Below are 57,671 nucleotides of genomic sequence, written 5' to 3'. Positions count from 1 at the left end.
AGGCATCGATAACCTCAAGGTTATGGGGCTGAGCAAAAAAGTGCGCCACATGCTGGGCCACCACAGTGCCAACATCTTCCACTTCGGTTAACTGCTCCACAGTGGCCACCCGCAGCGCATCTAAACTGGCAAAGTGCGCCGCAAGGTTTGCCGCTGTCGCCTCACCCACTTCGCGAATACCCAAGGCATATAAAAAACGCGCAAGTGTTGTAGTTTTGGCAGCTTCAATCGCCGCCGCTAAATTGGTTGCCGACTTCATCCCCATGCGGTCGAGCATAGTCATCATAGAGGCGGTGAGCTTAAACAGATCTGCAGGACTTTGGACGAGTTCTTTATCAATCAATTGCTCGACAACTTTGTCGCCCATGCCATCGATATCCAAAGCCTTGCGAGAAGCAAAATGCTTAATCGCTTCTTTACGCTGCGCTTCACAGAATAAACCACCGCTACAACGCGCCACTGCCTCACCTTCGAGACGCTCGACTAAACTGCCGCACACAGGACAATTGTGTGGGAATACAATATCAGTCGCTGTTTCAGGGCGTCTTTCGGGCACTATGGCAACAATTTGTGGGATAACATCACCAGCGCGGCGGATGATCACAGTGTCACCGACTTTAATGCCTAAACGGGCAATTTCATCGGCATTGTGCAGCGTCGCATTCGATACCGTCACGCCGCCAACAAATACTGGCTTTAAGCGCGCCACTGGCGTCACCGCACCTGTGCGGCCCACTTGGAAATCGACGCCTTCAAGTAGAGTCATTTCTTCCTGTGCGGGGAATTTATAGGCAATCGCCCAGCGGGGAGATTTAGCCACAAAACCTAAACGTTGCTGCTGGGCAATATCGTTAACTTTCATCACGACGCCATCGATTTCAAAGGCTAAATCACCGCGACGAGTGAGAATGTCTTTATAGTAGTCATAGACTTGGCTTAATTCAGCGCAGACTTTGATTTCGCTACTAACGGGTAAACCCCACGACTTAAGCTGCTGTAACTGCTCGAAATGGGTTTTAGCTAACGGATGAGAATCCGGCTCAACAACCCCTAACGCATAGGCATAAAAAGCCAATGAACGGGCAGCGGTAATTTTACTGTCGAGTTGTCGTAAGCTGCCAGCGGCGGCGTTACGGGGATTAACAAAGAGTTTTTCATCCTTGGCGCGCGCCCTGTCATTCAAAGCCTCAAAGGCCGCTTTTGGCATAAAGGCTTCACCGCGCACTTCAACGAGTTCAGGGAAATCATTGCCGCGCAGTTTAAGCGGGATCGATTTAATGGTTTTAACGTTTTCAGTGATGTCTTCACCGACAGAACCATCGCCGCGGGTCGCGGCGCGCTCAAGTACGCCATTTCTATACAAGATACTCACGGCAAGGCCATCGAGTTTAGGCTCGCAGCAAAAACTCACCTCACCCACTTTATCGGTGACACGTTTGTGGAAAGCACTGAAATCCGCTTCATCGAAGGCGTTATCTAAGCTCAACATAGGTTTAAGGTGAGTGATTTGATCAAATTTGGCGAGCGCCAATCCGCCCACCCTTTGAGTCGGTGAATCAGCCACAATCAAATGGGGATATAACGCCTCAAGCTTGAGTAAACACTGCATCAACCTGTCGTACTCAGAATCAGTAATGCTCGGCGCATCATCCACATAGTAACGAATGTTGTGCTCGTTCAGTGATTGGCTGAGCACCTGCATCACCTGCGATGCGTTTTCAGGGTTAACGTCTTCTGACAGAAGTGTATCGAGTTGAATGTCTTGCATATTCTTTATCCAGAATGCTTTAGATAACAAAAGTAGATCATAAAAAATGAGGCCGCAATCGCGGCCTCATCAATGTATTAACCGCCAAATTGCGGCGTCGGCTAAGCGTTAGCGCGAATACGGTGTAAATAATCTTGCTTAGTAAACTCGCCCCAAGGCAAACGTTGACCATCGAGTACCACGGCATCGATCTCCTCAGCGAGTTGGCGCGCAGAATTAAGCATAATCGAGAAGTTCATTAAAGCATCGCCGTAGCAAGGTAACGTCATGAAAAATACCACACCTTGAGTACTGAACTGCTCCATGTTGTCCGGATCAAACACGCCAGGTTTTAGCATGTTAGCAATAGAGAACAAGACTTTACCATTGCCCGCATTATCCACATGGCGATGGAAAATATTCATGTCGCCATATTTAAAGTTCAAAGTTAAGAAACAAGGCAGTAGTTCAGCGCCGTTCAGCTGTTGGCCATCTTTTGCGACCACATGTAAAACCAGCACGTCGCGTGGCTCACCTAATTCATCTTCAGCGGCTTGTTCAACATGCGCTACTTGTTGATGATCTGTTTCATATTCATTTTCTTCAAACAAAGCAGTTTGCTGCGGCGCGGCACGTAGCGCCTGTTCTTGCTCAGCGGCTTTTTGCGCCACAATAGCAGCATGGGATTGACCCATTTGCGGCACTTGCGTGCCCAAGACGGGCTCTTGGCGCGAGACTTTAGGACCGCGGTGTTGCTCTTTTGCAACTGGTGGCTGCAAGCTAAAATCAGGCTGAGCTGGAATAGGTTCGTGTTTCGTTTCTACCTTAAACCCTGATTTAAGTTCTGCTTTAAATTCTGGCGATGTCAATTCTTGCGGCTTAGTCTCTAGCTTCACTTCCTGTTTCAAATAAGGATTGGCCGCGGGAGTCTCATTATTAGGCGTCATTTCGCCAGCTTTACGCACTCGCACAGCACCAATACCGTCGGCATCAAATCCTTCGGCATCAATTCGCTTAGGGCTCGGCTCACCTTTCTCGGCCTGTTTTTTATAAAAATTGCCCATTGGACTATCTTTCAATGACTTAGGTTGTTGTCTTCTGATAGACCAAAATCCATGCACCAGCACAGCAACTATGGCTATGGCGCCTAAAACAAACAATACTAGTTGCAAATCTTCCATTGGTTACCCTGTCTTTGTTCTAGTTATCCAGCGTCAGCCATCGCCACCGCTTGCTCTATGTCTACCGCGACTATACGAGACACACCGGGCTCGTGCATAGTCACGCCTATAAGTTGATCAGCCATTTCCATGGTTATTTTGTTATGGCTGATATAAATAAACTGTACGCTCTGTGACATTTCTTTCAGTAATCGACAGAAACGTTCTACGTTGGCATCGTCTAATGGCGCATCCACTTCATCTAACATACAGAAGGGAGCAGGATTCAGCCTAAAAATTGCGAATACCAATGATAAAGCGGTTAAGGCTTTTTCACCACCCGAAAGAAGATGGATTGTGCTGTTCTTCTTACCTGGCGGCTGCGCCATGATAGTGACGCCAGTTTCCAGTAAATCATCATCCGTTAACGCTAAGTAAGCTCGACCACCACCAAACACCTTAGGAAATAAGCGTCCGAGATCTTCATTGACTGAATCAAATGTCGTCTTAAAGCGGCTTCGGGTTTCTTTGTCTATCTTACGGATCGCTTCCTCTAAGGTCGCCAGTCCCTTATTTAAATCGTCATCTTGATGATCAAGATAGGATTTTCGCTCACTTTGCTGTTCAAATTCTTCGATGGCTGCAAGGTTAATGGCGCCTAAGCGAACAATTTTCTGCCGTATTTGATCTAAATCACTTTGCCACTTGTCAGGCATGCCCTCTGCGGGCAAGTTGCCGAGGATTTCAGACAGAACAATTTGCTGTTCCTGTAAGGCTTCCAGCTGACTATTGGCTTGGCCTTTTATTCCTTCACGACGTAACTTTAACGTGCTCAGGCTTTGAGTCAAGCCCTCAAGCTTACCAAGCTCTTGTTTTTGCTTTATTCCTATACTGTTTAATGTCTCAGTGAGCCCACTTTGCTGCTGACGGACATTTTTTAAGCCCTGTTGTTGCTCATGTTGTTGCTGTAATAGCTGCGTTAACTGTTCAGTCAGCTGCACACTATTTTTTACGCCACTTAATTGGGCGACTTTGGCAAGTTCGGCTAACACAGACTCACGGGTGTGGATAAGTTCATTGACACGTACTTGCTGTAATTCAATTTGTTCAGTACTGACAGCCATACGCATAGTTACAGCTTGTAAGGCCGAAGTCGTGGTCGATAACTGACGTTCAACGTCTGTAATTCGCGCTTTCAAAGCTTGATGGCGCACGCTATCGGCCTGCGTGTCTTGGGTGAGTTGCCGCTGAATATCAATACTCGCCTGCAACGCATCATCAAGTTCTGTTTCTTGCTCTGCCAATACTTCGCATTGCTCGCTCAAGCGTTCAAGGTCAATCAAGCTCGCGCTTAATGCCGCTTCAAGTTTGTTCTGCTGCTCAGCGCGCGCCTTCACTTGCTCAGTTAAGCCACTGAGCTGCATCGACTTTGTTGTTTTATCCAACTCTAATTGATGCGATTTTTGCGCGCCAGCAGTCAATTGTTGCCTTTGCTGCTGCAAGATAGCCGCAAGTTCCGCCATTTTATCTTGCTGAACGTGCAGAGATTGCTGTAAATCGAGGATGTTTTGCGCTAGCTGAGCTTGCTCTTTGCTGAGCTGCACCAGTGACTGAGCGCCCTCTGTCTTAGTGATTAAAAAACCTTGACCGAGGAGATATCCGTCGGCGGTGACAATCCGCTCATCGGTCTTTAACTGTGGCAGTAGTTGTTTTGCCGCGTGAATATCTTTTGCCCACTTAAGCCCCGCTAACCAAGGGGCAAGATTCACCTCAGCCTGTAAATACTCACTCTGGGTAGATTGCGACGCTAACGCTTGAAACCCCATTTCGGTTTCAGTGACGCCAACGGGCAAGGTCAACAAACCATTTAGGGCGAGTTCAGCCGCAGTTTCCCAACCATTTTCAACGGTTAAACTCTGCCATAACTGCGGTTTATCACTTTGCTGTTCCTGCTTAGTCAACCACTGTTCGACCAGCTCATGGCGCGCTTTAGTCGCGGTTAATTGCTGCTGAATCTGCTCGGCGCTATGGCGGGCGTCATCTAAAGCTTGCGTGCTTTCACTAACAAGTTGTTCTTGCTGATGATTAATCTCAGCTTGTTGTCTGGTTGCATATTCAAGAGACGCAATTTCTTGTTGCAGTGGCGTGATGTTTGAGGCGAGATCGCTGTCCACTAAAGCGATGAGCTGCGCTTGCTGCTCACTGCTTTGCTGCTGTTTATGCTGCAATAATTGCTGTTGATGCGCCAACTGACTGCGGCGCAGCTCAAGCTGTAACTTGTGCTGCGAAACATCCACGGCCTGTTGGCGCGCCACTTCGGCCTGCTGCTGACTGCGCTCTATGCTCATTTCCCATTGGGATTGCAGCTCATCCATGATTTCTTGCTGTTCATCATGCTGCGGCCCAAGCTTGGCAAGCTCAAGCTCTAACGCGCTAAGACTCGCTTTATAGCCGTTGAGCTTGTCGGTATTTTGTTGGATCTGCTCTTTCACTTGTGCCAACTGGGTTTCAAGCTGGGCATCACGCTGCTTTTGATTCTGTAACTGTTGTTCTAACTTAGCGATGTCGGTGCCCGTCAGATAATAGGCCTCAACTGCGCGTTGTTCTTGCTCCGCTAATTGGGCGAGTTGCACTTGCAATTCAGTCGTTTGCAATTCATCGGTTTGCGCGAGCGACTGCGCCGCCGCTTGTTGCACTTCTATGGCGCGGATTTGCTCAGACAGACTCGCCATCTGATCTTGCAACTCTTGATAGCGCATCACGAGGAGTTCAGCATGGGTCTTGCGCTCGGCCTGTTTTAGCTCACGATATTGCTTCGCGGCCTTGGCCTGCTGCGCCAGTTTATTTAACTGTTTGCCGAGTTCACTGCGAATATCGCCTAAACGCTCGAGGTTTTCGCGGGTATGGCGGATACGATTTTCGGTTTCGCGGCGGCGTTCTTTATAGCGAGAAATCCCTGCGGCTTCTTCAATAAAAGTGCGCAAGTCTTGAGGTTTAGATTCGATAAGGCGAGAAATCGTGCCCTGCTCAATAATGGCGTAGCTGCGCGGACCAAGGCCTGTACCCATAAACAAGTCGGTAATGTCTTTACGGCGACACTTCTGACCATTAAGAAAATACCAAGACTCACCGTCTCGGCTCACCTGACGCTTAACAGCAATTTCTTCGTAACTGGCGTATTGACCCGCGAGTCGACCATCTTTATTTTCAAAAATAAGTTCAACACCCGCCACCGACACAGGTTTTCGCGCGCTTGAGCCGTTAAAGATCACGTCGGCCATCGAATCACCGCGCAGGTGTTTCGCCGAACTTTCACCTAATACCCAACGCACGGCATCGATCACATTCGATTTACCGCAGCCATTTGGGCCAATAATGGCGGTTAATGCCTGTAAAAAAGGAATTTTAGTGGGATCGACAAACGACTTAAAGCCGGCAAGTTTTATCTGTTTTAATCTCATGGTGCCAGTTAGCGCGTCTCTGAAGTCTGGCCCGAAAATGAGCCCAGTGGTGCAAATGCATTCTGCTGGCAACTTTAACAAAGCAGGCAGCATTTTGTAACGCTTTTTATTGAATTCATGCGGCTTTTAGCTTGTCATCTGCCCATGAGTTGATCACAATCGCAGTTATCTTTATATCAGGCTGTCTCTCAAGCTGTAGCCCAACTTTTTGGAAAGACGATATGACACAGAAGAAAACCTTGCCCTTCCCAGCCAAAAGCGGCGTTAATTATTTTCTCGATGGCTTTGGTTTAATTACACGTAAAGGCCTGCGCACTTTCGTATTTATTCCCTTGATGATCAACCTGCTGCTGTTTGCAGGCGTCATTTATGTGGCCATAGGCCAGTTGGACGCCATGTTCACTTGGATGAACGCCCAGCTGCCTGACTACTTAAGCTGGTTAAACTTTTTACTTTGGCCGCTCGCAGTCACCACTATGCTGGTGATGCTCGCCTTTATATTTAGCTCGGTGATGAACTGGCTCGCCGCCCCCTTTAATGGTCTGTTGGCTGAAAAAGTCGAGCAACTATTAACTGGCAAGCCGCTGAATACCGGTACTGGCATCGATTTAATCAAAGACTTACCGCGTATCCTTGGGCGTGAGTGGATCAAGCTCAAGTACTATCTACCCCGCGCATTGGTGTTTTTATTGCTGTTTTTAGTGCCTATGGTGGGCCAAACGCTGGCGCCAATCTTATGGTTCCTGTTCAGCGCTTGGATGATGGCAATTCAGTACTGCGATTACCCCTTCGATAACCACAAGGTCAGTTTTAAGGATATGCGCTTTGCCTTGAATCAAACCCGTGGCACCAGTTTTAGCTTTGGCGCCACTGTGACGCTGTTTTCGATGATCCCTATCGTCAACTTTATCGTGATGCCTGTGGCGATTTGTGGCGCAACGGCGATGTGGGTCGACAAGTATCGTGAAGCCTACCGCAATCATGCAATAGCACCAGAATAATTAACGATACAAATACTTATCTAAAATGATGTGGGTTTGATATCAATTCCTGCAACATAAAAACAGCCTCAATTGAGGCTGTTTTTATTGATAGGCTTTTTATTAATAAATTTTCTATGGAGAGATTTTTGATTGATAAAGATTGCAGAACAATCTGCACTGCCAAGTTCAGCTTAGCACTTCTGCAAAATCACACTGCCGATGGAATATCCCGCGCCAAAAGAACTTAATAAGCCTAAATCACCTGCTTTAAAGTCGCTGGAATACTTATGAAATGCAATCACAGAGCCCGCGGATGCGGTATTGGCGTACTCGTCTAACACGACGGGCGCTTGTTCCGCTGACACATCATCCCCCAACAGCTTTCTCACCACGAACTGATTCATGTTGATGTTCGCTTGATGCAACCACAGACGCTTAAAAGACTGCGGCGTTAACGCTTGTTCGGCCAGATGTTCATCCAAATGTTGATAAATCATCGGTAACAGCTCTTTAAACACTTTGCGCCCTTGTTGGTGGAACAGTTTATCGGCCTGATGGGCAGCACTGGGATCGCAGCGATTCAAGAAACCAAAATTACTGCGAATATTATTCGAATAATCAGTAAAACAGCGGCTTGAGAGAATTTTAAACACATTGTCAGATTGAGCTAAGCTTTGCTCTTCCAGTACCAGTGCGGTCGCGACATCACCAAAGATAAAATGGCTGTCACGGTCGCGATAATTCACCTGCGCCGAACAAATCTCAGGGTTGATGACTAACACTCTTGAAGCTGAGCCCGTCGCAATCGCATTAGCAGCGGCAACAATTGCAAAGGTTGCCGATGAACAGGCCACTTGCATGTCGTAACCATAACCGCGCGTACCGAGTGCACGTTGAATTTCAATCGCCATCGCAGGATAGGCACGCTGAGTATAAGCACAGGCGACAATCACCAGATCAATCTGCTCAGCTTTGAGATTAGCATTGTTAAGTGCCATCAATGCGGCTTCAACCCCAATTTCAGCCTGCATAGATAACTCGTCGCTGCTGCGCTCAGGAATTAACGGCATCATGACTTCGGGATCGAGAATGCCCTCTTTCACCATCACATATCTGTGTTTAATGCCCGAGGCCTTTTCAATAAATTCGCTTGAGGAATAGGACAAAGCCGCAACATGGCCTTGCTCGATTAAGCCTGCATTTTCAAGATTGTAAATATCCACATAGGCATTGAAGCTCTCAACTAAGGCTTCATTAGAAATACTGTGGGGCGGCGTAAATAAGCCACTCCCCGAAATCACGACCTGTTTCATAGGTGCTCCGAACGGGTGCTTGTTGTAAGGTGAGCAGAGGCGGCATCATCACTCGTAAGCGCGGGCGCTAACTCACTTGGCCCCTGCTGCTCTAATCGTTGCTTTTTATGCATTTGTGCTAAGTCTATCACGACTGTTGAAGATATTTTATCTTGGATCCCCTGCCGATTGGCATCCCAAAATATTTGCATAAAGCCAAGTAAGCCTGTGGTGAAGCCTGCGGCGTAACCACCGTAACGGCCAAACGCGGCCCATAAACTGATTTTAGCGCCATCGAGCTGGATCACCCGAATGCCAAGCATCTTCTTCCCTAAAGTTTGACCATCAAACCGCGCGGTAAAGACGGTAAAGTAAAACGCCGCCCAACCAAAGCCCAATCCCATATCACTCATAAAGCCTTTAACCCAAGCGATAACACTGTGGGCGGTGGATTCATCGTCATCATCGACGCTTTTCACTCTTGTGCTTGGCGAAGGTACTGTTTTGGTTGTGTCTGTCGTTTCGGTTACTTTTGCTGCATTAGCCACAACACCTTGCGCGGGATCAGTTGGTTCAAGCGGCTCAGACTGAGTATCAGGCATTTGCAACTCAGCTTGGGGCGCGATAACTGGCCACAAGGTGCCATCAAGGACTTCCGTCTGGAGCTTTTCGCTGTCTGCAGCAGACAAACTACTGTTGGCTATGGCGTGAAGGACTATCTCCCGTCGCTCAATCTCTGTCATGCCCTTTGATGCTGAAGCGTTTTCTATCACCTCGCGCAGGGATTGAACTTGAGTTTTACCACAAGCGTAATTATCACAAAGGCTCAACGAAATGATGGCCGGAAGCGAGGTAAGAATTTGTTTACCCAAGGCAGACTCCTTAACTGCCTGCTCATTATCGGTATTGCTTGAGCCATTAACATTAAGCAGATTATCGGCGGTCGTGAGCAACATAAAAGCTAACATTGCGGCATAAAGTCCCCATTTGAGTAAACGACCTAATTTATGACTGCGTTTCTCAATATAAATGATACCGACCACCAGCAATACAAACATCCAATCCATCTGCTCCGCTAACACTGTGATCAGCAAACCATCAATCAACATGGCTAAAGCGCGTTTTAGCGGCGCCGCCAATGGCGTATAAAGCACAGTGTCTGCAATGGTAAAAGCATGGGGAGTCACCATAGTTTTTGGGTCTTTGCCCAAATCCGTTTGCTGTTGTTTCATGTTTGCGTCTTGTCCGATACGAGTGATAGGCTTGTTTTACGATTGACACATCAAGAAGTTATCCTTGCGAATGCAACAATCTTTTTTATGTTAGCAAGAGGTTAACACAGTTAAACGGGCTGCCAATCAGGGTTTGCGAATAACAGCACATCCTTTAATAACCAAATCGAATAAAGAAGAACAAACAATCACTTCTAAAAGCGCCACAGCAGATTATGATTCAGTAGTGCCAACATAGGAGCAAGCAATCCATGAGCAAAATTTTCGAAGACAATTCATATACTATTGGTAATACCCCGCTAGTACGTTTAAACCGTGTTAGCCAAGGTAAAGTGCTGGCCAAAGTCGAAGCGCGTAACCCAAGTTTCAGTGTTAAATGCCGTATCGGTGCCAATATGATTTGGGATGCCGAGAAAAAGGGTCTACTGACTAAAGACCACGAGCTGATTGAGCCGACGTCTGGCAACACAGGTATTGCGCTGGCGTATGTAGCCGCGGCCCGTGGTTATAAGCTTACCCTAACGATGCCAAATACCATGAGTTTAGAGCGTCGTAAACTGCTCAAAGCCCTTGGCGCAAATCTCGTGTTGACAGAAGGCGCGAAAGGCATGAAAGGTGCGATTGATAAAGCGGAAGAAATCCGTCAATCGGCTCCTGAAAAATACATTTTATTACAGCAGTTTAATAACCCTGCTAACCCAGAAATCCATGAAAAAACCACAGGTCCAGAAATCTGGAATGATACCGATGGCGAAGTGGATGTGTTTGTTGCCGGTGTAGGTACGGGCGGTACGATTACAGGTGTAAGCCGTTACTTGAAAAAAGTAGCAGGCAAAACCATTACCTCAGTGGCGGTTGAGCCAGCAGATTCTCCAGTGATTGCGCAAACCTTAGCGGGTTTACCGGTACAACCTGGACCACATAAAATCCAAGGTATTGGCGCAGGCTTTATCCCTGGTAACTTAGATTTAGAGTTGATTGACCGCGTAGAAGCTGTCACCAACGATGAGGCCATCGACATGGCCCGCCGCTTAATGCAAGAAGAAGGCATTTTAGTGGGTATTTCATCGGGTGCTGCCGTTGTCGCCGCAAACCGTATCGCTGAATTGCCAGAATTTGCGGGTAAAACCATTGTGGTAATTTTGCCATCGGCTGCCGAACGTTACTTATCTTCAGTCTTGTTCCAAGGCCAATTCGGCGACGAAGAAAACATTCAATAGTCGACGTTGGATTCCCCTTTAAAATACCCAGCCCTTTAAATACCCAGCCTCTGCTGGGTATTTTTATTTGTGACATTGCATTAATTAGATCCCGACTGCAGAGCGCAAACAAGTTCCGGCTCAAGTTTGGATGCAGCTCATAGTTCTCAGTATCACCAGTAGCATTAGCGGCTCAGTGAGTTATAAAAAACGGATATTCTCGCCAATCCATTCCTTTTTATGCCTTTTCCCCCTCAACCTATACCAACGCCATTAACACCAATATTGATAAGAAAAAATTACTTTATGAATAAAATTAATCAAATTTATTTATTCTTAATACCAGCAGTACACTGAGGACATCAAAACAGCGCCCCAAAAAAGCGATGTTAAGCATTGTCAGTATTGAGAGGTATTCAACATGACTTCAAAACGCAAACGCTGGACATCCCACGCAGCTAAACTTCCCAGCCCTATGGCAGGACTGGCACTTGCCATTGCCAGCTTAGGTTGGACTTGGGAGAACATGACACCGTCACTTAATGGCGCAGGACAACTCACAGGTGCCATCATCGCCTCTGTGTTGCTGTTACTGCTCATGGGTAAGTTTATGCTGCATCCGACAATTCTAAAGGACGAACTCAGCCACCCAGTGATTGGTAGCGTGATCCCTACCTTCGCCATGGGGCTGATGGTCGTGTCTAAAACACTCGGCGATTATTTCCCCCAAGCTGGCTTAACCCTGTGGCTAGTGGCCATAGGTATACATGTGCTCTTCTTAAGCGCGTTTATCTACTACCGCGCCATCGATTTTAAACTCGAGCACATGGTACCAAGCTGGTTCGTGCCACCGATTGGCATCATAGTCGCGGCGGTGTCTTTCCCTGTATCTGACTACCAATGGCTAGCAAACGCCATTTTGGTTTTTGGGATGTTAGCTTACTTAGTCATGCTGCCTTTAATGCTCTATCGCCTCATTTTCTGTCAGGCAATACCTGATGCCGCTAAACCAACAATTGCGATTCTCGCGGCGCCCGCTAGTTTATCACTCGCAGGTTATCTAACCGTTTGCGAGCAGACGTCAATTCCCTTAGTTGCCCTACTACTGAGCATCGCCATTTTGATGACCAGCATCATCTACTTAGCCTTCTTTCACCTGTTAAAGCTGCCCTTTAGCCCGGGATACGCAGCCTTTACCTTCCCTATGGTGATCGGTGCTACCGCGCTCTTTAAAACCGCCGCTTGGTTAACCCAGTTCAACAACATGGGTGAGTTAGCGATATGGATAAAATACTTAGCAGAATTCGAGCTTGTGATCGCCACCTTAGTGGTTGCCTATGTTGCTCTACGCTATTTAGCACACTACATTCCTGTACGCTTTAAAGCGATAGAACAAACAGCAATACTTGAGAGTAAATAAACAGAATTGCAGTTTGTAAAATGTATTCGTTTAACGGCTTTGTTTCCTAATAGTGAAATCCAATGTTTTTCGGGTTTAAATCAAAATAATATTCTGATTATAGATAAACGACTGACGATGAAACAAGGGTTTTAAGCGCCATACTGGCGCTCAAGAAGCACTCTGTAGTTATTTGTGCTTTTAGGAAACAAAGCCTCGTTTAACATGAGAGATTATTTTCAAACTTGAGCATAAGCCAAAAGGAAGTTGAATATATATTCACCTTCCTTTTGTATTTAAGCAATTATAAATTTGGCATTCACTTCAAAAAAGATTACTTATCAACCTTTACAGGACTGCACACCGTAATTATTGAGCCCATCACTACAAATCGTGAATAATAAAGTTACATTAAATTAAACCGCACAAAAAACCTTATACCACATAACACTTAAAGCTTTTAATTCCAAATATATAGAATGGCAAACCATATATTAATCAGCTTTTATATTTTTTATATGAAAATAATCACAAAATATTATTTTTACAACTCAATGTGACTAACAAATTCAAAACAACATAAATACACATTTGCCACAAAATAACCGACAAGTGGAAACAAAGAAGATGTATCACAAACAAATTCCTCATTAAATAGACCCCGCCCCCATGTTTATTGGCTCAAGACAAATCTCCATACAACCTTTAAATGATTTAAATTAACAAATTAACAACAAAAGCCATTAGAGCTCAGTGTTGCACTTGTTATTTTCTTGTGGTTATATCCTGAGCTTAATTAAATGAGTGCTTATTCTTTACATAAGTAACCATTTAAGAAAAATAAAAATAAACATACAACATGTGTTAAGGGAGAATAAAATGCGCGCAAATTCTACATTAGCCAAAGCTGTTCGCTTTGCGTTAATAGGTGGAGCTACTACAGCTGCTTTATCAACGTCAGCTGTATTTGCTGCTGAAGACGGTGCAAAAGTAGAACGTATTGCTGTAACAGGTTCTCGCATTCAAAGAACCAATTTAGAAACATCTACACCTATAACGATGTTTTCTGCAGCAGACATAGAAAAAACAGGCTTTTCTACCGTTTCTGAGTTTTTAAGAACGAATGCAGCCTCTGGTGGTTTCAATGAATCATCAACTTTAAGCCAAGCCGCTGGTGCGTCATCGATTGGTGTAAAAGGATTTGGTTCCGATTATACACTTATTTTATTGAACGGCCGTCGCATAGCAAAGAATACCGCCGGCGGCATTTTTACTGACGTAAACCAAGTGCCTATGGCAGCAGTTGAGCGAATCGACATCCTTAATGATGGTGCTTCTGCAATTTATGGTTCTGATGCGGTTGCTGGTGTAATAAACATTATTACTAAGAAAGAATTTGATGGCGTCGCATTGAGTGCCAAATATGGCGGTGCGACAAATAAGTGGGATGGTAATGAATTATCAGCATCAATTGTTACCGGTACAAGTAACGAGAAAACCAGTATCCTATTCTCTGCAGAACATTTCGCTCGAGATGTAATTCAAGCATCTGATCGTGAATTTGGTCGTACAGCATTGATAGAAGGTCACGAAGGTGGGGATGGAAGATCAACTTGGGGAATTCCTGGTTTTACTTCAATAAGTTCTGCAAAAGGTTTCACAAATGCTGCGACTGACGAAGGGTCTAAACCTTGGTCAAACTGCCCTGCAGGTGATGTCTTATCAAGTGGTCGTTGTGCTTACGATTTTGCACATTTATATCAACTTCAGCCAGAGTCTGAACGCCAGTCAATCTTTACTACCATTAATCATGAGATGAATGATGACCTGACGTTTAATGGTCAATTCCGTTATACTCGTGCTTATACTAAGACCTCGAATGCCCCGGCCCCAGGTCAAGTAGATGTATCCAACAGCCCATTCCTAGCGGATTTTTTACGTAATGACCGTTATAAAGATGACCAAGCAAAAGCAGAAGAAATTATTCGTTTAGTTGAAGCGGGTGAAGCCAATGTTAGCGTCGGCCGCCGTTACCTTGATTTCGGAAATCGTGAAAAAGACAACACAAATGAAACATTCGAAGCAGTAGGTGGTGCAAACTACAACATCGACGACAATTGGGGTCTAAACTTTGATATTGGTTTTTCTCGTTTAACCAACCGTCAAATTGGTTCATCTGGTCAATTATTGTCAGAAGAAGTCGCCAATGCATTCAATGACCCTAAGTCAAAACTGAATCCATTCGTTATTAATGACTGTAGTTCAAAAGATTTATCTGATACTTGCCGAGATCTACAAGTAGCCATTCATCGTACGGGTGAATATACAGTCTCTTTCTCTTCTCTTGTCTTATCAGGACTGCTCCCTGGTATTGAATTACCTGGTGGTGAAATTGGCCTAGCGACGGGTTTAGACATGCGCGAAGAAAAATATACCGATCGTTCAGATCCTGCAACCGTAGGTGGTCAAGTTATCGGTGGTGCAGGTTCAAATGGCGGTGGTCAATTCAGTAATCTTGCCGGTTTCATAGAACTTTCATTACCTGTACTTGATAATCTAGAAGTAAGCCTAGCTGCTAGACAAGACAAAGCAGATTGGGAGCTAGCTGATGCGAGTGATACGACTTATTCAGCCAAACTATCATATCGTCCTATTGATGACTTATTGCTACGGGCATCATATGGTACAGGCTTTAAAGCTCCAAACCTAAGTGATTTGTTCCTAGCCGAATCGTCTGGCGTCACTAGAGCCATTGATACTAAACTGTGTAATGCTGCAGGTAATGTTCAAAACCACCCTGATTGTCAACGCCAAGAGTTAAACTCGAAAAGTGGCGGCAACCCAGATTTAACACCAGAAAAATCAAAGTCTTATAACCTTGGCGCAGTTTATCAGTTTACAGATAATTTATCACTATCCGTCGATTTCTGGTCACTTAAAATAGATGACGTTGTAGGTAGCCTTGCTATTCAAGAAATTCTGGATGAAGAAGCAAAAGGTAATTTGACTAACTTAGTCGTGCGTAACTCTGAGGGCCGTCTAACTGACTCTAACAGAGACGGTTATGTTCAAACTAACAAACAAAACCTGACAGAGCAGAGTGCAACTGGCTTAAACTATGATCTTCAATATAGCAGTGAATTCTCATTTGGTACTTTGAAGTCAAGCTTACAAGCAGAACAGTTCCTAAGCTATAAAACGCAATCTTCAGCAGTACAACCTTTATGTGATGATATTGCTGATAATTCAATGCGTGACTATCGTATTAACGGCAGCATTTCATTAGAACAAAATGATTTTGTAACCTCACTTAATATGCGTTACCTCCCTGGGTACGAAATGTATGATAAGCGTAATACAGGTAACAAGTCTTGCCAATTGGTTGGTTACTATGATGTTGGCAAGGCTACAGATGTCGATGCAAATGGTGATTTAGTGAACCCAGGCAGAAGTCAACATGTGGCAGCTTATGTACAGTTTGATTTAACAACAGCTTACTATTTTGCTGATGATAACAAAGTCACCTTAGGGGTCCGTAACTTACTGGATAGACAGCCATCATTCAGCGCACCAAACAACTGGCCTTTCTATGATCAAGGTGTCTATGACAATATCGGCCGCTTCGTTTATCTACAATATGATGTGAAGTTCTAATATCGTCTTTATCAATTAGAACCTAATCAAAAAACGGCATCTTCGGATGCCGTTTTTATTTGCTGCATTTGCGAAGCCCAGTGAATAAGCATAAAAATGCCCAGCTATTTGCTGGGCATTTTCTTATACTTTAACGGGTCATTTAAAGCGTTCTAAGAATTCTTCGTCAGCTTAATTTCACTCGCATGTTGAGGTTTTTCGTTATGTGAATGTGGTGCAGAAAAGTGCTCATGGTGAGCTTTGTGTGGATCGCTTGACGTCATTTTACCCTGCTCTACCCACCAATAACCTAAACCCACAATCACACCGCCGCCGACAATATTGCCAAGGGTGACTGGGATTAAGTTGTTGAATATAAAGTTCGCCACGGTTAAATCGGCAAACTGCTCTTGAGTCACACCTAAAGATGCGAAGAATTCTGGGCTGGCGATAGATTGGATCATCATGCCCATAGGCACCATAAACAGGTTAGCGATACTGTGTTCAAAACCGCTGCTGACGAACATGGCCACAGGTAAGATCAACAGTAGGGATTTAGTTAACACATCGCGACTGGCAAAGGTCATCCACACACCCAAACACACCAACATGTTACACAAAATGCCTAAGCTAAAGGCTTGGATCCAAGTATGATGCAGTTTGTGTTGCGCCACTTTAAGGGCATTTAATCCCCAGTTACCACCATCGAGTTCATACATGCCTGCGGCGGTGATCAAACAAACCATCAATATAGCGCCGACAAAATTGCCCGCATAAACCCGGCACCAACACTTGAGTAACTCTGCGCCAGAGACCTGTTTTTGTGCCCAAGCCACGGTACTGAGTACGGAACTGGTAAACAGTTCTCCACCGCAAACAACCACTAAGATCAGACCTAAACTGAAGGCTATTCCACCCACTAAGCGAACTAAACCCCAAGGCGCATCGCCAGCACCTGTGGTCACAGTGAGATAAAATACAAAAGCTAAGGCGATGAAAGCACCTGCAAACACAGCCAAGCCAAAAGATTGCCAAGGCGCTTTAACCACTTTGCTGGTACCGTAAATTTCCGCCTGATTATAACAACTAAAGTGCGCAGAAACCTGTGGCGTTTCGTGGGCGCTATTTATCACAGTTGGGGTTGATGATGGAATTGGGCTTTTCATTGCATGACTCCAACTTCAGATAAACAGACTTGAATGCGTAGCATATATCTCTCCTGCAGCGCCATTGCGCAGATAGCACGAATCAAAACCGAGATGTTGATTTGCTGAAAATGATGATTCACTAAAGTCTCGCTTTGTACCATACAACGCGCTCATGCTGTGAAGTAGATATTGCTAAAGCGTGATGTTATTCACACCAAAAATGTGAAAACTTTGAAGCCAAAAACACAAAAGGTTAATTGGTCTTACCAAAAATCAAACAATTTCACCCATCAGGATGACATGTTTTTAGGTCGTCTTTACCCTAAAATAACTCGTTTCCACCGTAAGCTTATGTAACTCGCGAGCACACTCATGCTCAAACTCGCAATAAAACGGATGACTAAAATCAGCTTCAGTAAACTCAGTTCGACTCTCCCCTGAAGCATTGATTTGGCACTGAAGCATAGATGTAGCAATAGATTGTCTCTCACACTTCAATATCCACTGGATTGGCTCCGCCAGCGCCCCATGCCTCTGTCTTGACAGTCTAGCCGTGTGATAAGCGATAACATACCTGATAAGCAGCAGAAACCTTGTTCAGCCACTCTTTTATAATTTTTAGCAGGATTCAGGCATTAGCGTTTTGGCCGATGGGAGGCCCTACACAATGCCCAAACATCAACAAGGTTAGCGAATAAACTACAATTAATACAAATAGCTAACATGGAGCTTGTTTCTACATCATCAACAAAACTGCCGCAGTTATACCTAGTTTATTCGCCCCTCACGCGACCCCAGCAAAAATCAATCGATACGAGGATAGATTTCTCCCAAATAAAGGGGGACAGTAAATGGCAACAACCAAAGGCTTAGTGGTTTAAGGAGTGACAAGTTTGAATGTCACACCAAGTAGAAAAGCGTGCTGTATTCCTAATAGTAGTAAAAAAATGCTACCTAGCTAGCAAATTTGGGATTAACAGAGCATAAACCAAGCCGTTTAAGATGCGATAGCGACAGACCTATGTTAATATGCTCATGGACAATTGGTCTTACCAATTATAAAGATTTATCAGTAGCCGATAATCAAAGTAAGCGAATATTTGTCATCTTATCGGGTATCAATAGACAGACTTTTGGAGTGACGAGCGCTTCAAAATCCAGTTCCCATCATAGGGCGTCATCATGAAGGGAGCTTTATTTCAGGAATTAGCTATTGGCTTATACTCAGCATTGCTTAACGCTGATCGCCAATAACCTTTTATCTCAACCAGAAGGTATTAGTACGATGACCGACAAAACTGAACTGTTTGCCAACGCATGGGAAGGCTTTACTCCTGGCGATTGGAAATCTGAAGTCAATGTACGTGACTTTATCCAACAAAACTACGCGCCTTTTGAAGGCGACGAGTCCTTCCTCGCTGGCGCCACCGAAGCGACCACAAAATTGTGGGATAAAGTCATGGAAGGCATCAAACAGGAAAACCGTACCCACGCGCCTGTTGATTTCGACACTAAGATGGTTTCAACCATCACTTCCCACGACGCTGGCTACATCAATAAAGAATTAGAAACTATCGTTGGCTTACAAACAGATGCGCCGCTAAAACGCGCTATGTTGCCTAATGGTGGTATCCGTATGGTGGAAAGCTCATGCGCTGCCTACGACCGCGTGCTAGATGAAGACGTTAAATACATCTATTCAGAACTGCGTAAAACCCATAACCAAGGTGTATTCGATGTTTACACCCCAGAAATTATGGCTTGCCGTAAATCAGGTATTTTAACCGGTTTACCCGATGCTTATGGCCGTGGCCGTATCATTGGTGACTATCGCCGTGTGGCACTTTACGGTATCGATTACCTGATGAAAGATAAGTTTGCCCAATTCACTTCACTGCAAGCGCAGTTCGAAGCGGGTGAAGAATTATCAAATGTTATCCAATTACGTGAAGAAATTGCAGAGCAACACCGTGCACTAGGTCAAATGAAGAAAATGGCTGCCAAATATGGCTGCGATATTTCTCGCCCAGCAACCACTGCACAAGAAGCAATTCAATGGACTTACTTCGGTTACTTAGCCGCAGTAAAAAGCCAAAACGGCGCGGCGATGTCATTAGGCCGTACCTCTTCATTCCTCGACATCTATATTGAACGCGATCTGAAAAATGGCACCTTAACTGAGCAACAAGCTCAGGAAATGATTGACCATTTCGTGATGAAACTGCGTATGGTACGTTTCCTACGTACTCCAGAATACGATGAATTGTTCTCTGGCGACCCAATTTGGGCGACTGAGTCAATCGGCGGTATGGGCTTAGATGGCCGTACGTTAGTGACTAAATCAAGCTTCCGTTTCTTGAACACCCTTTACACTATGGGTCCAAGTCCAGAGCCAAACATCACAGTATTGTGGTCAGATAAACTGCCCATCGGTTTCAAAAAATATTGCGCCAAAGTGTCTATCGACACTAGCTCAATCCAATATGAAAACGATGACCTAATGCGTCCAGATTTCCAATCAGACGACTATGCTATCGCCTGTTGTGTAAGCCCAATGGTTGTGGGTAAACACATGCAGTTCTTCGGTGCCCGCGCCAACTTAGCTAAAACTATGTTGTATGCAATTAACGGCGGCGTTGACGAAAAGCTGAAAATCCAAGTTGCCCCTAAAGCCGACCCTATCACTGACGCCGTATTAAACTACGACGACGTGATGAATCGCTTAGACGGTTTAATGGATTGGTTAGCGACTCAATATGTCACAGCACTGAACTCAATCCACTTCATGCACGACAAGTACTCTTATGAAGCGGCGCTAATGGCACTGCACGACAGAGACGTACGTCGCACTATGGCTTGTGGTATTGCGGGTCTGTCTATCGCAGCCGACTCACTGTCTGCCATTAAATTCGCCACAGTAAAACCTGTTCGTGATGAAAATGGCATTGCAGTTGATTTCGAAATCAGCGGTGACTATCCAAAATTTGGTAACAACGACCCACGTGTTGATGATATCGCCTGTGACTTAGTTGAACGTTTTATGGCGAAAATTCGCGACCGTAAAATGTATCGCAATGCGATCCCAACGCAGTCAATTCTGACCATCACCTCAAACGTGGTTTATGGTAAGAAAACCGGTAACACACCAGATGGTCGTCGTTCAGGTGCGCCATTTGCACCGGGTGCAAACCCTATGCATGGCCGTGATGAAAAAGGCGCAATCGCTTCTTTAACCTCAGTGGCAAAACTACCGTTTGCCCACGCTCAAGATGGTATCTCTTATACCTTCTCAATCGTGCCAAATGCGCTGGGTAAAGATGATGATGCTCGCCGTACCAACTTAGCGGCATTGATGGACGGATACTTCGACCACAATGACAAAAAAGAAGGTGGCCAACACTTGAACGTCAACGTGATGAACCGCGAGATGCTCGAAGATGCCGTTAAGCATCCAGACAAGTATCCACAGCTGACCATCCGTGTTTCTGGCTACGCAGTGCGCTTCAACTCACTGACGCCAGAGCAGCAACAAGATGTGATCACGCGTACATTCACCAAAGGTCTGTAAGCTAAATTAGTCAAGGCTGTAGTACACTGTGCTACAGCCTCACTTATTTTAACAGGAGTCACAATGGCAGTTATCGGTCGGATCCACTCAGTGGAATCCTTTGGCACAGTCGATGGTCCAGGCATACGGTTTATCACCTTTATGCAAGGCTGTTTAATGCGCTGCCAATATTGCCACAACCGTGACACTTGGGATCTTGATGGCGGAAAAGAAGTTCTGGTCGATGAGTTAATGAGTCAAATCATCAGCTATCGGCCTTTTCTCGATGCCAGCAATGGTGGTGTTACGGCCAGTGGTGGTGAAGCAATTTTACAGGCAGAATTCGTCGCCGAATTATTCACAGCCTGTCAGCAAGAAGGTATTCATACCTGTTTAGATACCAATGGTTTTGTACGTAAGTACACGCCAGTGATTGATGAGTTACTCGACCACACTGACTTGGTCCTGCTCGACATCAAACACATGGATGATGAAAAACATATTGAGTTAACCAAAGTCAGCAACCATAGAACATTGCAATTTGCGCAGTATTTAGCAGAGCGTAATCAAGCAACTTGGATACGGTATGTGGTGGTGGGCGGATTTACCGACGATGAAGCATCGGCATTACAACTGGCCGAGTTTATCAAGCCCATGAAAAACATTGAAAAGGTAGAATTACTACCCTATCACGAATTAGGTAAACACAAGTGGGAAGCCATGGGCGAAAGCTATCAACTCGATGGCATATCACCACCGAGCCGAGAAACCATGGAAAAGATCAAAGCCGTATTTGTTGGGCAAGGGATTAACGCGATTTATTAATCCACAGTAATAGAAAAGCCAACACGGATAACCGCGGCAACAGCCTAAAGTTCTTCCCAATAACTGGCATCTAAACGCTCAAAGGCTATTTTTAAAATCAGTGCCATATCGAGGTAACAGGCTTTAGCGCCTAAGGTGTGGCAATTGATACCCATGGACGACAACTTCGCACTCAACTGGTTACTCCAGTCGAACAGCGTTAACGGTAATGGATGGCGCGCTCGCCAACCTAACCACAGCAGCCCCTGTAACGGTAAGCTGATGAAAAATAAACCGAGAGTGACAGCTTGGGGCAGAAATGCCCAACCGTGAATATACAGCTGGCTCATACTCACAAAAAACGCCAACACTGGCATCACCAGTATGGCTAACTGAGTGGCTCGGACGACCCGATACTCAGGGAAATAAAAACCCAGTTGTCTAACCATAGGCCAAGTCTTCATATATTGATGACCATCACCTAAGGTTTTGAGGATCTTAATGCTCAATTTTAGACACCAACTACAATGGAATACTGCTTTTACCATAGCACAATCTGGCGAATCGCCCCAAGACTGTTATGGTAAAAACACCGCAGATCCTAATTTTTTTGAATCGTTATATTAAACACAATGGCAAAGGGTTTACACATGTCAAATAATCTGGTTTTAGTTCTCAATTGCGGTAGCTCTTCTCTCAAATTTGCCGTCATTGACGCGCAAACAGGTGACGATCAAATTTCTGGCTTAGCCGAATGTTTTGGTTTAGAAGACTCGCGCATTAAATGGAAAATCAACGGCGAAAAACATGAAGCGGCCCTAGGCGCATTTACGGCTCACCGTGAAGCAGTTGAATACATTGTTAATAAAATCCTTGCGGAACAGCCTGAATTAGCTGCGAAAATTCAAGCCGTTGGCCACCGTATCGTTCACGGCGGTGAAAAGTTCACTCGCTCTGTGATCATCGACGAAAGCGTGATCAAAGGTATCGAAGATTGTGCTTCACTAGCCCCCCTGCACAATCCTGCTCACCTTATCGGCATCCGTGCAGCCATTGCCTCTTTCCCTAAATTGCCACAGGTTGCTGTATTTGATACCGCTTTCCACCAAAGCATGCCTGACAGAGCCTATGTCTACGCCCTGCCTTACAAGTTATACCGTGAACACGGTATCCGTCGTTATGGCATGCATGGCACGAGCCATTTATTCGTTAGCCGTGAAGCGGCAAAAATGCTTAACAAGCCCATTGAAGAAACTAACGTTATCTGTGCTCACCTGGGCAACGGCGCGTCAGTGACTGCCATCAAAGGCGGCAAAAGTGTCGACACGTCTATGGGCTTAACCCCATTAGAAGGTTTGGTCATGGGCACACGTTGTGGCGATATTGACCCTTCAATCATCTATCACTTAGTTCATCAACTGGGTTACACCTTAGAAGAAGTGAATAACCTGATGAACAAGCAAAGTGGTCTGCTGGGTATTTCCGAGCTGACTAACGATTGTCGTGGCATCGAAGAAGGTTACGCCGACGGTCATAAAGGCGCGACCTTAGCCTTAGAAATCTTCTGCTACCGTTTAGCCAAATACATCGCCTCTTACACTGTGCCACTGGGCCGTTTAGATGCAGTCGTCTTCACCGGCGGCATTGGTGAAAACTCAGACTTAATCCGTGAAAAAGTACTCAACATGCTGGAAATCTTCAATTTCCATGTTGATAGCGAACGCAACAAAGCGGCACGTTTCGGTAAGAAAGGCATCATCACTCAAGATAAAGGCACGATTGCCATGGTGATCCCAACGAACGAAGAATGGGTTATCGCCGAAGATTCAATTAAACTGATCAACAAATAAGAATGACCTAAGCCGTTTGCTCACCCAAACGGCTTTACGCTTTACATATCCATACTCACAAGCAAATTTGCAGAAACTCTTCTGCCAAAAACCATCGAAACTAGAGGTTTTTATGTCTCGTAATATTATGTTAATCCCCATAGGTACCGGAGTCGGCCTGACCTCCTTAAGCCTTGGGATGGTTCGCGCACTGGAGCGCCACGGAGTTAAAGTTCAGTTCTTTAAGCCGATTTCCCAACTTAGACCTAATGATAACGGCCCAGAACGCTCAACCACTATTCTGAGTAAATCGCCGACGGTAAATCCGTTAGAGCCCTTCGACATGACCCATGCCGAAGCCTTAATTCGTGCTGACCAAACCGACGTATTAATGGAGCAAATCATTGCCCGTGCGTCCGATTGCGCCAGCAACACTGAGACCTTAATTGTTGAAGGTTTAGTACCTACCCGTAACCATCCCTTTGCCGACGATGTGAACTATGCCATCGCTAAAGCAATGGATGCAGACGTGATTTTTATTGCCACGCCGGGTAGCGATACTTCAACTGGGTTGATGAACCGCCTTGAAATCGCCTACAACTCTTGGGGCGGAAAAAAGAACAAACGCCTGATTGGCGCTGTGATCAACAAGATTGGTGCCCCCGTTGACGATGAAGGTCGCGCACGACCTGATCTCTCTGAAGTCTTTGATCACCAAGGTGTTCAACGCTCTGATGCGGCCAGCATGTTCCAAATGCCAGGTAAAAGCCCACTGCGTATTTTAGGTAGCGTGCCATACAACCTCGATCTTGTTGCACCACGTGCCTCGGATCTGGCGAAGCATTTAAGCGCACGCATTCTTAATGCCGGCGAAATGCATACTCGTCGTCTGCGTAAAGTGACGTTCTGTGCCCGCAGTATCCCTAATATGGTGACCCATATTAAGACTGATTCACTACTTGTGACCTCAGGCGATCGCTCAGATGTCATCGTATCAGCCTGTCTTGCGGCCATGAACGGCGTGAAAATTGGTGCCCTGCTGTTGACGGGTAGCTACGAGCCAGAGCCAGAAATTCTTAAGCTGTGTGAACAGGCCTTTGAAACCGGTTTACCTGTGTTCTTAATCGACAGCAACACTTGGCAAACCTCGCTCAACATTCAACGTTTCGACCATGAAGTACCTGTAGATGACGCGGTTCGTATTGATCTGGTGCAGGATTATGTGGCCAGCCACATCGACCAAACGTGGATTGAAAGCGTCACTAAAAACTCGCCCCGTGAGCATCGCCTGTCACCACCCGCTTTCCGTTACAAACTCACGGAATTGGCGCGCGCCGCCCACAAGACTGTGGTGCTGCCAGAAGGTGATGAACCGCGTACCATTAAAGCGGCGGCCATTTGTGCCGAACGCGGTATCGCTCGCTGTGTACTTTTAGGTAAAAAAGATGAAATCCTGCGTATCGCCGCACAGCAAGATGTGGTGCTGGGCGAAGGCGTGATCATTATCGATCCAGAAGAGGTGCGCGACCGTTACGTAGAACCTATGTTGGAACTGCGTCGCAGCAAAGGCTTAACGGAAGTCGTTGCTCGTGAACAGTTAGAAGACAACATGGTGCTTGGCACTATGATGCTGGCGCAAAATGAAGTTGACGGTATCGTATCTGGCGCGGTTAACACCACGGCCAATACCATTCGTCCACCACTGCAATTGATCAAAACGGCACCGGGCTCAAGCCTTGTTTCGTCCATCTTCTTTATGTTAATGCCAGATCAAGTGCTTGTTTACGGTGACTGCGCAATTAACCCAGATCCAAATGCTGAGCAATTAGCCGATATCGCCATCCAATCAGCGGAATCAGCAAAAGCCTTCGGTATTGAGCCAAGAGTGGCAATGATCAGCTACTCAACCGGTAACTCAGGCACAGGTTCAGATGTGGATAAAGTGCGTGAAGCGACCCGTATCGCCAAAGAAAAACGCCCAGATCTGATTATTGATGGTCCATTGCAATACGATGCGGCGGTTATGCCAAATGTTGCTCGCTCTAAGGCACCTGATAGTCCTGTCGCTGGCCAAGCCACCGTTTTCGTGTTCCCAGACCTCAATACAGGCAACACGACTTACAAGGCTGTACAGCGAAGCGCGGACCTGATCAGTATCGGTCCGATGCTGCAAGGTATGCGCAAACCTGTGAACGACTTATCTCGCGGCGCGTTAGTCGATGATATCGTCTACACTATCGCCCTAACGGCAATTCAAGCAGCACAAAACGACGCAGCTAAAGGCTAACACAGCGAAATCTGCATAGCGTTACGCACAACAAAGCACTGGTACTTACCGGTGCTTTTTTTATGCTCAAATTTAGCTTAAGCAAGGCTATAGCGCTGCGACAATGGCTCAATAGCAAAGCCAATATGGCAAAATAAGCAGACTAAATACGAGGGAAAAACGAATTAAGCGGTGTGAATAAGGTGAGTAAACGGCGAAAAATATCCACAAGTGAAAGTGGAACATGGCGGAAAACTGAAAAGCGTCACTTTTTAACCAGCAGATAAAGCAAGACAATATCAGTGACTTACAAAGTATCACTGAAGTCTTCAACATAGTTTTCCACAGTTTCTGTGGATAACCTTTTTATATACCTCCTAACTATATGCCACACTCAATAGGCTTGAGTCAACGCATTTCCCAATAGATCGCAAATAACGACAGAACTTGTGCATTAGGGCTAAAATCGCGATACTCAGAACAAATTCCAATAACTAAAACTTATGCGAACTCTATTTTTTATCTCCCTGCTGTTCCTCTTTGGTTGTGGCGATCCCTCGACGGAAAATCAACGCCAGTTATCGCCCGAAGAAGTGAGCTTAGGCTTTTTTAAAGCGATTTATGTCGATCGCGATGTTGAACAAGCCAAGCAATTTGTCGATGAACCAATTAAACAAGTGCTCACCCATTACTATATTGCCGCCGCGGTGCAGCGCAATATGCTCGGCCTGTCGATGACCAATGTTGAAATGGAAATTGATGATATCGATATCGACTTTTTCCGTAAATTTACCAAAGACGTCATTGTCGTGATCAAAATGAAAGGCCTTAAAGGCGGTCAGCCGTGGATTGATGACAGGACCATACGTCTTCACAAGATTGGCAGTAAGTGGACTATCGTCGAGCTGATGCCAGAAAAGCGCAAAGTAAACGGTTAATCTCCCTTCTCGCTCGCCACTTTTATTGCGCATGTCTTCTCATGCGCTCAATCCTAGTGCCGATTTCAGCTAAAAAAATAGCAACCCTAAGGTTGCTATTTCAATGTGCTTGTTTTGTTACGTCCGACTCATAAGTACCGTCAGTCTAATCGTTATCGATTAAGCCTGGATCACTTCTTCTTCGCTTTCAGCAGGTAAAGACGTCAGTACATCGTCTTTCACTTGATAATAAGCATTTTCGTATTCATGAACTTCCATAACAACTCCTGCTTGATTGGGTAAGGTCGCAGAGGCATGTCATTCTATGCTGACATTTTGCCTATGAGGAAAGGGATATATTCCGTGGGCAGGAGTATAACAAAGCCAAAACTATAATTACAGAAAACTTTCAGTTTTGTTTCTTCATCAGTGGCACTTAAGGCAATTTATCACTTTTAAAGCTTAAATTCTGTGCCGAGAGCTGAAAGCCTTTCATCTTTGACGATGATATTTAGCCGCCCATGACGCCATTTAAATGCAGCCCTATATACACAAACGCTATTAACAGAAATCGCTTACAAACAATGAATCTAGGGAAGTGTGACGCTAGCTGCTATCAATTAAGTAATGACGCGAGTAGGAGGTAAGATATGAACGCACTCATTGAGCTTGAAGCCACCACACTAACGACATTATTTAGCCACGGCGATGTATTAGGGATCCGCATGTTTATGGAACACATGAATATGCCATTAGATGTTCAGGACAGGCTTTATGATGAAATTTCCGCCCTCAAACACTTAAACCATCATCAAGTGAGCAAAGTGATTGAAACCTTTGGACAATCGCAGATCTCTGAACGATTAAGCTACTGACGAAACGTTTAAGCTATTGAGTAACCATTTACTCATCAACAAGTGACTGCGTAAAAAGCTCAACACTCAAGCTAGTCTGACTGCAAGCTTGGCTTGAGTTTGCACATCCATATTTGTTGCACTTTTAAAATCAGCAATTAAATTTTCCATTTAGCTTCATTAAAAACCGACAAAAAAGGCCAGTTAATACTGGCCTGTTAAGCTAAATCAAGACTAGGTTTGAGTCGATAAACGATAACGCAGCACCTTAAGTGACTTCTCTTCAGACACATCCATAAACGCTGGCGGATTGGCTAAGCGCTCTATGTATTCGAGTGCTGGCGCCGCATCTGCGACCTGCTGGCGTAAGAAAGTGGTATCGAGCTCGGGTGCATTGAGGCAGAGTAACACTTCACCATTATCGGCAAGTAACTCAGGTAAGCGCCTGATTAAACGTACATAATCCTTAGTCGCGACAAAACTGCCCTTTTGATTACTCGGTGGATCGGCCACAATAATGTCGTAGGGACCGAGCTTTTTCAGTTTGCCCCAAGATTTAAAAATATCATGGCCTAAAAAACGTGCTCCCGCACTAAAGCCATTCAGCAAATGATTCTGTTTGCCTATGCCTAATGCGCCTTTGCTCATGTCCATATTGACCACTTCATCGGCGCCGCCTTGCAATGCCGCCACCGAGAAACCACAGGTATAGGCAAACAAATTAAGCACTTTTTTATAGCGGGCATTTGCTCTCACCCACTCGCGGCCGTTAGCCATATCGAGGAATAAACCGTGGTTTTGTCCGCGCATTAAATGCACCTGAAAGCGTGCGCCATTTTCACTAACAATATGCGGCTCAGGCACTTCGCCTTGCAGCACTTGAGTAAAGGTCTCGCCCGCACTGCGGTATTGGTAGACTAAATTCAGTTGGCTATCAGGACGAATGGCCTGCCAATGCGCCGCAATGGCCTGCTGGCATGTGGCTAAATCGTCATCGGCTAAAGGAGTGAAACTGGTCAGCAATAGCACTGGCGCAAACCAATCTAAACATAGGTGTTCACAACCCACGTAGTGTCCACCGCGGCCGTGGAACAACCGCACTGCATCATCACCTAATTCAATTGTCGCTAGCGCTTGTATAAAACTTTGCATCTTCTATTACTTACTCTCTGTTGTACTTATATCGGCGTCATCGCCATCGGAACTTGAGTTTTCCGTGTTGCTGGCCACGAACTTATCTTCAACATCGTCCGATAATAAAATGGCTAACCAGTTACCACTCTTACTCGATTCGAGGGCAATTTTAACCACCATAGTCAGCGGCACCGACAGCAACATGCCGACAGAACCTAGCAACCAGCCCCAAAAAATTAACGATAAAAACACCACTAAAGTCGATAAGCCTAAGCCGCGGCCCATAAATTTAGGTTCAATCATATTGCCCATCACCATGTTGGCACCGACATACAAAAGCGCAGTACCGCCAGCAGCCGCAGGGCCAAGCTGAATGAAGGCTAATAACACCGCAGGAATGGCGGCGATGATAGAACCGATATTGGGAATGTAATTAAATAGGAAGGCGATCACCGCCCATAGCATGGCGTAATCCACACCAATAATGGTTAAACCGACACCGACGATAACCCCGGTCGCTAAACTCACTAGCGTCTTGATCACCATGTACTGATTAACCGATTGCAAAAAGCGGTCAATCTGCTTGAGGCGCATATCGGGATCGTCCAGCGCCAGATGCAATTTCTTTGGTAGCGATTGGGCTTCAAACAGCATAAATACGATGGTTAAGATGATCAGAAATAAATTCGCCATCACATTGCCAACACCCGACAGCATATTCGTTGTCATAGACAAGGCCATGCCAGGGTCAAAATACGCTAACACTTGATCCTTCGAAATCTGAATATTGAAGGAATGTAACTTATTTAATATCCAAGCAAATTGCTCGACTAACTGCACCCGATATTGGGGCAATTGTTTGGAGAACTCATTGACTGAACTGCCGACAACCGAGGCTAACCAGAGGCCCATCAACACAATAAAGCCCATCAAGAGGATCACCGCAAGCCATTTAGGCACACGGAATTTTGTCATTAAACCAATCGCGGGATTACAAATCACCGCCAGAAAACTGGACAGCACAAACGGCACCACAATCGGGCTCGCCGCCTTAATCCCTGCCAAAATAATCACTACAAAGGCCATAACCGCAAAGCCACGGTAAGCAGCGGAGGGCGCATTAGGTCGCGTCATTTATTAAAAATCCTTCTTGATCTTAGATAAAATTGTTAGGCTAACCCGAGAACACACTTAACCTCAGAAACCTTAGCTTAAGATAGCCATTTGCCATTATGAAACCAGAAACCGCGATTATACGCATTAAAAACTTAAGACTTCGTACTTTTATCGGCATTAAAGAAGATGAAATTCAAAATCGCCAAGACGTGATCATCAATGTCGTGATCCATTATTGTGCCGAGCGTGCCCGTAACAGTGATAATGTTGAGGATGCACTCAATTACCGCACTATCACCAAAAAGATCATTGAGCTGATTGAGAACAACCGTTTCTCATTACTCGAAAATCTTACCAGCCAAACGCTGGCCATCGCCAGTGAGCATCATTGGGTTGAATTTGCCAGTGTCGAAATCGACAAACCCCATGCCCTGCGCTTTGCCGATTCAGTCTCGATGGAGTTGTGTTATCAGAAATAAACTCGCTAGAAATAGTCAGATTCAGTGATCGTTGCACACCGTATTTCGGTATATATCCTCATAGCTCAACCGATAAGAGAGGTTCCATGAATATACTGATCACTGGCGCAAGCGGCTTTATTGGCCGCCAATTAGTCGAACGATTGGCGCCCCATCATCAACTGACGTTATTAACGCGCTCAGTGCAACAAACGCAGAGAATACTCGGTAATCAGCACCATTACCTTGAGAGCCTCGATGCGCTGAGCGACCTAAATCATATCGACGCCATAGTGAATCTTGCGGGCGAGCCGATCGTCGCTAAGCGCTGGAGCAAAAACCAGAAGCAGCGGATTTGTGATAGCCGTTGGGATATCACGGCAAGATTAACTCAGCTCATACAGCAGAGTAGTAATCCGCCTAAGATCATGGTGAGTGGTTCGGCAGTGGGTTATTACGGTCGACATGATGATCAATTGCTCGATGAATCCAATGGTGCCCATGTTGAGTTTAGCCATGACATCTGCCGAAAATGGGAGCAAGAAGCGCTTAATGCAAATACTGAGCAAACCCGCGTCTGCATTATCCGTATCGGGATTGTGTTAGGAAAAGGCGGCGCATTAGAGAAAATGCTACCGCCCTTTAAGCTCGGACTCGGTGGCCCAATTGGTCATGGACGTCAAGGCATGAGCTGGATCCATGTGCAAGATCTCATCTCCCTTATCGACTTTTTACTCAGCCAAGAACATTGCAAAGGCGTATTCAACGCCACTGCCCCCAACCCAGTCAGTAACGCTGTGTTTACTAAAGCGCTTGGAAAAGCACTCAATCGCCCCGCCCTTATCACGACCCCACCACTTGCGTTACGCTTAGCTATGGGTGAAATGTCGGAGCTGCTGACCGAAGGACAGTTTGTTTATCCTAAACGCGTTCTCGAAGCCGGTTTTCAGTTTCAATTCAGTGACCTCGACAATGCCTTAACCGACGTGTTAGCCAAATAGGCTAGCACGCTGATGCTAACAATCCCGCGGAATCTTGCATTAAACATCGACATATTCGGGCGCTAATGCGCACGAATTTCGGTGCTAAGGCTTGCTGGATGTTGACGTAAGCACAAGCGCCACTTTAGTAACACTAGAAAAACAATATAGTAACATCATGATTTGTAATGTGATTTAGCGACAGCGCGGCACTTTTCTGCTAAACTCGCCTCCATTCGGTCATAGGAGGCACGCATTAATCGCCTCAACCTTGACCACAGATAAACTCAGCAACATCTCATAAATAGACAGTTATTTATGCTCAAGAACAGGCTATTTAATCTGCTGTTCTTGGCCTGTAAACCATAAAACGAAACACACTCGCGCTCACTCATCCTTTAAATTTTTATCGGATTGACACTGATCTGTCCTCGACATCAAGCGCTTAACATCCAGCATTAGCAGGTACTTAATAACAAGATGGGTGACTCCTCAATGGGCATTGTGCTCACTGAAATGCCCACACTAAGACAGTTTGTAAGGAATTTTCATGCACACGACCTATACGATTGGCGAGCTAGAATCATTTTTAATTGCCATTTTCGTGCTGTTTATCGGCCACTCCATCAATCGCCATGTACGTGTCTTTAGGCAATATAATATCCCCGAACCCATAGTGGGTGGCCTCGTTGTAGCCGCGGGTGTCGCATTTCTTCACTTTCAAAATATCAGTCTCGACTTCAGCTTATCGCTGCAAAATACCTTAATGCTGATGTTTTTCAGCACGATTGGCCTCTCGGCAAACTACAAGCTGTTACTCAGCGGTGGTAAAAAAGTCTTTATCTTTCTGGGTGTTGCCTCGATTTATATTGTTATCCAAAACGCCGTCGGCGTCAGTTTAGCCAATCTGTTAGGGCTCGACCCGATTATGGGCCTTATCGCAGGGTCAATTACCCTGTCGGGTGGCCATGGAACTGGCGTCGCTTGGTCACAAACCTTTGCGGAAAACTACGGTATCAATACTTTAGAGTTTGCTATGGCCGCTGCGACCTTTGGCTTAATCATGGGCGGAATTATAGGTGGCCCCGTTGCGCAGCGATTAATCGGTAAACATAATCTTGTTTCTCGCTATGGGATTGGTCGCAAGCATCACAGTGAACATCCGCATTTAGTGACTTACGATCAGTTAGAAGAAGATCAAGTCACAGCCAAAACCATATTAGAAACCCTGTTTGTACTGCTGCTGTGCGTTGCAGGCTCAAAATGGCTCACGCTGTGGATCAGCCAATCGGGCATAGCATGGCTCAAAATGCCCGACTTTGTTTATGCTCTCTTCCTTGGCGTTATCATCGCCAATATCACTGAACTCACCCGCGGCTATAAGCCCCATACTGAAAGTATCGATGTCATAGGCACAGTCGCCCTGTCACTGTTCCTTTCTATGGCTTTGATGACCTTAAAGCTATGGGAGATTTTTGATTTAGCCATCCCGCTGCTCGTCATCTTACTGGTGCAAACCGCAGTACTGGCGGTGTTCGCCTATTTCGTGACATTCAAAGTGATGGGCAGTAATTACGATGCGGCAGTGATCACTGGTGGCCACTGCGGCTTTGGTATGGGTGCAACACCAACGGCGGTAATGAACATGGGCGCGCTAGTCTCGCGCACAGGGCCGTCACCCCAAGCCTTTATGGTTGTGCCTATCGTCGGCGCTTTCTTTATCGACATCGTTAACTTGATTGTCTTGCAGGGCTATCTGAGCTTTATGAAGTAGTCGCTTTTGAAGAAGTTGCTTAATGTAAAGCATCGTTGAATCAACCAGCTAACAAAAGGGCGCCTCATTCGGCGCCCTTCTTTATGGTACAAAATCGTAAATGCTAAAACTCGCGCATGAGACGCTCAGGTCGAGGCAAGTAATGATCATCATAATCAAGGGAGAAAACCACTGAGCTGGAACGGCCAACAATTTCATCCCGTGGCACAAAGCCAATGACCCGAGAATCAGCGCTATTATCTCGATTATCACCCAGCGCTAGGTAATGCGCGTCTGGCACAGTGACAGGTCCAAAGTTGGCGAGCCTTGAGGCTACAGGATTAAGGCGAATACTGTGGGCCATATCGAGTAAGTTCTCCTGCATTTCTGTGACATCAGCGGGAGCATAAGGACTCAATGCTTGGGATGTGTAACTAAGGGGTTCGCCATTTAAATACAAACGATTATCCCGCATCATCACAGTATCGCCTGGCACAGCAATCACCCGCTTAATGAGTTTTTTATCGGCCTTTTTCGAGTCGAACACCACGATATCACCGCGGGCGGGATCTGCCAGTTTGACTAAGGCGATATGGGTAAATGGCACCCTAAGATCGTAGGCCATCTTGTTCACCAGAATGCGATCGCCCTCGACGATAGTCGGCAGCATAGAACCCGATGGCACGGTATTCCAATCAGCCACAGCGCTCCTGAAAACTAACATTAAGCTGATAAACAAAAAAAAGGAGCGGTTATCCTTAAGTAGTTTGGTTATTCCTTTGAACATATATTCCCTCTCTTTGGCATGTATAAGCTAGTCGCTGTTCTCAGTTAGATAGACCCATTGCGTTGCACTAAGTTCTGTTGCTACCAGCTTAGGCACAGATCAATTTGTAAGCCAATGTAAAAACGCATATTCATATTCGAGTCATGCTCAAACTCAGCAGAATCAGCAAGACAATAAAAAAGCACTGAGCTTAGGCAGCATCAGTGCTTTTTATTGTTAACGCTGTCTACTTAAGTCATAAACTTATAGTGTTAGCCCATGCAAGCAATCACTAGCTGCCCGCCTTTAATAGCTCAGAGCAAGATTGGCTAAGCAATTGTCGGCAACGCCACACCCCAAGTAAGGCCACGATTAAAGCGCCAGAAACAGGGGCTATTCCCCACCAAGGCCAGTGCATATACACATTAAGCTCAAACACTTGCGTCTTAAGTAGATATAACGCAAATTCGGCCACTATGACGGCTAACACTCCTGCAATACCGCCAAGCAAGGCAAACTCTAAACCCGTTGCACTGCGCAATAACCATCCCGAAGCGCCAAAGGTACGCAGCACCGCCAGTTCGCGCTGCCGAGTTGCCATGCCAGCCTCAGTCTGTGCAATCAAGACTAAGGCACTTGCCAGTAACACTAAGGCCAGCACTAAGGTCAGCGATAGCGACACTTGCTCGATGATCTGCCGTAACTGCCCCACCATAGCGCCCACATCGATGATCGATATGGTCGGGAATTGCTGAATAAGCGCAAGGATCACAGCATCCTTAGGCGTACCATCGGCACTCAGCGCTTGGCCGTTTGTTGACTGGTCATTCGTCGCTTGGCTATTAGTAGTTTGATCGTTCAGATAAAAACTCGCCATCGAGGTATAAGCAAAGGGCGCGAGAGCTTCTTGGGTGAAAATCATAAAGAAGTTCGGCTGCAGCGTTTCCCAGTGCACGGCACGAATACTGGCAACTTTAACTGTGAGCTCTTGATTATCAATCACATAAGTCAACTTATCGCCAATGGCAATACCCAAACGGTCCGCCACGCCAGATTCCACCGACACTTCATCGGCCGCTTGATTAAAATGCCCCTCTAACAGTTCGTTATTGGCTGGTAGCGTATTGCGCCACGTTAGGTTTAACTCGCGGGAAATACCCACTCGGCCCTTTTCACCCGCTTCAGACTGTTCATTCGAAATCAGCGCTTCACCGTTAATTTGAGTTAAACGGCCACGGATCACAGGATAAATGTCCGTCGCGACTATGCCCTTAGTCGTCATAAAATCATTCAAGGGCTTAGCATCTTCGGGTGCAATATTGACGAGGAAGTAGTTAGGTGCATTTTCGGGCAGCTGCTTTTGCCACTCGTTGAGCAAGTCTTGTCTTAACGCCAGAATCGTCAATAGCAATACCAGTGCGGCGCTAAATCCCACCAATTGAACCGCATTTTGCCGCGCACGACGTCTGAGCCCTGCAAGGGCCAACTGTAAGGGATTGGTGGTCTTCATGCCGACACTGTGACCTAAACGTATCATCACAAAGCCAAGCACACTTAACAGCACACCGAGCAGCAACACCGCCGCGACCACAGTCAGGGTCAAAGCCCAACTTTGGGAATACAAATAGCCCAGTAACGCCATCGCCCCTAAGCTCAAAAGCAGATGCAGCCACATCCCCAGTTGTAGACCTTCTAACTGACGCTGTAGCACTCGTAGTGGCGGAATAGCCAGCAAACGCATTAATGGGTAAGCCGAAAACATAAAGGCGCTGATAAGCCCTGTGCTTACGCCGAGCAATAAGGGCCGTGTGAGTGGCGGCGAATAGGCGGCAATTTCGGGTGGCAATAGATAACTGATCCCAAAATCGAGTAACACACCGCCGATAAGGCCAAGCACAATCCCCATTAACGTCACTAACAATAAGTGAGTGCCGAACAACAACCGAATTTGCTTTGCCGAGGCGCCAAAGGTTTTCAGCATGGCCACCACATCGTAATGGCGCTGACAATAACGCTGGGCGGCAATGCCTATCGCGGCGCAGGCCAGTGCAATGCCCATCAAACTTGCTAGCAGTAGGAAGCGCTCAGCTCGCTTAACGGCTCCCGCTATCGGCGAATCACCAGATTGCACATCGACCCAGCGCTGGGTGCTATTGAGAAGCGGTTTAACACTTTGCTCAAAGGCCGTAAGCGAGGCTTCATCGCCAGCAAATTGATACAGATAGGTCACGCGGCTGCCCGGTTGAATCACTCCCGTTTTGGCGACATCTTCCATGCGCATCAATACCACGGGCGAGGAAGCAAAAGGATTAAAGCCCGCGTCGGGTAAGCGGCTGATCTCATTGCTGAGCACAAACTCACTGTTACCTAGCTCGATAGATTTAGGATAACCGAGGAGTCCACCTAAGCGAGTCTCAAACCAGATTTCACCCGCTTGAGGTAAAGCCTTGGTTTTACCGCTGGTGAGTTCAATGTCGCCCTTGAGTGGATAACCCGTTTCAACGGCGCGAACTGTGACTAACTGAAACTTATCACCCGAATAGACCATAGAATTAAATTGCATGTTCGTCACATGCTTAAGCCCAAGATCCTCGGCTTTGGTTAAAATCGCCGCATCAATTTTAACCGGCGAATCAATAATCCGATCGGCGGCAATAAACTGCGAAGCTTGGCCAGTGATCGCCACTTGCAGCCGTTCACTCACCCGCGCCAACCCACTTACAGACAATACCGCGAGCATAATAGCGAGGATAATCAATAACAATTGCCCTTGCTGTAACTCGCGCTTAAACAGGCGCCATGCCAAACTTAACTCCATTATTAAGCCTCCTTAGCATTGGCAAGCGGTGCTGCGCGCGCCGTATCTTCCTGTAAATGGCCGTTATCCATCACCAGCTGCCGCTCACAACGCTTAGCCAGCAGTAAATCGTGGGTGACGAGGATAAGAGTGGTGTGGCTTTCTTGATTCAGTTCAAACAACATATCGGCAATTTTATGGCCGTTGACGCTGTCCAAGTTACCCGTAGGTTCATCGGCAAACAGCACTGTGGGCTCACAAATAAAAGCACGGGCAATCGCCACCCTTTGCTGCTCTCCGCCCGATAATTGTTTGGGCAAATGGGTTAAACGATGGGATAAACCGACTCGCACTAACATGGCTTGGGCTTTTTCCTTGGCATTGCTCACGCCCGCAAGCTCGGCGGGTAACATAACGTTCTCTAGCGCGGTTAAGGTATCCACTAACATAAAGGATTGAAAAATAAAGCTGACCTTCTGTTTACGCAGTGCCGCTTTTTGCTCTTCATTCAGTGGAGATAACGCCACACCATCTAGCCAAATTTCGCCAGAGGTAGGCGTATCAAGCGCCGCAAGCAATCCGAGCAGAGTAGACTTGCCCGAACCCGACGGACCAAGAATGGCCACACTCTCACCTTGCTTGACATCTAAGTTAATGCCCTTGAGGATAGTGAGCGTTCCTTCCTGAGTAGTCACTGATTTTTCGAGGTTAACAACATTGATGGCACTGTTTTTTAAGATGACGTTAGACATAGGATCCTTCTTATATAAATCATTCTGGTATCAATCGCTAAGATTAACATCAATGGCGAAGACCCTGGGGGCATTCATCCTATTGAGTGTATTCATGGCCACACCAGCGCACGCGGCAAAGGTGTTGATCCTCGGCGACAGCTTAGGCGCTAGCTATGGCATGGCAGAGCAGTCAGGCTGGGTGGCGCTGCTGCAAAAAAATCTGCCCGAACATCAATTTACTAATGGCTCAGTGAGTGGCGAAACCACAGCGGGCGGCTTACGCCGATTACCCGCCTTACTCGATTCCGTCGCCCCCGACCTTGTGGTCGTTGAACTGGGTGGTAATGATGGTTTACGTGGATTCCCCCCAACGCAACTTGAAAATAATCTAATCCAAATCATTACCCTAGCCAAAGATAGCGGCGCAAAAGTGCTGCTGACCGAGATCATGGTACCGCCTAACTATGGCCCTCGCTACACCCAAAAGTTCACCCAAGTGTATCAAGACATATCCAAAGCACAGGATATCGTGTTGATCCCCTTCTTTATGCAGGATATCGCGCCCCATCCAGAATTAATGCAACGGGATGGCATTCACCCCAACGAAAAGGCGCAGACGCAGATAGCAACTTGGATGCAACCATGGATAGAAGATGCGTTAACCCAATAAAATAGCTGCTATTTTAAGCTAACGAACCGCTTACTTAGCTAAACTCATGCTCAACGGATAAAAACGTGTTCTAACGCAAGATTAACCCTATAGATAAACAGTAAAATTCGTGTTAGCAAATGGTTAACTCAAACAAGGAGTCAATATGTCCCTTAGCCATCAGCAAAAAGTGTACATACCCAAGGAAGCCCGTACCAATCAATACATCACAGCCGAAATCAAGGTGACGGATGAACTACTGAGTCAATATCCTGATTATCAAAGCTGTTATCAAACCTTAAGCCGTTTGATATTTAATTTGGCAGAACAACACGATCTGCGTAATGTCCACGTGATCACTAACGATAAACTGCCTGTTGTCCGTTACCACACCGAAGCCTATTGCTTCCAAACCACTGAACAAATTCTATTTTTTTATAATCCAGCCTACCACGAAGCCCAAAATTTATTCTCGCAAGAAAACTATCGCGCCCGTAAACTGCGCATTGTCTTCCTTGCCACGGGTGAAGATATCCGCAGTAATTCCGCCAGTTTCCACATTAGAGTGCGCGAATTACTGACAGAATTGATGCCTTTAATGCCGATAAGCGATCTTAAAGTTAAGGTCCGCGACCATCAGCATTTATCCTATGATCTGTTCGCAAAAGCCAAGGGCTATAAAGAAACCTATGGCTATAAACTGCGTGCCATCGGCCCAAGATATAAAGCCAGAAAGTGCGAATTACCAGAGAACGTCAGCTCTCTCACTTATGTAACAGTAAGCTTGCCACTGAGTCGTAAACTTAAGCAGGGTTTATTACCTGACTCAGCAACCGACTTTACGCCTTTATATCAACACCTTGAAGATTGCTTCCTCAAAGCGGCAGCCAACAGACAATTGACGCGTCTTGCCATGATAGCAAACGGCTTAACCCCGCTGGTGCGTAACAGTAAGTTTGAAAAACTCGACAGCAAAGCCGAAGTACAAATGATAGGGTTCGATCCTAATGCGACTGAGCAACAAGTGATCCGTCGCTGGAATGCCGATAACTTAGTCGAAGCCGCGCACTTCACCATAGTCGCGGGCACCAAAGACTGTGATGATTCAGGCTTCGGACGCTTTATGAACAATGTTGAAACAGCTCTGAAGGCCTTCGCAGCCGACATAGGTGTCGATCCGGAGCGTGAAGATCTCATCGTACGTTTCCATCAACATATCAGCTATCAAATCTAACCCGCTTCGGTATTAGCCGCGAAAGCTCAGCAAATGAAAACGCCTGCAAATGCAGGCGTTTTTACTTTTATTCACCAATAGACAGAATTACATAGGACGATTTTTTTCTATGAGGCGATTAAAAATAGCATTCACAGATAAAGATGCGCCATGGGCAATTTTATCGGCAAGTTTCTTTCTCACCTGATAACGCATCTTATACACAGTGCGCTCTGCGGCAAGTGACATAATTACATCATCACTGGTCGAAATCGCATCAACTAACCCTAATTCAATGGCTTGCTGGCCGTACCAATGCTCGCCCGTGGCTACTTTCACTAAATCCAACTCAGGGCGATATTTACCGACAAACGCTTTGAATAAGATGTGGGTTTCTTCGAGTTCTTCTTGAAACTTCTGTCTTCCCTCATCGGAGTTTTCACCAAACACAGTCAAGGTACGTTTAAAATTACCGGCGGTATGTTGCTCATAATCGATTTCATGCTTTTTCAGCAAACGATTAAAGTTCGGCAGTTGAGCAACAACACCAATTGAACCAACAATTGCAAAAGGCGCCGCATAAATTTTATTCGCAACACAGGCCATCATATAACCGCCACTGGCAGCCACTTTATCAACGCATACTGTTAGCGGAATATCGGCTTGGCGTAAACGGTCAAGCTGGCTGGAGGCTAAACCATAGCCGTGCACCATACCGCCGCCACTTTCGACATTAACAACCACTTCATCGCCTTTTTCCGCAATAGCTAAAATGGCACTGATTTCTTCACGCAGTGACGCAACCTCAGCGGCATCGATACTGCCCTTAAAATCGATCACGAACACTTTGCCCGTGCAGGCATCATCAGCAGCTTTGTCTTTCGCCTTTTCTTCTGCCTTTAATTGCTTCTCATAGGCTTTGAATTGCTTCTTTGAAAGGAGTTCTTCTTTTAAGCCATGCTTCAGTTCTTCTAACTCTTCAGACAGGTTAGTGATCCTCAGCTCGCCCTTATCTGACTTATGTTTAACAGTGGAAGCCAACACCACAATAATAACCGCAACTATTGCGACCACTATCGTGACGGCTTTCGCCAAAAACATTCCATACTCGTATAAAAATTCCAAAGTGCTCTCCGTTAGGGCGTTACATCAATCAGTCAATTGCGCGCTATTCTAACAGCCTAAAGGCCCATAAAAAAACCCAGCATTCGCTGGGTTTTTCCGATTAAGCGCAGATTAGTTAGGACAAGTCGCAATGACATCGCTGTTTGTCACTAAAATCGTCGCATCACCTTTACCTGCAGTCGCAGCATAGTTTGCCACTTGAGTCTGCATTTCAACGGTAGCAGCAGCAGCCATACCATCTGTAGCGTCCGTTTCACCTGGGCTCACAATCGAACTATGGTGACCTTTAGAGAAACGCACAACGCCATGACCTTTACTGGTACTATCGACACAAGGTAGGCCAATAGCAGATATCAACGGCTCAGTGCCCGATAACGGAAAGTTATCTACCCGGTTCGGTAACACTTGATCAGGTAAGTTACCATTGCCATCACCGGCGATTTCAATCAAATGAACAGGTAAGTCCGTCGCCTTTAACATAGAGGCATGGTTAATTGGATCAGCAGAATCCACAGCCGTTTGAACCGCAAAGGCAAACGTAGGAATAAACTGGGCATATACTGCCTGCACCAGTGCCTCATATTCAGGACTCCCCACCTCATATCCTGCAGTATTAGCCTTATCGACCAGCGCTTGGAAAGTCGCAGATGCCTTGATATTGCTAAACAGCACTGGACCAAAGGTTGCAGAACCCGCAAATGATCCTGCTAATCCCCCTGCAGGCGCTGCTAGGGATAAGGCATTGATGACATAGGCATTTGGCAAGGCATCGCCGGTTGCAGGGTTCTTCATGCCAGTGCTGGCATAGGTCGCAAAATCGGTGCCGACAATCGCGCCTAAACTCAGACCTTGAGCACTGATTTTAGACACGTCAAATACTTGTGGCTGACCTGCTTGTGCTAAGCCCTGTGCTAATCCTGTTAGAGCAAGACGAACACCTAAATGGTCCATCGTCGCTTGACGGAAATTATCACGAACCGACAAAGTGCTAGAGATATTCACGAACACCAGCGGATTACCATTTTTAAAGGCATCTGGTGTACCGACTACAGCCCCAAAAGAAGGATCGGTCGCAGAGACTTCATAAACCCCATCGCCGTTAGCATCGAATGAGCGCGCCCCATGCAGTGGCATATCGATAGCAATAGTTGCAACGCCCATGGCCGCATACGAACCCGCATAGGCTAGTGACATTTCTTTGCCGCCACCTAAACCGTGCAGTGCGATTGTGGTTGGCCAACCAGCCAATGGCGCCGTCGCTAGATCAGGATTATTGTACAACGCTGCTAATTTAGCTGCATTAGGGATTGAAATCAGTACAGGTACGGTTTCATATCCTTTAATCGCTGGAATTGGGTTGAACTTAGTCAGATGCTTAGTTTTATCTACCGCTGTACCATCGTCTAACAACCAAGTTTTACCCGCCATTAGAGACGGATTGGCTAACGCATCGGCAGGGTTCGCAATACCATTGGCCACGGCTTGCATACCAAAATTATTTTGGCTGAGTGTGCCCGCTTGCAAAGCTAATAGTACGGAGACTGGGCTATCGCCTTGTGCTTTCCAATGACCATTAATTAATGGTTTGCCTTCAGCTGATAAACAACTGACCGAAGAGCAATCACCGTAAATCGGCAGTTTAATTTTTGCGGTATACACATCGGCTAAATCAGCGGCTTTAAAGGCAGCACTATTTGAGTCCGTTAATCCCACCGCTTGTGCAACAGTATAACCGGCAGGCGTTGGCATCTGAGCAAAGCTGGGGGCATAAGGCGCGCCCTTTGCCATCAGCAGTTTAGTCGTTTCATAGACGTTAGCGACAGACTGAGTCGTAAACAGCCCAGAGTAGCTTATGGTCGAAGGATCGACATTATGGGCCGCAGCAATGCCTTTCTCATAGCTGTTCACTAAGGTTTGCAGCATCAATTGATCGGGTGTTTCTAAAGGTAATGTAGTGATGTCTAGCTTCAACAAACCATAGGTCGTTGAAGGCGCAATACCACGACCTTCAGAATCTTGAATAAGATTAGTCGTCGCATAAATATACGACTGCCCAGCTTTGAGTGGCTTAAGCGGCACGATCACCACTTTATTGCCTGATGCGGTGGATACAAAGTCAACGCCAAACTGAAGTTCTGCTCCGACTTTACACGCTGAAACTGACGGTTTAGCAGTACACTCAGCATCAGAAGACAATGGACCACCGACAGTGGCCTCAAACATTCTGACTGCGCCAGGTTGTGCAACCGATGCCGCCATTAAGGTCAGCGGTGTGCCGTCGTGTTTTTTCGCTAGATCAATATCAATGGAAATCGGTGATGTTGTCGACCAGCCATCTAACGCCCCAAGCGCTATTTGTGGATCAACATAATTGCCTGAGCTTTCACCCGGAATCGATAATGTGCCATCCTTGGTACCACTGAATAGCAAATCATTCGGTAATGGTACTTTTGAATTAGCAGGGTCGAACACCATGTGCGATTCAGGGACGAGTGGTTCTGTCTTATCCTTGAGATCGTTATAACTGTCCTCACCACATCCTGTGAGGCCCAGTGCAGATGCAATCGCAACACCCAAAATGAGTCTTTTCATCTTTTTTCCCCAAATCTTGTTGTAATAGTTTTGTTTTCCCCAAGAAATTAGTCACAATAGCTTTTAAATCTGTGACCAATAGGGCTTATGTTAGCCCCTAACTCATTTCAAGTTAACGTAAAAATATTGAGTTAGCCACAAGTTTGTCACAAACATTTTAGCTATTTATAACAAAGTTTCATTCATTTGTTTGAAACATGCGTTTATCACTTCGGCGACTCTAGAAGTGGCGGGCATTCTCGCCAAGAGGAAAAAGAGACTCATGTTGGAATATCAAGCAGCAAAAGATTTACTCAAAGGCAAAACAATTTTAGTGACAGGCGCTGGCGCAGGCATAGGTCGCACCGCTGCCATTGAGTTTGCAAAGCACGGCGCCACTGTGATTTTACTCGGTAAAACAGTGAAAAAACTAGAAGCGGTTTACGATGTCATCGAACAAGCCGGTTATCCCAAACCTGCCATAGTGCCATTGGATCTTAAGGGCGCGACGGAGCAAAATTATCGCGATATGGCCGATACCATAGCCGAGCAATTCGATCATTTAGACGGCTTATTACATAACGCGAGCCTGCTCGGTGCCTTAGGCCCGTTTGAACACATAGATATTCCATCACTCGAAGACGTACTCAAAGTGAACGTCACGGCGCAAGTTATGCTAACTAAAGCATTACTACCTGTGATGCGCCAAGCACCCAGTGCATCGATTATCTTTACGTCGAGCAGTGTGGGTCGTCAAGGCCGCGCCTACTGGGGACCTTATGCCTTCTCTAAGTTTGCCACCGAAGGCATGATGCAAGTCCTCGCCCATGAGTGCGATGGCACCTCGGTTCGCGTCAACAGTATCAATCCAGGTGCTACCCGCACTGAGATGCGTGCTAAAGCCTACCCTGCTGAGAATCCATTGGATCTCAAAACCGCAGAAGAGATCATGCCGACCTATTTATATCTGATGGGTCAAGATGCTAGCACAGTGAACGGTCAGCAGTTCAACGCTCAGTAATCACATCGCTTATCGGTTTAGCAGTATGATTTAGCAATAATAAAGGGCCTATTGATGGCCCTTTATTATTTTAGATATTCGCAAGATGGAGCTCTGTATTAATCCATGGCAATAAGCAGCATAAAGACGCCGCACCGCTAATGTTAACTCAACTGAATTTTTGCAAAATAAATCATTGTTTTAGCTTTAGCGGCTCTGCTTGATTCATCAAGCGAATTTTGCGTATCCAGCTGTGAGTCAGCTAACTCATGGCTTGAGTAATAACTTACCCACAACTCATTTCCATCAATCACTACGCCCGCATAACTGGTATCGCCCTTCGATGGCAGTGTCAATAGTTCTTGAACCACGCCAGTATCTGGATGAATTTCAACTAAAGCCGTTCGAACTTGTTCATCATATAAGCGCACCACAGCCAACAGCCGGGATTGATACATCAACATCACAGGCCCACCAATGCGCTTATCGAGTTCTTGCCATTGCCAATCGGTAAATGGCGCTAGGCTGCGGCCGAGTAAACCAACAAATTCAGGGCCCTAAACGGGATCGCGCCTCAAGAGACAAAAGCCGCTGTCTTGATCAAAAACAATGGCTGTTTCATTGACATAACCTTGATTATTAAACAGCTTTAGCCAAGTCTTGAAGTGTACGCCATCATCGCTCTTATACAAACGAGTGTCACCATCAGGTCCTGGGCGATAGCCCACACCATAGAGTGTATTTTGATGTTCAGTTAAGCGCCATAACCAATAGCCCTTATCAGCTATCTTTAGCGCATCCGACCACGATCGCCCATCGGCTGAGCGCCAAAGATGTGATTGTATACCCGACTTATTATGTAAGGTCCCGCCACCGAGTAAAAGCAATTCCCCTTGATATTCAATCAGTTTGCCATCGCGTAAATCAGCCTCATCCGAACGAATAAGCGCCACGCTCTGCCACGTCTCGCCGCCATCCACTGAACGTAGAATACGCAAAGCGCCATCGGGTGACACATGGGCAGTCCCTTCACGGAAAACACAAAAAAGTGCTTCCTGAAACGCGATTAAATCGGTAAACGCATTATGGGCAGCTTGCTCCCAAATCCGTCGCACTGAAATTAGCTTCATCCATTCACTCCTCAATCCAGCTGACTCTTGTTATAACATAGCTGCAAATAACAGAAAGCAAAAAGGCCGCTAAGCGGCCTTTTTCATTGGGATAAAACAACTTAGCTGCGCTGACGCGATGGCTTAGGTTTTCCCGAACCGGTTACTTTATGCTTACGTACGGCGCGGCGAATTTTAGCACTCTTCACCTGAGCACGGGCTACGCTGTGTTTATCGGCAGCAAGCATAGTGCGGGTTTCTGGTTCTAAACCTGCCAATTTACGCAAGTAGTTAACTTGCTCCATTGGCAATTCAACCCAGCCACCCCGTGGCAGTGATTTTGGCAATTCAACCATACCGTAACGGATACGGATCAAACGGCTCACTTGCACTTCTTGGGATTCCCACAGACGACGCACTTCGCGGTTACGACCTTCGCGTAAACACACATGCCACCACTGGTTCATGCCTTCGCCGCCCGCTGGCTTGATGCTATCAAACTGCGCAGGGCCGTCTTCTAACATTACGCCAGTACGCAAACGTTGCACTGTCGCTTCAGGGATTTCACCGAAGGTACGCACTGCGTATTCGCGGTCGACTTCGTTCGATGGATGCATTAAGCGGTTCGCTAATTCACCATCTGAGGTAAACAACAATAAACCTGAGGTGTTGATGTCTAAACGACCTACCGCAACCCAGCGTGAATCACGCACTTTAGGTAAGCGATCGAATACCGTTGGACGGCCTTCAGGATCTTTACGACTACAAATTTCGCCTTCAGGTTTATGGTATGCCAATACTCGACAGATCACGTCTTCGGCAGACTTTAACGAAATGGCTCTGCCATCGATACGCACTTTAGCATCGGCTTCAATCCGATCCCCAAGGCTAGCAATTTCACCATCAATACTAACTCGGCCTGCAGCAATCCATGCCTCCATCTCACGACGGGAGCCATGGCCTGCACGGGCCAAGACTTTCTGCAATTTTTCACTCATTAGTATTTTGCTCTTCTGACTGTTCCGGCGTTAATTTCACACTTGAAAAAACCGCCTGCAATGACTCAGTATCCGACAGCGGCGGTAAATCCGCTAAGGTGTCTAAGCCAAAATATGCTAAAAATTCTAAGGTAGTGGCATACAACGCGGGTCGCCCCGGTACTTCTTTATGGCCAACTACTTTAATCCAATGTCTATCTGACAAACTTTTTATGATGTGACTACTAATGGCCACACCGCGCACCTGTTCAATATCGCCGCGAGTCACAGGTTGACGATAAGCAATCACCGCCAAGGTTTCTAATGTCGCACGCGAATATTTAGGCGCCTTTTCTTGCCACAGGGGCTGCAAAAAAGGACTCAAGACGTCTAAGGTCTGGAAGCGATAACCACCAGCGACTTTCACAAGTTGCACACCTCTGTCTTGATAATCCTGCTGCAGCTCATCCAATGCAGCTTTTATTTTGTCTCTGGAAACCGTGAAATCCACCAATACAGTGTCTTTCAACATTTTCGCCGACAAGGGTTTCCCCAATACAAACAAACTCGCTTCAATAAGCTGTTTTAATTGAGTCGGATTTATCTGCATCAATTAATAGGCCTTAACGTAAATAGTTGAAAACGGTTCTGTTTGGTACAATTCAACCAATAATTCTTTGACTAATTCCATCAGTGCTAAGAAGGTCACGACCACGCCTGCACGGCCTTCTGCTACGGTAAATAAACGTTCAAATGCCGTAAAATCTTCCGAGTTCAGCATGGCTAAAATCTGGCTCATGCGCTCACGCGTCGATAACTGTTCACGCTTAACGTGATGATCTTCATTGGCATCGATACGTTTGAGCACATCGCCAAAGGCGCGGGCAATTTCAAACAACGAGACTTCTGGCGGGATCATTAACGGCTTAATGTCAGGTGCTGCCACCGCTTTGGCTTGAAACACATCCCGCTCGAGCCGCGGCAAATCATCGAGTTTTTGCGACGCTTCTTTAATCACTTCATAGGCTTTCAACTGACGGATCAATTGCGCCCGAGGATCTTCCTCAACCTCATCTTCAGCCACCATACGCGGCAGCAGCAAACGGGATTTAATCTCGGCAAGCGTTGCCGCCATCACTAAGTAATCGGCGGCAAGTTCAATTCGAGCCTGTGTCAGCAACGTAATATATTCTAAATACTGCGCGGTGATTTGCTGAATGGGTAAATCGACAACGTCTAATTTTTGCTTACGGATCAAATATAACAGTAAATCCAATGGGCCTTCAAAGGACTCAAGGAACACTTCCAATGCCTCCGGCGGAATAAACAAATCCAGCGGCATTTCGGTCATTGCCTGACCACGAATAACGGCTAAGGGTAAACTCTGTTGCGTGCCCTGCATCCGCTATCTTGCTCCGTTAACGCTGCGCTAGCCAACTTAGGCTAACGCCAAACGCGCGATTATACCTGTAAATCTGCGGCGATAAAACTGCCAAATGTTCACTGCCGCTCGCCGCATCGCTCACTCGCATCCACTACAGATAAATCTAATGCGCTGGATTTAGAGAAAAGGCGTGATATCACCCGCGCCTTCACGCAAAATTTCGGCGCCATCTTCAGACATATCAATCACTGTCGTCGGTTTTTCACCTAAATAACCGCCATGGATAATCACATCCACTTGATGCTCGAGCAAATCGCGAATTTGTTCAGGATCAGACTCGGCAAATTCTGCATTTGGCATCACCAAACTGGTCGACATCAGCGGCGCATCTAAGGCTTCAAGCAACGCCAGTGCGATCACATTGTCGGGCACGCGAATACCTATGGTCTTTTTCTTGTCATTTTGCAGACGACGTGGCACTTCTTTGGTCGCTTTAAAAATGAACGTATAAGGCCCAGGCGTGCAACTTTTTAGAATGCGATACGCCTGATTATCCACTTTGGCGTAGGTCGCAAGCTCGGATAAATCACGGCACATCAATGAAAAGTTATGATCGTTCTCGATTTGACGAATTCTCGCCATCCGCGTCATCGCATCTTTCTCACCAATCAAGCAGCCTAAGGCATAGCCCGAATCGGTGGGATAAACAATCACACCGCCCGCTTTTAAAGCGGCAACAGCTTGACTGATAAGGCGTGTTTGCGGATTTACTTCATGTACATAAAAAAACTGACTCATGGTCGTTCCACCCAAGATTCCGATTGCCAGACCCAATCAATACCTTGGGGCTGATACAGATTTTTTCCTAATTCGATCCAATTACTTGGAAAGTGAAAATCACTCCCTATCGATGCAAGCAATTGATTTTGTAAGCTCAAGGCCACAAGGTTGGCCCTGTCGTCTAATGTTTGCTGGCCAAGTACCACTTCCATGGCATCTCCACCCGCTTCTTTATATTCACGCACTAATCGCTTAAGCCACTTTGCCGATAACTTATAACCACTGGGATGCGCCAACACAGCTAATCCACCCGCGTTATGAATGATATCGATGGCGCTGGCCATATCACCCCAATTATTGGGGACATAACCGGTTTTACCGCGGGCAAGGTAGCGTTTAAACACGCTCGGCATATCCACAGCATGACCATTTTCAGCCATCCAACGGGCGTAATGTCCACGGCTCAATGCCGCTTCACCCGCCAACCCCTTGGCACCTTCGTAAGCACCTTCAATACCGGCCTTAGCTAATCTATGGCCAATTTCTTGAGCGCGTAATTCACGTAACTCACGCTGGTTTTCTAAAAATGCTAATAAGGCAGGATTATCCGCATCGAAGTTAAGCGCAACTATGTGAATATCATAACTGTTCCAGCGAGTAGAGATTTCTACGCCAGAGATCAATTTCAACGGTTCTGCTTGCGATAGATTAAAGGCACGGGCTTCGGGTAAACCTGCTACCGTGTCGTGGTCAGTAATCGCAAATAACTGCACGCCCTTTTCAAGGGCTCTAGCCACCAATTCAGACGGAGTTAACTGACCGTCGGATGCGGTCGTGTGGCTGTGCAGATCAGCCAATATGCTTTGAGTATTCATGGGGCTATTGTACGTGAATTTGTTAATAAATGCGCTGCTATCTCGCATTTTGTGGCTGTGTGACTTAAATTTTCTGCGTCATTAAAGTGAATAAATCGCAGAAAATGAAAAATATTCAATTGACATTCGACCCCGGCTAAGGTTTTCTATACACCAATTACTGAATTAGCGAGACCCTTTTGAATGACACACATTAATGCTTCATTAAACATCATTTGGTGGTGGCACTTCCCAACTTAGCGGGTGGTGTGAAGCTCTGTGCTCATTTGAAAGTGACCAGAATCAACAAGAAGCCCGCAGAAATGCGGGCTTTTTTGTTAGGTGCGAAAAATGTCGGCAGACTCGGGTAACAAGATTAAGAAAGCGAGATAACTCATGATGTTAAAGACATTTTATAAGGTAGCTGGAGTATGAACATGCCCAAACAGACATTCGCACGCTCAAGCACACTCAAGGCGGCATTAACCTACCACAGCGATCCACTGCGCTTGTATCAGCACATTACCCAAGATGCGCCCCATACTATGTTGCTGGAATCGGCCGAAATCGACAGTAAAGATCACTTAAAAAGCATGGTGATGACCCATGCCGCCATGATGATCCGCTGCGACGGTTATCAACTGACCTTTACCGCACTGACCGACAATGGCGCGAGCTTACTTACCCCAATCGAAACCTTCTTCAGCGCGAGCGGCGATCGTGCTGATATGAGTGCCAGTCTAGTCCGTGATAACTTGACCTTAGTGGTGACACTGCAAAAAGACACTAAGTTGCAGGATGAAGATGCGCGCTTAAAATCAACTTCGCCACTCGATGGCCTGCGGATGTTTATCCAACAAATTGATTGTGGCACTCATACTGACAGCCAAAGTAAACCCGCCTTTGAGGATCTGTTTTTAGGTGGCGTACTGGCCTACGACTTGATTGATACCGTCGAACCGCTGCCAGCCGTGCCGAACCGCGATAATGATTGCCCAGACTACTTATTCTACCTCGCAGAAACCTTAATCCTTATCGACCATAAACTGAAACAAGCCGACATCATTACCCATAATTTCAGTCGTGATTCCGCCCAGCATACCGCCATCACCGCAGCGCTGAGCGAGCGAGTTCAGCTGTTAAGTACTCAATGTAAAACCCTCGGTAATTCACCTGCCGATGTGCCGACACTGGTCGCCATCGACGCAACTGAGCAAGTCAATATTTCCGATGAGGTGTTTAAACAAACCGTTATCGATTTGAAAGAACACATTATTGCGGGCGATATTTTCCAAGTAGTGCCATCGCGTAGTTTTAGTTTACCTTGCCCAAATACCTTAGGGGCTTATCGTGCCCTGCGTCTAACTAACCCAAGCCCTTACATGTTTTATTTCAGGGGCCCAGATTTCACGCTTTTCGGTGCCTCACCCGAAAGCGCACTCAAATACGAAGCCAGCAGTAATCAAGTCGAAGTCTACCCGATTGCCGGCACCCGTAAACGCGGCAAAACCGCCACGGGCGAGATTGATTTTGACTTAGACAGCCGCATTGAACTTGAACTGCGTTTAGATAAAAAAGAACTGTCAGAACACTTAATGTTGGTCGATTTAGCTCGCAACGATATCGCGCGCATCAGCCAAAGCGGCAGCCGTAAAGTCGCTGAATTATTGAAAGTTGATCGCTATTCTCACGTGATGCACCTTGTCAGTCGCGTAACGGGTCAATTGCGCCAAGATTTAGATGCGCTGCATGCTTATCAGGCCTGTATGAATATGGGCACTTTAGTTGGCGCCCCCAAAGTAAGCGCATCACAACTGGTTCGCCAAGCGGAAAAAGCCCGCCGCGGCAGCTACGGCGGCGCTGTGGGTTACCTTAATGCTCTTGGTGATATGGACACCTGTATTGTGATCCGCTCCGCCTTTGTTAAAAATGGCACCGCCTTTATTCAAGCGGGCGCGGGCGTCGTGTTTGATTCGGATCCCCAAAGCGAGGCTGACGAAACCCGTCAAAAAGCCCAAGCCGTGATTTCGGCCATCAAAATGGGTGCAGGACTGCGAGTCAATGAATCGCCAGTAAATGACGCGTCAGCTCAATCCACTTTTGTGCAATCCATTTCAGTACCATCTAAATAGGAGCCAAACATGAAACTCTATCTACTCGATAACTTTGACTCCTTTACCTACAACTTAGTGGATCAATTTCGCAGCCTAGGCTGTGAAGTGGTGATTTACCGCAACGATGTTGCCGCCGACTTTATTGCCGAAAAACTACTTAACGAACAAGAACCCTCAGCCCTAGTGTTATCACCCGGTCCTGGTGCGCCCCATGAAGCAGGCTCTATGATGGCGCTTATCGCCAAAGTCGCCGGTAAAGTGCCTATGCTGGGTATCTGCCTTGGGCATCAAGCTATGGTGGAATATTACGGCGGCACAGTGGCGCGCGCACCTTTTGTGGTGCACGGCAAGGCAAGCCCTACTTTCCATGATGGCACAGGCGTATTTGCCGGTTTGCCCTCTCCCCTGCCCGTTGCCCGTTATCACAGCCTGGTCGCCACTCACGTGCCTGATTGCTTACAAGTAATCGCAACGACTGACGCTATGCCGATGGCGATTCTGCACCCTGAGCACAGAGCCGTTGGCTTTCAGTTCCACCCTGAATCAATTCTGACGACGTTGGGCAGCACATTGCTCATTCAAACCTTAGCCTTTCTTACCCAAGACATGACAACAGGAGTAACCGCATGAGTACCAACCCTATTCAGCCTTTACTCGACGTTTTATACCAAGGTAAAAGTTTAAGCCGCGAGCAAACCGCCGAACTTTTTGGCGCGTTAATTCGCGGTGAGATGAGTGAAGCGGCGATGGCGGGAATGTTAGTTGCGCTGAAAATGCGCGGTGAGACCATTGATGAGATCAGCGGCGCCGCCGATGCCATGCGCGCCGCTGCCAAACCTTTTCCTTGCCCTGAGCGAAACAACAATCCGCTTCATAATGGCATAGTTGATATTGTTGGCACGGGTGGCGATGGCTTTAATACCATTAATATTTCCACCACTGCGGCCTTTGTTGCCGCGGCGGCAGGCGCTAAGGTCGCCAAACACGGCAATCGTAGCGTGTCGAGTAAATCGGGTTCATCAGATCTTTTGGCGCAATTTGGCATCGACTTAACTATGTCGCCAGAGACTGCCAGTCGTTGCCTCGACGCATTGAATCTGTGCTTTTTGTTTGCGCCCCACTACCATGGCGGGGTAAAACATGCGGTGCCCGTAAGACAAGCACTGAAAACGCGCACCTTGTTCAATGTGTTAGGGCCGCTAATTAACCCTGCAAGGCCTGAGTTTATGCTACTTGGCGTGTATAGCCCTGAGTTAGTCTTACCGATAGCGAAAGTATTAAAGGCGCTTGGCACAAAACGCGCTATGGTAGTGCACGGCAGCGGTTTAGATGAAGTCGCGCTGCACGGCAACACCCAAGTTGCTGAGTTAAAAGACGGCGACATTATTGAGTATCAACTCACGCCCGCCGATTTAGGTGTGCCTTTAGCGCAGATAACAGACTTAGAAGGTGGCGAACCGGCGCAGAATGCCTTGATTACCGAGTCAATTTTAAAAGGCCGTGGCACTGAAGCACACGCCAATGCGGTCGCCATCAATGCCGGCTGTGCTTTATATGTCTGTGGAATTACTGATTCAGTCAAAGCCGGAACCTTACTGGCGCTCGCTACCATTCAAAGCGGCAAAGCATTTGAGTTATTAAGCCAGCTCGCAAAAGTCAGCGGTGAAGCCCAAGTCAATGGTCAAGAAAGAGGAAGATAAGCGAATGTCTCAAGTAGAAGTGACTCCAACAGCAATGACTCAAGACCTGCGTACTCAGCCAGAGGCAGCCACAAATTTTATGCCAAAAAGTAATGTGTTAACCCGTATTGTCGATACCAAAGCGGCCCATATTGCCGCCCTGAAGCTGCGTTTCCCTGAGGCCAGTCTGTCGCCAAAAATCTCTGACCGCAGTTTATTTGCCGCACTCAAGGCACCCAAGGCGGGTTACATTTTAGAATGCAAAAAAGCCAGTCCGTCCAAAGGGCTTATCCGTGATGTGTTTGATGTAGAAGCCATTGCCGATATTTACGGTAAATATGCGGCGGGCATTTCGGTATTAACCGACGAGCAATTTTTCCAAGGGGATATGGACTATATTCCTAAGGTGCGCGCTCGGGTGAACCAACCTATTCTGTGCAAAGATTTTTTTGTGGACGAGTACCAAATCAAACTCGCTGCTCACCAAGGCGCCGATGCGATTCTGTTGATGCTGTCCGTGCTTGATGATGAACAATATCAACATCTAGCGAAAGAAGCGGCTAAGTATCAACTCGATGTACTGACCGAAGTCAGTAACGAAGAAGAACTTAAGCGCGCCATCGCATTAGATGCGCCGATTATCGGCATCAACAACCGTAACTTAAGGGATTTGAGTACCGATCTCGCCACCACAGAAGCCTTAGCGCCACACATTGGCAGCGACTGCGTGGTGATCAGCGAATCTGGCATCTACAACAATGAGCAAGTACGTCGCCTAAGTCCGCTGGTCGATGGCTTCCTTGTCGGCAGCTCGATTATGGCCGAGACTGATATCGACTTGGCCTGCCGTAAATTGATCTTCGGTCACAATAAAGTCTGCGGCCTCACCCGTGTGGAAGATATCCGCGCCGCGGCAACAGCAGGCGCTGTCTATGGTGGGCTGATTTTTGCTGAAAAATCCCCGCGCGCCTTAACCCTTGATGCAGCAGAACAACTGCTCAGGGCGTATCGCGCATCCGATGCCCCCGCCATTGAATTCGTCGGCGTGTTTGTTAATGCAGCGCCAAGCTCCATCACCGATATCGCCGCCAGTTTGCAGTTATCTGCCGTACAGCTGCACGGCACGGAAACTGAACTTGAAATCGCACAGCTCACCGAGCGACTTGAGCAAGCGGGACTCACCACCCAAATTTGGAAAGCCGTGAGCGTCGATGCGCAAACGGGTGAGCTTGGTAACATACCTCAGGGAGCACAGCGTTATCTGTTTGATAGTAAAACGGCAGGCCAATTTGGCGGCTCGGGCCAAGCCTTTAATTGGCAAAATATTGATGTGAAGTCCTTAGGCCAGCAAAAGGCCCATGCCATGTTGGCGGGCGGACTCAACGCCGACAATGCGGCCAGTGCCAATGCCCAAGGATTTTACGGTTTAGATTTTAATTCAGGCCTAGAAACCGCCGCAGGGATTAAATCGGCGCAACTTATCCAAATGGCTTTTACCCATTTACGTCTTTAGCCTATCGCGCTAAGCAAGAAGCCCTAGATGCAGTTGGTGCTCGACAAGCGTGATGCTCAACAAAAAATATGAACCTATTAATGCCAGTGGCCAAATAGATAACGGCTAAGTTAACACTATGATGCGGTTAACACCAAAACGCTGTTAGCACCATCAAGCCACTGACAAACTGATTGATAAGATAAGGAAAAAGGTATGTCAAAGTTAAAGCTTAACCCTTATTTCGGCGAATACGGCGGCATGTATGTGCCACAGATTTTAGTGCCAGCCCTTAAACAATTAGAAACTGCCTTTGTGGAAGCGCAGGAAGATGACGACTTTAAAGCCGAATTTACCGATTTACTGAAAAACTACGCGGGTCGCCCTACAGCACTGACCTTAACCCGCAATTTAAGCCCCAACCCTATGGTGAAAATCTACCTCAAACGGGAAGATTTACTCCACGGCGGCGCCCATAAAACTAACCAAGTGTTAGGCCAAGCCCTGCTTGCTAAACGCATGGGCAAAAAAGAAATCATTGCTGAAACTGGCGCAGGACAACACGGCGTTGCCACCGCCCTTGCCTGCGCGCTATTAGGCTTAAAATGTAAAGTCTATATGGGTGCTAAAGACGTTGCGCGCCAATCACCGAACGTATTTAGAATGCGGTTGATGGGCGCGGAAGTCATTCCTGTCACCTCAGGTTCTGCCACCTTAAAAGATGCCTGTAACGAAGCGATGCGCGACTGGTCTGGCAGCTACGAAAAGGCCCACTATTTGCTCGGCACAGCTGCGGGGCCACATCCGTTTCCAACCATAGTGCGTGAATTTCAACGCATTATTGGCGAAGAAACCAAGAAGCAAATGCTGGAACGTGAAGGTCGTCTGCCCGATGCGGTTATCGCCTGTGTGGGTGGCGGCTCTAACGCTATCGGCATGTTTGCTGACTTTATTGACGAGCCGAGTGTCGAACTGATTGGCGTCGAACCTGCGGGTAAAGGCATAGACACGCCAATGCACGGCGCGCCGCTTAAACACGGTAAGACAGGTATTTTCTTCGGTATGAAAGCGCCTTTGATGCAAGATAGCGAAGGCCAAATCGAAGAATCCTACTCAATTTCAGCTGGATTGGACTTCCCATCCGTTGGCCCGCAGCATGCGCATCTTAATGCCACAGGCCGCGCCCGTTATGAATCGGCTACCGACGATGAAGCGCTAGAAGCCTTCCAACAGCTGGCGCGCTGTGAAGGGATTATCCCTGCATTGGAATCGGCCCATGCTATCGCCTATGCCGTGAAAATGGCGCGCGAGTGCACCAAGGAAACCATTTTAGTGGTCAATCTCTCCGGTCGTGGCGACAAAGATATTTTCACCGTTTCTGACATTTTGAATGGTAAAGAGGAATAATAAACATGAGTGACACGTCTACCAACACTGGCCGTTACCAAGCCACCTTTGCCAAACTCAAAGCCGAAGGTCGTGGCGCTTTTGTCCCATTCGTCACCCTTGGCGATCCTAGCCCTGAGTTATCGCTGAAAATTATCGATACCTTAGTGCAAAACGGTGCCGATGCCTTAGAACTGGGCTTTCCGTTTTCCGATCCCTTGGCCGATGGCCCTGTGATCCAAGGTGCTAACCTGCGTTCTTTAGCCGCGGGCACGACTCCAACGGCGTGTTTTGAATTACTGGCGCAAGTGCGTGCTAAATATCCTGAACTGCCAATCGGTTTGCTGCTGTATGCGAACTTAGTTTTTGCCAATGGCATCGATGCGTTTTACGCCAAAGCGCAGCAAGCGGGTGTGGATTCAGTGCTTATTGCAGACGTACCCGTGGAAGAATCGGCGCCCTTTAGCGAAGCCGCAAAAGCCCATGGTATTGCGCCAATTTTTATCGCGCCGCCCAATGCCGACAGTGAAACCCTTGCACTGGTTAGCGCCAGCGGAGAAGGTTACACCTATCTCTTATCCCGCGCAGGGGTGACAGGCACAGACACTAAAGCTGGCGTTCCGGTGGAAGAAATTCTATCCAAATTGAAAACTTTTAACGCGCCGCCACCGCTACTCGGCTTTGGCATTGCCGAACCAGCTCAAGTGAGCGCCGCAATCAAAGCAGGCGCTGCAGGGGCAATTTCTGGCTCTGCCGTCGTGAAAATCATCGAAACCCACCAGCACGATGAAACTAAGCTACTGGCGACACTTGGCGATTTTACTCGCGCCATGAAAGCGGCGACCTAAGTTAATCAAGATGTCAATCTCTGAGATAAATTACTGATTGAAATTAACAATCTAAATTACTGATTTAAAATAACAAACTAAGTCACTGATTTAAATTGATAGCCTGAATCGCTAGTGCTTAAGGCGCAAAGAGAGAGAAAAATAAACAAAATAAGTGAGGCACATTCGCAGCCTCACTTATTTTCTCTTTAAATTGACCGACTCCTATGTTTAGCCTGCCTTGCTCACCTCATTGTTAGTGTTCTTTTACGGCTCTTATCTTTCTCAACAATCACGCCTCAAACACCACACCTACCGTGACAAGAAATCAAACTGATAGCTTAACGGTTATTTAGTCGCAGTTATTTAGTCACAGTTCCTCGGTAGCATGTCTGTATCGAAATGAAATGGACTTTATATGCCGTATCGGATCTATATACTCGAGCTAACACCATGTGGCAATGGTGTTGAAGGTGAAGTCGCAGGCAAATACGACAATGGCGCACCGATTTGGTTTTATTACCAAGGCAGCGCTCAAAAGGCAAGAATGCGCTTTCCGGTTAACCAATGGGTGACGGTTGAATTACTCGGCCAACTAGCAAGTGTTCAAGTTGACATCATTGAGCAAGCTCCACGCCTACCAATTCAATTGAACTTTGAAACTTCAGGACAAATCGTCGACATCAGCCAAACACCCGAAGATACGATTTACCTGTCGCACTCAAACCTTGCACTCCCCTTTGATACTGAGCTGGGCAAATCCCCTATTTCGCTCGGTCACTGGGTCAATGTGACGGGCGAGCTTTGGGTAAAATTAAGTGCTGATCCCTGAGCTAACTGTGAACGTACAGATAGGCTAGCTTTGGCTTTAATGATTGCGCTTTAATGATTGCGCTTTATCGGTGCAATACCTAGAATGTCGCCGCGCGGGCTAAACTTCATCAATCGCTTAAATACCTTGCTTCCGCTATTGAACCCGATGGGGAAAGCAAATGAAGTCGATAGTGGGATTGACAGTGTTAGCCTGTGACAAATCATTCGCCTGATGAATTTCCAATAGAGGATCCGATGACTATTTCTAAATCTTTGCCCGATGACAAACCTCGTACTTTTTTGGGCACGCCTAAATTACCAGCCAAGTATGCCACGGTTGTAATGCCATTTTTTCTTTCTATTCTAATGAGTTGTATCGTTTCTGGGATCAGTACTTTCAATGGCGTTGGCGCTTCACCGCAGTTTATCGAACTCTGGCTCGGTGCTTGGCTGATCTCATGGGTGGTCGCCTTCCCGACACTGCTGATG

The 57,671-nt window shown here is 46.6% G+C and carries 43 protein-coding genes, 1 pseudogene and 1 other annotated feature (2 of these 45 cut by a window edge); of the genes and pseudogenes, 24 read left to right on the top strand and 20 right to left on the bottom strand.

Annotation, left to right across the window (positions count from 1 at the left end; all coding sequences use genetic code 11):
• The 3 genes from ligA to Q4Q54_RS13015 all read right to left on the bottom strand — a co-directional run.
• Positions 1–1,768 carry the 5' portion of an NAD-dependent DNA ligase LigA gene (ligA, locus tag Q4Q54_RS13025; RefSeq protein WP_311988657.1) on the bottom strand. Its footprint begins 290 nt before the window's first position, so 1,768 of the gene's 2,058 nt are visible here — the first part of the coding sequence; it begins with the start codon at positions 1,766–1,768; the stop codon falls past the left edge of the window.
• A 101-nt stretch (positions 1,769–1,869) separates the two neighbouring features.
• Positions 1,870–2,928, bottom strand: a complete 1,059-nt coding sequence (gene zipA, locus Q4Q54_RS13020; protein ID WP_311988656.1) for a cell division protein ZipA — start codon at positions 2,926–2,928, stop codon at positions 1,870–1,872.
• Between the two features lie 23 nt (positions 2,929–2,951).
• Entirely contained in the window at positions 2,952–6,368 is a 3,417-nt protein-coding gene (locus Q4Q54_RS13015; RefSeq protein WP_311988655.1) for a chromosome segregation protein SMC, read from the bottom strand.
• Positions 6,369–6,589: 221 nt separating this feature from the next.
• Here Q4Q54_RS13015 and cysZ point away from each other — a divergent pair, with 221 nt between their 5' ends.
• Positions 6,590–7,369 carry a sulfate transporter CysZ gene (gene cysZ, locus Q4Q54_RS13010; protein ID WP_310803726.1) on the top strand — a complete coding sequence of 260 codons (780 nt, stop codon included), beginning with the start codon at positions 6,590–6,592 and terminating at the stop codon, positions 7,367–7,369.
• Between the two features lie 173 nt (positions 7,370–7,542).
• Here the strand turns inward: cysZ and Q4Q54_RS13005 are convergent, their stop codons facing one another.
• Both Q4Q54_RS13005 and Q4Q54_RS13000 read right to left on the bottom strand, forming a co-directional pair.
• The gene (locus Q4Q54_RS13005; RefSeq protein WP_012089534.1) at positions 7,543–8,664 is read right to left on the bottom strand and encodes a beta-ketoacyl-ACP synthase III; all 1,122 of its coding nucleotides are present in this window, start codon (positions 8,662–8,664) and stop codon (positions 7,543–7,545) included.
• Entirely contained in the window at positions 8,661–9,875 is a 1,215-nt protein-coding gene (locus tag Q4Q54_RS13000; RefSeq protein ID WP_311988654.1) for an RDD family protein, read from the bottom strand. The genes Q4Q54_RS13005 and Q4Q54_RS13000 overlap by 4 nt, the downstream gene beginning before the upstream one ends.
• A 251-nt stretch (positions 9,876–10,126) precedes the next feature.
• On the opposite strand from Q4Q54_RS13000, the gene cysK reads away from it, so the two are divergent.
• The 3 genes from cysK (at position 10,127) to Q4Q54_RS12985 (ending at position 16,127) form a co-directional block, all read left to right on the top strand.
• On the top strand, positions 10,127–11,095 hold the full coding sequence (gene cysK, locus Q4Q54_RS12995; protein ID WP_006085400.1) for a cysteine synthase A: 969 nt from the start codon (positions 10,127–10,129) through the stop codon (positions 11,093–11,095).
• Positions 11,096–11,495: 400 nt separating this feature from the next.
• A complete protein-coding gene (locus Q4Q54_RS12990) occupies positions 11,496–12,494 on the top strand; it encodes a TDT family transporter (protein ID WP_311988653.1) in 999 nt (332 codons plus the stop codon).
• Positions 12,495–13,352: 858 nt separating this feature from the next.
• Positions 13,353–16,127 (top strand): TonB-dependent receptor domain-containing protein, encoded by a 2,775-nt coding sequence (locus Q4Q54_RS12985; RefSeq protein WP_006085404.1) that lies wholly within the window; start codon positions 13,353–13,355, stop codon positions 16,125–16,127.
• A 152-nt stretch (positions 16,128–16,279) separates the two neighbouring features.
• Here the strand turns inward: Q4Q54_RS12985 and focA are convergent, their stop codons facing one another.
• Positions 16,280–17,272, bottom strand: coding sequence for a formate transporter FocA (gene focA, locus Q4Q54_RS12980; protein WP_311891748.1), 993 nt, complete (start codon positions 17,270–17,272; stop codon positions 16,280–16,282).
• 1,267 nt (positions 17,273–18,539) lie between these two features.
• Between focA and pflB the strand changes: the two genes are divergently transcribed.
• A complete protein-coding gene (gene pflB / locus Q4Q54_RS12975; RefSeq protein ID WP_311988652.1) occupies positions 18,540–20,822 on the top strand; it encodes a formate C-acetyltransferase in 2,283 nt (760 codons plus the stop codon).
• A 63-nt stretch (positions 20,823–20,885) separates the two neighbouring features.
• On the top strand, positions 20,886–21,626 hold the full coding sequence (pflA, locus tag Q4Q54_RS12970) for a pyruvate formate lyase 1-activating protein (protein ID WP_063884797.1): 741 nt from the start codon (positions 20,886–20,888) through the stop codon (positions 21,624–21,626).
• A 44-nt stretch (positions 21,627–21,670) separates the two neighbouring features.
• Here pflA and yfbV read toward each other — a convergent pair whose 3' ends face one another.
• Positions 21,671–22,114 (bottom strand): terminus macrodomain insulation protein YfbV, encoded by a 444-nt coding sequence (gene yfbV, locus Q4Q54_RS12965; RefSeq protein WP_086012247.1) that lies wholly within the window; start codon positions 22,112–22,114, stop codon positions 21,671–21,673.
• 141 nt (positions 22,115–22,255) lie between these two features.
• Here yfbV and ackA point away from each other — a divergent pair, with 141 nt between their 5' ends.
• The 4 genes from ackA (at position 22,256) to Q4Q54_RS12945 (ending at position 27,492) form a co-directional block, all read left to right on the top strand.
• Positions 22,256–23,455 carry an acetate kinase gene (gene ackA / locus Q4Q54_RS12960; RefSeq protein WP_006082161.1) on the top strand — a complete coding sequence of 400 codons (1,200 nt, stop codon included), beginning with the start codon at positions 22,256–22,258 and terminating at the stop codon, positions 23,453–23,455.
• A 112-nt stretch (positions 23,456–23,567) separates the two neighbouring features.
• Entirely contained in the window at positions 23,568–25,721 is a 2,154-nt protein-coding gene (gene pta, locus Q4Q54_RS12955) for a phosphate acetyltransferase (protein WP_311988651.1), read from the top strand.
• A 482-nt stretch (positions 25,722–26,203) separates the two neighbouring features.
• On the top strand, positions 26,204–26,638 hold the full coding sequence (locus tag Q4Q54_RS12950; RefSeq protein WP_006085408.1) for a hypothetical protein: 435 nt from the start codon (positions 26,204–26,206) through the stop codon (positions 26,636–26,638).
• A 629-nt stretch (positions 26,639–27,267) separates the two neighbouring features.
• Positions 27,268–27,492 carry a hypothetical protein gene (locus Q4Q54_RS12945; protein ID WP_311988650.1) on the top strand — a complete coding sequence of 75 codons (225 nt, stop codon included), beginning with the start codon at positions 27,268–27,270 and terminating at the stop codon, positions 27,490–27,492.
• Between the two features lie 213 nt (positions 27,493–27,705).
• Here Q4Q54_RS12945 and Q4Q54_RS12940 read toward each other — a convergent pair whose 3' ends face one another.
• Entirely contained in the window at positions 27,706–28,623 is a 918-nt protein-coding gene (locus Q4Q54_RS12940) for a class I SAM-dependent methyltransferase (protein ID WP_311988648.1), read from the bottom strand.
• Positions 28,624–28,629: 6 nt separating this feature from the next.
• A complete protein-coding gene (locus Q4Q54_RS12935; RefSeq protein WP_011847129.1) occupies positions 28,630–29,739 on the bottom strand; it encodes an AI-2E family transporter in 1,110 nt (369 codons plus the stop codon).
• Between the two features lie 98 nt (positions 29,740–29,837).
• Between Q4Q54_RS12935 and folX the strand changes: the two genes are divergently transcribed.
• The 3 genes from folX (at position 29,838) to gltS (ending at position 32,933) form a co-directional block, all read left to right on the top strand.
• A complete protein-coding gene (gene folX, locus Q4Q54_RS12930) occupies positions 29,838–30,200 on the top strand; it encodes a dihydroneopterin triphosphate 2'-epimerase (protein ID WP_311988647.1) in 363 nt (120 codons plus the stop codon).
• An 86-nt stretch (positions 30,201–30,286) separates the two neighbouring features.
• A complete protein-coding gene (locus Q4Q54_RS12925; protein WP_311988646.1) occupies positions 30,287–31,180 on the top strand; it encodes a TIGR01777 family oxidoreductase in 894 nt (297 codons plus the stop codon).
• A gap of 529 nt (positions 31,181–31,709) precedes the next feature.
• A complete protein-coding gene (gene gltS, locus Q4Q54_RS12920; RefSeq protein ID WP_006082169.1) occupies positions 31,710–32,933 on the top strand; it encodes a sodium/glutamate symporter in 1,224 nt (407 codons plus the stop codon).
• Between the two features lie 103 nt (positions 32,934–33,036).
• Here the strand turns inward: gltS and lepB are convergent, their stop codons facing one another.
• The 3 genes from lepB to Q4Q54_RS12905 form a co-directional block, all read right to left on the bottom strand.
• On the bottom strand, positions 33,037–33,699 hold the full coding sequence (lepB, locus tag Q4Q54_RS12915) for a signal peptidase I (protein WP_107404292.1): 663 nt from the start codon (positions 33,697–33,699) through the stop codon (positions 33,037–33,039).
• A gap of 271 nt (positions 33,700–33,970) precedes the next feature.
• Positions 33,971–36,496 (bottom strand): FtsX-like permease family protein, encoded by a 2,526-nt coding sequence (locus tag Q4Q54_RS12910; protein WP_311988645.1) that lies wholly within the window; start codon positions 36,494–36,496, stop codon positions 33,971–33,973.
• Positions 36,497–36,498: 2 nt separating this feature from the next.
• A complete protein-coding gene (locus tag Q4Q54_RS12905; protein WP_311988644.1) occupies positions 36,499–37,227 on the bottom strand; it encodes an ABC transporter ATP-binding protein in 729 nt (242 codons plus the stop codon).
• A gap of 52 nt (positions 37,228–37,279) precedes the next feature.
• Between Q4Q54_RS12905 and Q4Q54_RS12900 the strand changes: the two genes are divergently transcribed.
• Positions 37,280–37,879: an arylesterase gene (locus Q4Q54_RS12900; protein ID WP_311988643.1), complete on the top strand. Its 600-nt coding sequence runs from the start codon at positions 37,280–37,282 to the stop codon at positions 37,877–37,879.
• Positions 37,880–38,024: 145 nt separating this feature from the next.
• The gene (locus tag Q4Q54_RS12895) at positions 38,025–39,092 is read left to right on the top strand and encodes a DUF3083 family protein (RefSeq protein WP_311988642.1); all 1,068 of its coding nucleotides are present in this window, start codon (positions 38,025–38,027) and stop codon (positions 39,090–39,092) included.
• 87 nt (positions 39,093–39,179) lie between these two features.
• On the opposite strand, the gene sohB is transcribed toward Q4Q54_RS12895, so the two are convergent.
• Complete coding sequence (gene sohB / locus Q4Q54_RS12890; RefSeq protein WP_311988641.1) at positions 39,180–40,196, bottom strand: protease SohB; 1,017 nt, start codon at positions 40,194–40,196, stop codon at positions 39,180–39,182.
• Between the two features lie 111 nt (positions 40,197–40,307).
• Positions 40,308–42,788: a VolA/Pla-1 family phospholipase gene (locus Q4Q54_RS12885; RefSeq protein ID WP_311988640.1), complete on the bottom strand. Its 2,481-nt coding sequence runs from the start codon at positions 42,786–42,788 to the stop codon at positions 40,308–40,310.
• 262 nt (positions 42,789–43,050) lie between these two features.
• Here Q4Q54_RS12885 and Q4Q54_RS12880 point away from each other — a divergent pair, with 262 nt between their 5' ends.
• A complete protein-coding gene (locus Q4Q54_RS12880; protein WP_261273251.1) occupies positions 43,051–43,788 on the top strand; it encodes a YciK family oxidoreductase in 738 nt (245 codons plus the stop codon).
• 143 nt (positions 43,789–43,931) lie between these two features.
• Here Q4Q54_RS12880 and Q4Q54_RS12875 read toward each other — a convergent pair.
• The 6 genes and pseudogenes from Q4Q54_RS12875 to rnm form a co-directional block, all read right to left on the bottom strand.
• A pseudogene (locus Q4Q54_RS12875) lies at positions 43,932–44,897 on the bottom strand (exo-alpha-sialidase).
• A 101-nt stretch (positions 44,898–44,998) separates the two neighbouring features.
• Positions 44,999–45,874: a 23S rRNA pseudouridine(2605) synthase RluB gene (gene rluB, locus Q4Q54_RS12870; RefSeq protein WP_011847141.1), complete on the bottom strand. Its 876-nt coding sequence runs from the start codon at positions 45,872–45,874 to the stop codon at positions 44,999–45,001.
• On the bottom strand, positions 45,867–46,463 hold the full coding sequence (gene scpB, locus Q4Q54_RS12865; RefSeq protein WP_011847142.1) for an SMC-Scp complex subunit ScpB: 597 nt from the start codon (positions 46,461–46,463) through the stop codon (positions 45,867–45,869). Before scpB ends, rluB begins: the two co-directional genes overlap by 8 nt.
• A gap of 3 nt (positions 46,464–46,466) precedes the next feature.
• A complete protein-coding gene (locus tag Q4Q54_RS12860; RefSeq protein ID WP_011847143.1) occupies positions 46,467–47,255 on the bottom strand; it encodes a segregation and condensation protein A in 789 nt (262 codons plus the stop codon).
• Between the two features lie 159 nt (positions 47,256–47,414).
• Positions 47,415–48,035 (bottom strand): L-threonylcarbamoyladenylate synthase, encoded by a 621-nt coding sequence (locus tag Q4Q54_RS12855; protein ID WP_006082184.1) that lies wholly within the window; start codon positions 48,033–48,035, stop codon positions 47,415–47,417.
• Positions 48,032–48,892, bottom strand: coding sequence for an RNase RNM (gene rnm / locus Q4Q54_RS12850; RefSeq protein WP_311988639.1), 861 nt, complete (start codon positions 48,890–48,892; stop codon positions 48,032–48,034). Before rnm ends, Q4Q54_RS12855 begins: the two co-directional genes overlap by 4 nt.
• A gap of 210 nt (positions 48,893–49,102) precedes the next feature.
• Positions 49,103–49,210, top strand: a sequence feature (Trp leader region).
• A 98-nt stretch (positions 49,211–49,308) separates the two neighbouring features.
• Between rnm and Q4Q54_RS12845 the strand changes: the two genes are divergently transcribed.
• The 8 genes from Q4Q54_RS12845 to Q4Q54_RS12810 all read left to right on the top strand — a co-directional run.
• Positions 49,309–51,003, top strand: coding sequence for an anthranilate synthase component 1 (locus Q4Q54_RS12845; protein WP_311988638.1), 1,695 nt, complete (start codon positions 49,309–49,311; stop codon positions 51,001–51,003).
• Positions 51,004–51,012: 9 nt separating this feature from the next.
• The gene (locus Q4Q54_RS12840) at positions 51,013–51,615 is read left to right on the top strand and encodes an aminodeoxychorismate/anthranilate synthase component II (RefSeq protein ID WP_311988637.1); all 603 of its coding nucleotides are present in this window, start codon (positions 51,013–51,015) and stop codon (positions 51,613–51,615) included.
• The gene (trpD, locus tag Q4Q54_RS12835) at positions 51,612–52,685 is read left to right on the top strand and encodes an anthranilate phosphoribosyltransferase (protein WP_311988636.1); all 1,074 of its coding nucleotides are present in this window, start codon (positions 51,612–51,614) and stop codon (positions 52,683–52,685) included. Before Q4Q54_RS12840 ends, trpD begins: the two co-directional genes overlap by 4 nt.
• Before the next feature lie 4 nt (positions 52,686–52,689).
• Positions 52,690–54,177 carry a bifunctional indole-3-glycerol-phosphate synthase TrpC/phosphoribosylanthranilate isomerase TrpF gene (gene trpCF, locus Q4Q54_RS12830; RefSeq protein WP_311988635.1) on the top strand — a complete coding sequence of 496 codons (1,488 nt, stop codon included), beginning with the start codon at positions 52,690–52,692 and terminating at the stop codon, positions 54,175–54,177.
• A 195-nt stretch (positions 54,178–54,372) separates the two neighbouring features.
• Entirely contained in the window at positions 54,373–55,563 is a 1,191-nt protein-coding gene (gene trpB / locus Q4Q54_RS12825) for a tryptophan synthase subunit beta (protein ID WP_063884781.1), read from the top strand.
• A 5-nt stretch (positions 55,564–55,568) separates the two neighbouring features.
• The gene (gene trpA, locus Q4Q54_RS12820; protein WP_311988634.1) at positions 55,569–56,390 is read left to right on the top strand and encodes a tryptophan synthase subunit alpha; all 822 of its coding nucleotides are present in this window, start codon (positions 55,569–55,571) and stop codon (positions 56,388–56,390) included.
• 397 nt (positions 56,391–56,787) lie between these two features.
• Positions 56,788–57,201 (top strand): glycerate kinase, encoded by a 414-nt coding sequence (locus tag Q4Q54_RS12815; protein WP_311988633.1) that lies wholly within the window; start codon positions 56,788–56,790, stop codon positions 57,199–57,201.
• Between the two features lie 236 nt (positions 57,202–57,437).
• A protein-coding gene (locus tag Q4Q54_RS12810; RefSeq protein ID WP_006082193.1) for a DUF2798 domain-containing protein crosses the window boundary here: on the top strand, positions 57,438–57,671 show its 5' portion. Its footprint extends 51 nt past the window's final position; 234 of the gene's 285 nt are visible here — the first part of the coding sequence; the start codon lies at positions 57,438–57,440; its stop codon lies off the right edge, out of view.

Source organism: Shewanella sp. SP2S2-4 (assembly GCF_031932025.1).
GTDB classification, from domain to species: Bacteria; Pseudomonadota; Gammaproteobacteria; order Enterobacterales; family Shewanellaceae; genus Shewanella; species Shewanella baltica.
This window is presented reverse-complemented; position numbering and strand designations above follow the sequence as displayed.

Bases quoted from the DNA above. Each gene is read 5' to 3' on its own strand.
- zipA (WP_311988656.1), bottom strand. From the start codon at position 2,928: ATGGAAGATTTGCAACTAGTATTGTTTGTTTTAGGCGCCATAGCCATA.
- Q4Q54_RS13015 (WP_311988655.1), bottom strand. From the start codon at position 6,368: ATGAGATTAAAACAGATAAAACTTGCCGGCTTTAAGTCGTTTGTCGAT.
- cysZ (WP_310803726.1), top strand. From the start codon at position 6,590: ATGACACAGAAGAAAACCTTGCCCTTCCCAGCCAAAAGCGGCGTTAAT.
- Q4Q54_RS13005 (WP_012089534.1), bottom strand. From the start codon at position 8,664: ATGAAACAGGTCGTGATTTCGGGGAGTGGCTTATTTACGCCGCCCCAC.
- Q4Q54_RS13000 (WP_311988654.1), bottom strand. From the start codon at position 9,875: ATGAAACAACAGCAAACGGATTTGGGCAAAGACCCAAAAACTATGGTG.
- cysK (WP_006085400.1), top strand. From the start codon at position 10,127: ATGAGCAAAATTTTCGAAGACAATTCATATACTATTGGTAATACCCCG.
- Q4Q54_RS12990 (WP_311988653.1), top strand. From the start codon at position 11,496: ATGACTTCAAAACGCAAACGCTGGACATCCCACGCAGCTAAACTTCCC.
- Q4Q54_RS12985 (WP_006085404.1), top strand. From the start codon at position 13,353: ATGCGCGCAAATTCTACATTAGCCAAAGCTGTTCGCTTTGCGTTAATA.
- focA (WP_311891748.1), bottom strand. From the start codon at position 17,272: ATGAAAAGCCCAATTCCATCATCAACCCCAACTGTGATAAATAGCGCC.
- pflB (WP_311988652.1), top strand. From the start codon at position 18,540: ATGACCGACAAAACTGAACTGTTTGCCAACGCATGGGAAGGCTTTACT.
- pflA (WP_063884797.1), top strand. From the start codon at position 20,886: ATGGCAGTTATCGGTCGGATCCACTCAGTGGAATCCTTTGGCACAGTC.
- ackA (WP_006082161.1), top strand. From the start codon at position 22,256: ATGTCAAATAATCTGGTTTTAGTTCTCAATTGCGGTAGCTCTTCTCTC.
- pta (WP_311988651.1), top strand. From the start codon at position 23,568: ATGTCTCGTAATATTATGTTAATCCCCATAGGTACCGGAGTCGGCCTG.
- Q4Q54_RS12950 (WP_006085408.1), top strand. From the start codon at position 26,204: ATGCGAACTCTATTTTTTATCTCCCTGCTGTTCCTCTTTGGTTGTGGC.
- Q4Q54_RS12945 (WP_311988650.1), top strand. From the start codon at position 27,268: ATGAACGCACTCATTGAGCTTGAAGCCACCACACTAACGACATTATTT.
- Q4Q54_RS12940 (WP_311988648.1), bottom strand. From the start codon at position 28,623: ATGCAAAGTTTTATACAAGCGCTAGCGACAATTGAATTAGGTGATGAT.
- Q4Q54_RS12935 (WP_011847129.1), bottom strand. From the start codon at position 29,739: ATGACGCGACCTAATGCGCCCTCCGCTGCTTACCGTGGCTTTGCGGTT.
- folX (WP_311988647.1), top strand. From the start codon at position 29,838: ATGAAACCAGAAACCGCGATTATACGCATTAAAAACTTAAGACTTCGT.
- Q4Q54_RS12925 (WP_311988646.1), top strand. From the start codon at position 30,287: ATGAATATACTGATCACTGGCGCAAGCGGCTTTATTGGCCGCCAATTA.
- gltS (WP_006082169.1), top strand. From the start codon at position 31,710: ATGCACACGACCTATACGATTGGCGAGCTAGAATCATTTTTAATTGCC.
- lepB (WP_107404292.1), bottom strand. From the start codon at position 33,699: ATGTTCAAAGGAATAACCAAACTACTTAAGGATAACCGCTCCTTTTTT.
- Q4Q54_RS12910 (WP_311988645.1), bottom strand. From the start codon at position 36,496: ATGGAGTTAAGTTTGGCATGGCGCCTGTTTAAGCGCGAGTTACAGCAA.
- Q4Q54_RS12905 (WP_311988644.1), bottom strand. From the start codon at position 37,227: ATGTCTAACGTCATCTTAAAAAACAGTGCCATCAATGTTGTTAACCTC.
- Q4Q54_RS12900 (WP_311988643.1), top strand. From the start codon at position 37,280: ATGGCGAAGACCCTGGGGGCATTCATCCTATTGAGTGTATTCATGGCC.
- Q4Q54_RS12895 (WP_311988642.1), top strand. From the start codon at position 38,025: ATGTCCCTTAGCCATCAGCAAAAAGTGTACATACCCAAGGAAGCCCGT.
- Q4Q54_RS12885 (WP_311988640.1), bottom strand. From the start codon at position 42,788: ATGAAAAGACTCATTTTGGGTGTTGCGATTGCATCTGCACTGGGCCTC.
- Q4Q54_RS12880 (WP_261273251.1), top strand. From the start codon at position 43,051: ATGTTGGAATATCAAGCAGCAAAAGATTTACTCAAAGGCAAAACAATT.
- rluB (WP_011847141.1), bottom strand. From the start codon at position 45,874: ATGAGTGAAAAATTGCAGAAAGTCTTGGCCCGTGCAGGCCATGGCTCC.
- scpB (WP_011847142.1), bottom strand. From the start codon at position 46,463: ATGCAGATAAATCCGACTCAATTAAAACAGCTTATTGAAGCGAGTTTG.
- Q4Q54_RS12860 (WP_011847143.1), bottom strand. From the start codon at position 47,255: ATGCAGGGCACGCAACAGAGTTTACCCTTAGCCGTTATTCGTGGTCAG.
- Q4Q54_RS12855 (WP_006082184.1), bottom strand. From the start codon at position 48,035: ATGAGTCAGTTTTTTTATGTACATGAAGTAAATCCGCAAACACGCCTT.
- rnm (WP_311988639.1), bottom strand. From the start codon at position 48,892: ATGAATACTCAAAGCATATTGGCTGATCTGCACAGCCACACGACCGCA.
- Q4Q54_RS12845 (WP_311988638.1), top strand. From the start codon at position 49,309: ATGCCCAAACAGACATTCGCACGCTCAAGCACACTCAAGGCGGCATTA.
- Q4Q54_RS12840 (WP_311988637.1), top strand. From the start codon at position 51,013: ATGAAACTCTATCTACTCGATAACTTTGACTCCTTTACCTACAACTTA.
- trpD (WP_311988636.1), top strand. From the start codon at position 51,612: ATGAGTACCAACCCTATTCAGCCTTTACTCGACGTTTTATACCAAGGT.
- trpCF (WP_311988635.1), top strand. From the start codon at position 52,690: ATGTCTCAAGTAGAAGTGACTCCAACAGCAATGACTCAAGACCTGCGT.
- trpB (WP_063884781.1), top strand. From the start codon at position 54,373: ATGTCAAAGTTAAAGCTTAACCCTTATTTCGGCGAATACGGCGGCATG.
- trpA (WP_311988634.1), top strand. From the start codon at position 55,569: ATGAGTGACACGTCTACCAACACTGGCCGTTACCAAGCCACCTTTGCC.
- Q4Q54_RS12815 (WP_311988633.1), top strand. From the start codon at position 56,788: ATGCCGTATCGGATCTATATACTCGAGCTAACACCATGTGGCAATGGT.